Genomic DNA, 42048 nt, shown 5'->3' on the forward strand with positions numbered 1-42048 from the left:
GACCCGTCGAGGGCCGCCGGCACCGGCAGGGTCACTTGGACTCGGCGTCGCCCTCGGCGTCGGCGGTCTCGGCGGCGGGCGTCTCGGCGGCGGGGGTCTCCTCGGCGGCAGCCTCGGCGACGACCTCGTCGGCCACTGCCTCCTCGACGACCGGCTCGGCAACGGCCTCGTCGACGACGGGCTCGGCCACGGCGTCCTCGGAGACGACCTCCTCGGCGATCTCGGTCGTCGCCTCGGCGACGGCCTCCGTCGCGTCGGCGGCGACCGCGGCACCGGCCAGGTCGGCCTCGGCACCGGCGAGCAGCTCGCGCTCCCACTCGGCCAGGGGCTCGGCGTCGGCCTCGGTGCCCTCGGCGGCCGCGGTGCGACCCGAGTGACGCTTCAGCAGACCGTCGGCCGCGGCGTCCGCGATGACGCGGGTCAGCAGCTGGACGGCGCGGATCGCGTCGTCGTTGCCCGGGATCGGGTAGTCGACGACGTCGGGGTCGCAGTTGGTGTCGAGGATCGCGACGACCGGGATGCCGAGCTTGCGCGCCTCGTTGACCGCGAGGTGCTCCTTGTTCGTGTCGACGATCCACACGGCCGAGGGAACCTTGGCCATGTCACGGATGCCACCGAGCGTCTTGGCCAGCTTGTCCTTCTCGCGGCGCAGGACGAGGAGTTCCTTCTTCGTGAGGTTCGAGCCCGCCACGTCGTCGAAGTCGATCTGCTCCAGCTCCTTGAGGCGCTGGAGACGCTTGTGCACCGTGCTGAAGTTGGTGAGCATGCCGCCGAGCCAACGCTGGTTGACGTAGGGCATGCCGACGCGGGCGGCCTGGTCGGCGACCGGCTCCTGCGCCTGCTTCTTCGTGCCGACGAACAGGATCGTCCCGCCGTGCGCGACGGTCTGGCTGACGAAGTCGTAGGCGTTGTCGATGTACGACAGCGACTGCTGCAGGTCGACGATGTAGATGCCGTTGCGCTCGGTGAAGATGAAGCGCTTCATCTTGGGGTTCCAGCGGCGGGTCTGGTGTCCGAAGTGGACACCGCTCTCGAGCAGCTGGCGCATGGTCACGACGGCCATGGCACGTCCTTCCGGCGCGCACCGCAGGGTGCGCACGCGTCAAGGCGGACCCATTCCGGGGCCCGCATCTCGGTTGTCGGCTCCGACCAGCTGGTCGGCGCCCCTGGCGTCATGTCGTCAGCCGCTCCGGGCGCTGCGCGAGGCACGTGCACGGACCGCTGCGGTGATCGACCCCGTCCTGCGGACCTCGTCGGCGCTGTGGCCGGCGGTGCCCTGGATCGGGTGGATGACGCGCGAAGTCGACCGGTACGGACCGGTCGCACCAGAAGTTTAGCGGATGCCCGGACCAGGTCAGGACGAGACCGGCCGTCGCGACACCTCGAGCCGCCCACAGCCCACCGTCCGACGTCGGACACTACGGGACGTGCTCCTGCTCGCCCGGCGGGCCCCGACCTCCCGGAGCATCTCGGTCATGACCTCACTGCCCGCACGCGTCGGAGTCACTCTCGGCACGATCACGCTGCTGACCGCTCTCGGGGTCGTCGCCGTCGCGGAGGACGGCTCGGCCGGTCCACCCGGTGCCGCACCGCCGGCCGGGACCTATCGACTGCCCTGGGGGACCTCGCCGGACGTGGCCAGGGGGTTCGAGGCACCACCGCAGCCGTGGGCGGCCGGGCATCGCGGGGTCGACCTTCGGGCACCTCTCGGTGCCGACGTGCTGTCCCCGGTCGCCGGGGTGGTCACGTACAGCGGTCTCGTCGGCGGTCGGCGCGTGGTGACCGTGACCGACTCGGCCGGTCGTCGCTCGAGCGTCGAACCGCTGACCCCGTCCGTCCGGGTCGGCGATCTCGTCACGCCCGGCGATCGTCTCGGGTCGCTCGAGGCCGGAGGGTCGCACTGTGCACCCGGCGTCTGCCTGCACTGGGGCGTGCGGGTCGGGACCGAGTACGTCGACCCGCTCAGCCTGCTGCCCGGCGCCGGACCGGTGGTCCTGCTCCCCCTGGGCGAACGATGAGCCGTGCGGTCGGGCGGGTCAGACCCGCTCGGCCTCCAGGAGGCGGGTGCGGAGCCGGACCATCGCGGCGGTGTGCATCTGCGAGATGCGGGACTCGGTGACACCGAGCACGCGACCGATCTCGGCGAGCGTCATGCCCTCGTAGTAGTAGAGGACGACGACGATGCGCTCGCGCTCACCCAGACACTCGATGGCGCGGGCGAGCAGGAACTTCGTCTCGGCCGCCTCGATCGAGCTGGCGGGGTCGACCGTGCGCTCGTCGCCGAGGGTGTCGCCGAGCGAGACCCCGCCCGGGCGGTCGTCGCCGCCACCGAGCAGCTCGTCGAGCGCGGCGACGTTCACCGTGGAGAGCTGGGAGTAGATCGCGCGCAGGTCCTCGACCGGCATCTCGAGGTGCCGAGCCACCTCGTCCTCGGTCGGCGTCCGGTGCAGCTTCGCCTCGAGCTCGGCGTAGGCGCGGTCGACCGAGCGGGCCTTGGTCCGGACCGAGCGCGGCACCCAGTCCATGGCGCGCAGCTCGTCGATGATCGCGCCCCGGATGCGGGACGACGCGTACGACTCGAACTTCACCGAGCGGTCGATCTGGTACTTCTCGATGGCGTCGATGAGACCGAACATGCCGTAGGAGACCAGGTCGGCCTGCTCGACCGTGCTCGGCAGGCGCATCCCGACGCGGCCGGCGACAGCCGACACCAGCGGCGCGAAGTGCAGGATCAGCCCTTCACGTGCCGTGCGGGACTGCGTCGACTTGTAGCTCTCCCAGAGCGCGTCGACCTCCTCGGTGGACCGGCTCGGCGCCACCGGGGTCCGCGGGCTGGGCACTCCCCGGGTGATCGGGACGGTCGACGTCTCGAGCTGGTCGGTCTCCGAGAGGCGGGGCTGCGGGATGACGCCCTCGGGTGCCGTGCTCGTCAGGCGGGTGTGCACCGGGAAGGCGGCGTCCAGCTGCGTCGTCATCGTCGACTCCATCGTGTACGTCATGCGCGGGGGTGGGCTTGCTGGAAGGCCGAGCGGAGTCGTTCGGCGGATACATGGGTGTAGCGCTGCGTCGTGGCGAGGCTCGCGTGCCCGAGCAGCTCCTGGACGCTGCGCAGGTCTGACCCGCCCTCGAGGAGGTGGGTGGCTGCGGTGTGCCGCAACGCGTGCGGCGCGACGTCGTCGACCCCCGCGAGCGACGCGGCCTGGTGGACGACCGAGCGTGCCTGGCGCTGGTCGAGGCGTCCTCCGCGGAGGCCCAGGAAGAGGGCCGACGGCGAGGCGGGGACGGCGAGCAGCGGGCGACCGCGCTCGAGCCACGCAGCGAGGGCCTTCTGCGCGGGCAGACCGAACGGGACGACCCGCTCCTTGTCGCCCTTGCCCACCACGCGCAGGGTGCGCTCGTGGACGTCGACATCGGCCAGGTCGGCGCCGCACAGCTCACCGACGCGCACACCGGTGGCGTACAGCAGCTCCAGGAGCGCCCAGTCGCGCAGTGCGACCGCGTCACCGTCCTGAGCACGCTCCCGAGCCTGGTCGAGCAGCTGGGTCACCGGCTCCACCTGGAGCACCGTGGGCAGCGCCGACGCGGTCCGCGCGGTCGCGAGGCGCAGCGCCGGGTCTGCGGGGACGCGGTGGGTGCGGGCGGCCCAGGCGAAGAACGTGCGGACGGCGGCCCCCCGCCGGGCGAGCGTCGCGCGGCTGTGGCGGGTGGTCGCCATGGAGGCCAGCCAGCCCCGCAGGACGCCGAGGTCGATCGAGTCGAGGGTGGTCCGCCCGTGCCGAGATGCATAGCCCAGGAGGAGGTCGACATCGCCGAGGTAAGCGCGGTTGGTGTGCTCCGACAATCCGCGCTGAGCACCCAGGTGGGCCGAGAAATCGGACAGCAGGCGAGCGCGGTCCGGCGCCCCTGCTGTGATCTCGGCCATGTCCATGTGAGTACCGTGACCTGAAACACGGCGGGGAACAAGGACGACTTTCACCTGCACGGGCTAATGCTGGGCGAATCCCGACCGAATGTCCGATTCCCTGATGAACAATGGTCCAGATGCGCCTTTTTTTCACCCGCAGATCTGCTCACCCTCGTCGACATGACAGCGCTTTCGGCGCGCCTTCTGGACAGACCGCCGCCGTCATGATGTCGAGCGGGCCACGGTGATCCACCCGTCGCCCCTCCGCGCCGCCCAGCCCTCGAGCTCCAGCAGGCCGACGGCGCCCCGCGCCTCCGCCACCGTCACCCCCGCGACGCTCGCCACACGGTCGAGCTGGGCCGGCGTCCGCCGTGGGAGCGCGTCGAGAACCCGCCGGGTCACCGGGTCGAGGGCGTCGTGCGGCCGAGCTGCGCGCGCGTCGGCAGCGGCGTCCGGATCGCAGTCCTGACCGGTGCCGATGAGTCCGGCCAGCTCGCGCACCTCCGCCGCGTCGGTCACGCACACCGCCACGCCGTCCCGCAGAAGCCGGTGGCACCCCGCCGACGCCATCGACGTCACCGGCCCCGGCACCGCGCCCACGGGGCGCAGCAGCCGTGCGGCGTGGTGCGCGGTGCTCATGGCCCCCGACCGCCACGCCGCCTCGACCACGACCGTCGCCCGGCCCGCCGCGGCGATCAACCGGTTGCGCTGCAGGAACCGGCTCTTGGTGGGCAGACTGGTCGGGGGTACCTCGGAGGCCAGCGCGCCCCCGGCCCCCACGACCGCCTCGAGCAGGCGGGCGTTGCCGGCCGGGTAGGCCCGATCGACCCCGCCCGCGAGCAGGACGAGCGTGCGGCCGTCCCGCGCGACCGCGCCGCGGTGAGCGGCCGCGTCGATGCCGTAGGCACCCCCGGAGACCACCCAGACTCCCTCCCCCGCCAGGCCGTCCGCGAGGTCGAAGGCCACCCGTTCGCCGTAGGAGGTGGCGGCTCGCGATCCGACGACCGCTGCCGAACGCTCCAGGGACCGCCCCAGGTCCGCGGTGCCGCGGACCCACAGGCAGAAGGGTGCCTCCGCGCCGAGATCGTCCAGCGCCGCCGGCCACCGCGGATCGCCCGGCACCAGGAGCGTGCCACCCAGCCGGGTGAGGCGCTCAAGGTCGCGCACGGGGTCACAGTCCGGCAGCCTGACGGCCCAACGGGCCAGCACCCGCTCGATGCGCCTCCGGTCGGCATTGGCGAGCAGGCCGCGCCCGAGGCAGGAGAAGTCCGGACCGCCGACAAGAGCGCGCCGGACCCACCCGAGGGCGTCCTGGGCGCCGAGGAGGCTGACGAGAGTCCCCGCGACCACGTCGCCCGGCTCCACCAGCGCGCTCCAGGTGGCACGGGCGAGCACCTCGCCGCCGCTCATGCGCCGTTCCCGCGCGTGCGCAGCAGCAGGGCGTGGCCCACGTCCGCACGGTCGGGCGCGGACCGACCAGCAAGGTCCGCCAGCGTCCACGCGACGCGCAGAACCCGGTCGACGCCTCGCAGGCTCAACGTGCCGCGGTCGAGCGCACGGTCCAGGTCCGCGACGAGCGCCCGGTCCGGTCCGAGCCGGACCCGGAGCCAGCTGCCAGGGACGTCGCCGTTGGTGCGCCAGGGCGTGCCGCCGAGCCGCTCGGCCTGCGCGGCCCGCGCGGCAGCCACGCGCGCCGCGACGACGATCGACGACTCGCCCGGTCCCGCTCCGGCGCGGGCCGGGCTGAGCTCGACCTGCAGGTCCACCCGGTCCAGCAGCGGCCCGGAGAGCTTGCCGAAGTAGCGGCGCCGCTGCTCGCTGCGGCAGGTGCACGCGAGACCCTTCCCCACCGCCTGCCCGCACGGGCACGGGTTGGCGGCCAGGACCAGCTGGAAGCGGGCCGGGTACCGGGCGGTGCCCGCGGCTCGGTGGAGCACGAGCTCGCCGTGCTCGAGCGGCTGCCGCAGCGTCTGCAGGACCGCCGTGGAGAACTCCGGCGCCTCGTCGAGGAACAGGACGCCCCGGTGCGCCCGCGACGCCGCTCCCGGCCGGGGGATCCCCGCACCACCGCCCACGACGCTCGCGGGCGTCGCGGTGTGGTGCGGATCCTCGAACGGTGGGCGACGCAGCAGACCGCCACCGGGGTCGAACGCGCCTGCGACCGAGTGCACCGCGGTGACCTCGACCGCGTCCTCCTCCGACAGGTCGGGCAGCAGACCCGGCAGGCGCGCGGCCAGCATGGTCTTGCCCGTGCCCGGCGGCCCCACCATGAGCAGGTGGTGCCCGCCCGCGGCGGCGACCTCGAGACAGCTGCGCGCCTCGTCCTGCCCGACCACGTCGGCGAGGTTCAGCTCGGACATCCCCGAGGCCCGCGCGACGGGCTCCGTGGCCACGGGGGCGACCTCGGTCACCTCGACGTCGGCGCCGTAGCGCGCGGCCACCTGCGCGAGGCTCGTGACGCCGACGACCTCGGCGCCCGGCACCAGCCGAGCCTCCGCGGCGTTCGCCTCCGCGACCACGACCCGACGGCATCCGGCCGCGACCGCGGCGGCGACAGCGGGCAGCACCCCGCGCACCGGCCGGAGCCGGCCGTCGAGACCCAGTTCCCCGAGGTGGACCACGCCGTGCGGCGCTGCCGGGTCGATGGCCTCCGCGCCCGCCAGCGTCGCCACAGCGATCGCGAGGTCGAAGCCCGACCCGGACTTGGGCAGGGTAGCCGGCGAGAGGTTCACGGTGATGCGCCGGTTGGGCCACGGCAGGCCCGACGACGTGACCGCGGCGCGCACGCGATCACGCGACTCCGCCAGCGACGCGTCCGGCAGCCCGACCAGCGTGAACGCCGGCAGTGAGGGTGCCAGGTGCGCCTCGACCTCGACCACGTGCCCGGTGAGCCCGACGAGCGCCACGCCCAGCGTCCGGCCGAGCACCACTCAGACCACCCCGACGAGGTGGTCGATCTCGGCCGCGCCGCGGGCGGGCAGCAGCACGGCGATGACGTCGACCCGCACCGACCGCGGGTGCACGTCGTGCGCCGCGAGCCACTGCGCCCCGAGGCGACGCACCCGGGCCAGCTTGCGCGGTGTCACCGCCTCCGCGGGGTACCCGAAGGCGATCGACCGCCGCGTCTTGACCTCGATCACCACGAGCTCGTCACCGTCGAGAGCCACCAGGTCGAGCTCGCCGTCCCGCGTCCGCCAGTTCCGGTCGAGCACGTCCCACCCGCGGCCGACGACATGCGCCGCCGCGACGTCTTCCCCGTACCGCCCCACTGCGTCCTTCGCGCGCACCGGACCACCTCCGGGCTGGACAGTGCCAGCGCGCGGGGCGGCGCAGAGGGCCTCGCGGCGGTGCCGTGGGGGACGATGCGTCGGGCGGGGCTGTGGGCGGATCAGCGCGCCCGCGGCGCCGTGGGCGACGATGCGCCCGGCGGGGGCTGTGGGGCGGATCGGCGCGCCGGGGATCAGCGGGCGAAGCCTGCGCTGCCCCCGAGGTCGAGCTCGGCCTTGGCCAGCTCCTCCACGTTGACGTCCTTGAACGTCACCACGCGCACCGACTTCACGAACCGGGCGGAGCGATAGACGTCCCACACCCAGGCGTCGGCGAGGGTCAGCTCGAAGTAGACCTCCCCCGCGGCCGACCGCACCTGCAGGTCGACCTGGTTGGCCAGGTAGAACCGTCGTTCGGTCTCCACGACGTAGGAGAAGAGCCCCACGACGTCGCGGTACTCGCGGTACAGCGCGAGCTCCATGTCGGTCTCGTAGTTCTCCAGGTCCTCCGCGCTCACCGGGACATCATCCCCCATGGCCGAGGCCGCGGCCGCGCGACGCCACGCAGCCGCGCGCTCAGAACACCTCGTCGGCGTACTCGTCGACGACGAGCGGCTCCCCTGCGACGGGCAGCCGCCACGACCTGCGGTGCAGCACGCTCGGGCCCAGCTCGCGCAGCGCCGCCATGTGCTCGGGCGACGCGTACCCCTTGTTCTCGTCCCAGCGGTAGGCGGGGTGCTGCGCGGACAGGTCGACCATCATCGCGTCCCGCTCGCACTTGGCCAGCACGCTCGCGGCCGCGACCGACGCGCACGTGCGGTCGGCCTTGACCCGCATGTGCACGCGCGGGCCGGGCACCTCCGGCTCGTCGTCGAGCGAGAAGAGATCCGGCTGCGCGGGCCGGCTCAACCAGTCGTGGGAGCCGTCGAGGAGGACCACGTCCACCGGGCCGACCGTCAGGGTGATCGTCGCGAGCGCCCTGGTCCCGGCCAGCCGCAGTGCGGCGATGATGCCGATCTCGTCGATCTCCGCGGCGCTGGCGTGGCCGACCGCGCGCGCCAGCCCCCACCGGTTGAGCGCGGGCAGCAGGCGGGTGCGCGCCGCGGGCGCGAGAAGCTTGGAATCGGCGACGCCCTTCGGGGCGGACCGCGTGCCGGCGTCGACGACGACCACGCCGACGCTCACCGGTCCCGCGAGGGAGCCGCGACCGACCTCGTCCATGCCCGCGAGCAGGCGCGCCCCGTCGCGCAGCAGCACCCGTTCGTGGCGCAGGTGCGGGGCAGTCCGCGAGGGGGCGGTACGAGATGGCGCGGGGCGCCCGGTGACGAGGGTCACGGCTGGTCGGGCACGTCCGCGAACGTGCTGGTCGGGTTCCGCAGCAGCCCCATGCGCTCGATCGGCCACACGGTCACGAAGGCCATGCCGACCACGTTGTCGATGGGGACCGACCCACCGCCGGGCTTGCCCTGGTTGTACCGCGAGTCGGACGAGTGCGACCGGTTGTCCCCCATCACCCACACGCTGTTCGCGGGGACGGTGACGTCGAACGCGATGTCGCTGGGCGCCACGCCGGCCGCGAGGTACGGCTCGTCGAGCGCCACCCCATTGACCGTGACCGGCCCACCCTGCTCGGCCGCGACGTGATCACCCGGCAGGCCGATGAGGCGCTTGACCAGGTGCTCGTTGGCATCGGCCGGGTAGAGCCCGATGAACGTGAGGGCGGAGTTCACCGCCCCTTGCAAGGCGCCGGGCTCCGGGGCGACGTCGGCGGGAAGCCAGCCACCGGGGTCCTTGAACACGATGATGTCGCCGCGTCGCAGGTCGAACGGCCCCGGGGTGAGCTTGCTGACCAGGATGCGGTCGTGCTCGATGAGCGTGTCGTGCATCGACTGGCTCGGGATGAAGAACGCCTGCACCAGGAACGTCTTGACCAGCAGCGACAGGACGATCGCGCTGACGAGGATGATCACCGTCTCCCGCAGCAGCGATCCGGCGCCGCTCGCTCGCTTCGCGGCGGCGTGTCGGCGGCTGGGCCCGGCGTGCGTCGACGGCTCGGGCGCGGTCACGTCCGGGAGCCGGGGCCGCTCCGGCTGACCCCCGGCGTGGGCACCGCGCGGCGCCTCCAGGCCCGGCCACGACGTGGGCGACGAGTCCTCGTCGAGGTCGCGCGCAGGTCCGTCGATCACCCGCACACTCTCGCACGCGAGAGCCCCGGACGCGCACACGACCACCCCGCGAGACTCGTCCTGTGTCGCCCGTCACCGTCGTCGTGACTCGACCGCGAGGACGCGCACAGCAGACGCCGACGGGCGGCCMCCGATCGGTGGCCGCCCGTCAGGACGTCGGGTGCGAAGGGGCTCAGGCCTTCTTCGCGGCGGGAGCGAACTCGCGCTTCTCCTTGATCTTGGCCTTCTTGCCGCGGAGCTTGCGCAGGTAGTACAGCTTCGCGCGGCGCACGTCGCCGCGGGTCAGGACCTCGATCGACTCCAGGCTCGGGGAGTGCACGGGGAACGTGCGCTCGACACCGACCTGGAAGCTGACCTTGCGGACCGTGAACGTCTCGCGGACGCCGTCACCCTGGCGACCGATGACGACACCCTGGAACGCCTGGATGCGAGAGCGGTTGCCCTCGACGACCTTGACGTTGACCTTCAGGGTGTCTCCGGCGCGGAACTCCGGGATGTCGGAGCGCAGCGATGCTGCATCGACACTGTCGAGCGTGTGCATGTGATGTCACTTCCCCGCCCTGCCACAGGTCAGGAACGTCGTCGAGGGCGTCACGGCTGCCTGTGCAGGCAGGACCGGCGTCCTTGGTCAGATGGTCGGGTGCGTCCGGGCGGATCCCCGGGTGGTCGTGAGTCGTCTCCCCTGTGGCAGAGACGCAACCTGCGCGCACCAACGGACAAGTGTGCCACACCGGCCGGAGCGTCAGGTAATCAGGGTCCGGACGAGGCGGCCGTCCCGCGGCTCCCAGCCCAGCCGGGCCAGGAGGGCCAGGTCGTGCTTGTCGAGCTCGTCCACCGGCAGGGCCGCCACGAGGTCGGGCCGACGGGCCGCGGTCCGCTCGAGCGCGGTGTCCCGGCGCCACCGTGCGATCCGCGCGTGGTGCCCGGACAGGAGCACCTCGGGCACGCCGAGGCCGCCCCACGCGGGCGGCTTGGTGTACACGGGGTACTCGAGCAGGCCGGCCGTCCCGTGCGACTCCTCGACGAGCGACTCGGGGTTGCCGACGACACCGGGCAGCAGCCGGGCGACCGCCTCGACCACGACGAGGGCGGCGACCTCTCCGCCGTTGAGCACGTAGTCGCCCAGGGAGAACTCGGTGACTCGCCCGCGTGACCGGTAGTGCTCGGCCACCCGGGCGTCGATCCCCTCGTACCGCCCGCACGCCAGCACCAGGTGGCTCTCGCCGGCGAGCGCCTCGGCGGTGCGCTGCGTGAACGGCTCCCCCGACGGGGTCGGGATCAGCAGGTGCGCGTCGTCTTCGAGCAGCTCGTCGAGGGCGGTCCCCCACACGTCCGGGCGCATCACCATGCCGGCGCCGCCGCCGAACGGGGTGTCGTCCACCGTCCGGTGCCGGTCCGTGGTCCAGTCCCGCAGGTCGTGCACGCGCAGGTCCAGCAGGCCGCCCGTGCGCGCCTTGCCGACGAGCGACAGGTCGAGCGGGGCCAGGTACTCGGGGAAGATCGAGACGACGTCGATGCGCACGTCAGTCGTCGTCTCCCACGGTCTCCTCGGACACGACCAGGTTGGCGGCGTCGGACGCGAGCAGGCCTCCCGGCGGGTCGAGCACCACGCGGCCGCCCGGGACGTCCACCACCGGCACGATGACCTTGACGAACGGGATCAGCGTGCGCGCGCCGTCGGGCTCGCGCAGGACGAGCATGTCGTGCGCCGGCAGGTGCTCGAGGCCGATGATCTCGCCCAGCACCCGACCGTCCACGTGCTCCGCGCGCAGGCCCGCGAGCTCGTGCGGGTACCAGGCGTCGTCCTCGTCGGACGCGTCCTCGTCGACGACCAGCTCGGTCCCCCGCATCGCCTCGGCCATGGTTCGGTCGCTGATCTCGGCGAAGCTCACGAACCACCGGTCCTGCTGCGTGCGCGTGCTCACGACCGTGAGCGGACCGCGCGCGGCGGGCTCGGTGAGCAGGACCGCACCGACGCCGAAACGGTCCTCGGGGTTGTCGGTCCGCAGGTCGAGGGCGACCTCTCCGCGCAGGCCGTGGGCACGGCCGATCCGCGCGACGGTCAGCTGCATGGTGGTCCTCACGATTGAAGTGGGCAGTCATGGCGAAGGCCCGGTCCCCAGGTTAGGGGACCGGGCCTTGCGCGATGGATCAGCGCCGGTCGACGTCCACGACGTCGACCCGGACCGAGCCGTCCGTCGAGAGCGCACCGACGACGGTACGCAGCGCGCGCGCCGTGCGACCGCCGCGGCCGATGACCCGGCCGAGGTCGTCGGGGTGCACGCGCACCTCGAGCAGGTCCCCACGACGCAGCGTCGACGCGTTCACGCGGACGTCGTCCGGGTGGTCGACGATGCCACGCACCAGGTGCTCGAGAGCGTCGGCGAGCATCAGGCCTGCTCGTCCTCGGCCGGAGCCTCGGCAGCGGCGGCCTTCTGCGAGGCAGCCTTCTCGGACGCCTTGGCCTTGGCCTTCTCGGCGTCGAGAGCGACGGCGTCGATGGCGGCCTTCGGGTCGACCTTGTCGGCCTTGGTGCGCAGGGTGCCCTCCTGGCCGGGAAGGTTCTTGAACTTCTGCCAGTCACCCGTGATCTTGAGGATCACGGCGACCTGCTCGGTCGGCTGCGCGCCGACGCCGAGCCAGTACTGCGCACGCTCGGAGTCGACCTCGATGAACGAGGGCTCCTCGGTGGGGTGGTACTTGCCGATCTCCTCGATCACGCGGCCGTCGCGCTTGGTGCGCGAGTCGGCGACGACGATGCGGTAGTACGGAGCGCGGATCTTGCCGAGACGCTTGAGGCGGATCTTGGTGGCCACGGTGTGGTCTTCTCCTGATGTCTGCTGGGGTGACCTGCCCGCGCATTGCCCGTGGGGTGGGCGCGCCGGGAAGATCGGGGACACGACGAACGCAGGTAGAGGGGCTGCAGACGCCGGGTACAGCCGACCATTGTGCCAGATGTGCAGGGCCGGTCCCAACCATGTCGCACAGGTCACCGATCTCCCGACGTCTGCTCAGACGACCTTTCCGCGCAGCACCACGGCACGCGGCACGGCGAGCACCGCGATGTCCCGCCTCGGGTCCGCCCCGAAGACGACCAGGTCTGCCGACGCGCCCTCGTCGAGCCCGTCGGCGCCGAGCCAGGCGCGCGTGCGCCAGCTGGCGGCGGCCACCACGTCGCGGGCCGGGATGCCGGCACGGACCAGCTCCGCGGCCTCGTCGGCGATCCGGCCGTGCGCGATCGTGCCGCCGGCATCGGTGCCCACGAGCACGGGGACACCGGCATCGTGCAGGTCCCGCACGAGCTCGTACCGGTGCGCGTGCAGGGCTCGCATCCGCGCGGCGAACCGGGGGTAGCGGGACCCCTGGGCGGCGATGGCCTCGAACTGCGCGATCTGCAGCAGCGTCGCGGTCACGGGGATCCCTGCCGACGAGATGCGGTCGATCTGGTCGGGGGTGGCGCCCGTGGCGTGCTCGAGACAGTCGACGCCCGCGTCGAGGAGCGCGTCGAGCGACTCGGTGGCGAACGTGTGCGCCGTGACCCGGGCCCCCGCACCGTGGGCTGCGGCGACCGCGTCGGCGAGCACGTCGGCCGGCCACAGCGGGCGCAGGTCACCGTCGGCGCCGAGGTCGCGGTCGATCCAGTCGGCGACGAGCTTCACCCAGCCGTCCCCGCGGGCGGCCTCCTCGCGCACCGCGCCCGGCAGGTCCTCGACCGACTCGAGCTCGCGTCCGTAGTGCCGCAGGTAGCGCTTCGGCCGGGCCAGGTGCCGCCCCGACCGGATCAGCCGCGGGAGGTCGTCGCGCTCGTGCACCCACCCCGTGTCCGCCGGCGATCCGGCGTCCCGGACGAGCAGCACCCCCGAGTCGCGGTCCGCGAGGGCCTGCTTCTCGGCCGTGCCGTCGTCGACCGGGCCGTCCGACGCCAGACCGATGTGACAGTGCACGTCGACCAGCCCGGGAAGGATCCAGCCCTCCAGCACGGCGTCGGGTGCCGACGACGGACGGTCGAACGTGATGCGGCCGTCGACGACCCACGCCTCGCCGACCTCGCGCTCGTCATCCAGGACGACCGTGCCGCGCAGGTGCAGGACCACGAGGGCTCAGCGTCCGCCGAGGAAGCGGTCCAGACCGGCCGGCAGCTCGATCTCTGCGGGGGTCGTGGGCTCGGCCTTCGGGGCGATCCCGAACGCGGACCCCGCCGGCGCGGCCGGCTTGCTGGTGATGCCGCGCTCCTGCTCGGCGCGCTTGGCGGGGTTGCCCGACTTGCCCTTGGCCTTGCGGACGGGGGGCGCCGTGCGGCCGCGCGACTTCTTGCCGCCCATGCCGGGCAGGTTCCCCATGCCCGGAGGCATGCCGGGCATGCCTCCGCCCTTGGCCATCTGCTTCATCATCTTCTGCGCGCCGTCGAAGCGCTCCAGCAGCTGGTTGACGTCGCTCGGCTTGGTGCCCGATCCCGCGGCGATGCGCGAGCGGCGGGAGCCGTTGATGATCTTCGGGGTGCGGCGCTCCGTGGGGGTCATCGACCGGATGATCGCCTCGATGCGGTCCACCTCGCGCTCGTCGAAGTTGTCCAGCGCCTCCCGCATCTGCCCCATGCCGGGCAGCATGCCCATCATCTTCTTCAGCGGCCCGGCGTTGCGCAGCTGCTGCATCTGCGTGAGGAAGTCCTCGAGCGTCAGGTCCTGGCCGGACGCCAGCTTGTCGGCCATCTCCTCGGCCTGGCCGGCGTCGAACGCCTTCTCGGCCTGCTCGATGAGCGTGAGGATGTCGCCCATGTCGAGGATGCGGGACGCCATCCGGTCCGGGTGGAACACCTCGAACTCGGTGAGCTTCTCACCGGTGGACGCGTACATGATCGGCTTGCCGGTCACGCTGGCCACCGAGAGTGCGGCACCACCGCGCGCGTCGCCGTCGAGCTTGGAGAGCACCACGCCGGTGAACCCGACGCCGTCCGCGAACGCCTGCGCGGTCGTCACCGCGTCCTGGCCGATCATCGCGTCGATGACGAAGAGGATCTCGTCGGGGTCGAGCGCGTCGCGGATGTCGGACGCCTGCTGCATGAGCTCGGCGTCCACACCGAGGCGGCCGGCCGTGTCCACGATCAGCACGTCGTGCAGCTTGACCTTCGCCGTGGCCAGGCCCTCGCGAGCGACCGCGACCGGGTCGGCGCCGAACGGCATGACGTCGTCGCTGCCCTGGTTGCCGGGGTGCGGGGCGAACACGGGCACGCCCGCGCGCTCCCCCACCACCTGGAGCTGGGTCACGGCGTTGGGGCGCTGGAGGTCCGCCGCGACGAGCAGCGGGGTGTGGCCCTGAGCCTTGAGGTGCAGCGCCAGCTTGCCGGCGAGCGTCGTCTTGCCCGCACCCTGCAGACCCGCGAGCAGGATGACCGTCGGCGGGTTCTTGGCGAGGTTGAGCGTGCGCGTCTGGCCGCCGAGGATCGCGACGAGCTCCTCGTTGACGATCTTGACGACCTGCTGGGCCGGGTTGAGCGCGCCGGACACCTCGGCCGACAGCGCGCGCTCGCGCACGGCACCGGTGAACGAACGGACGACCGGGACCGCGACGTCGGCGTCGAGCAGCGCCCGGCGGATCTCGCGCACGGTGGCGTCGATGTCCGCCTCGGACAGACGGCCCTTGGTGCGCAGGTTCTTGAAGGTCGACGTCAGTCGGTCGGACAGGGTGGCGAACACCTGGCGGTCCTCACGCTCGGGGGTTCAGGGACGACCTAGCGTACCTGCCAGCTCACGGGTGGCCCGTGCCGTCAGGTCGTCGACGAGCGTCGCGCGCCACGTGCTCCAGGCGGGCGGCCCGGCGGCGCCGGCGTCGGCCTCGGTGAGCGCGCGCAACAGCTCGAGCATGTCCGGACGGTGGTCGACGGCGTCCAGCAGCCGGGCCATGGTCGCCGGGTCGTCGGGGTCCGCCGTGGTGGCCAGCTCGGCGAGCGTGAGGTGCTCGCGGACGAGGCGCGTGACATCGGCGGCGACCTGGTCGTCGAACCCCATGCGCGTCACGATCGGACCCGCCAGCCGAGCGCCCTCGGTCGAGTGGTCCCCCGCGCCGGCCCGCTTGCCGATGTCGTGCAGCAGCGCCGCGAGCAGCAGCGTCTCCCCGTGCTCGACCACGCGCTTGTCGCGGCCCGCCCGGGCGACGGTCTCGACCAGGTGCCGGTCGACGGTGTGCCGGTGGATCGCCGAGCGCTGCGGCCGGTTGCGCACGCCCGCCCACTCCGGGATCCACGTGGTGACGACGCCGGCCAGGTCGAGCGCCTCCCAGATCGGCACCTGCGCGGGGCCCGAGCCCAGCAGCTGCAGGAGGTGCGTGCGCGCGGCCTTGGGCCACGGCACGGGAAGCGGCGGGGTGGCCGTCAGGCTCGCGACCGTCACCGGCGAGAGGCTCAGCCCGGTCCGGGCGGCGGTCGCGGCCGCGCGCAGCGAGAGCAGCGGGTCGTCGGCGGGCCGGGCCTCGACGGCCAGCACGATCTCCCCGTCGTGCTCGACGAGGTCCTCGGCGATCGTGCGCAGTCGTGGGGCGGTGCGCCGACCGCGCACCAGCATCGGCGTCCGCGCCGGCCGCTGGAGCGCCTGGCGGGCGTTGCGCACGGTCGTGTCCAGGGCGTAGGAGATCACCCGCGCCGCCTCGGCGATGCTGGCCAGGAGGTCGTCGCGGTCGTCGAAGCCGACGAGCGCCGCGACCTCGTCCTGGTCCGCGAGCAGGAGCCGGTTGGTGTGCCGACGCGTCACCACCTGCACGGTGTCCCGGACGTCGAGCAGGTGGGCGTAGGCCATGTCCACCGCGCCGTGCGGCCGGTCGGTGAGCCAGGTGGCGGCCAGCGCGCTGAGCACGACGGCGTCCCGGATGCCGCCGCGGGACTCCTTGAGCTCCGGCTCGATGAGGTAGGCGAGCTCGCCGTGGCGCTCGGCGCGCTGGCGCGTGGAGGCGAGGAGCTCGGGCAGTCGTCGTCGGGCGGCCGAGCGCCAGTCCTCGAGCAGAGCGGACTTGGCGCGCGCGATGACGACCGCGTCGCCGGACACCGGCTGGAGGTCGAGCAGCCCGACGGCGGCCGGCAGATCCTTCGACGCGACCTGGCGGCACTGCGCGAGGGAGCGGACGGAGTGGTCGAGGTCGAGGCCCGCGTCCCAGATGGGGTACCAGAGCTTTTGCGCGAGGGCCGAGAGCTCCTCGGTCGAGTGGCCGCGCCCCTCGTGCACGAGGAGCAGGTCGAGGTCGGAGACCGGGCTGGCGTCGCCGCGCCCGACGCTGCCGACCGCCCCCAGCGCGATGCCGGACACGTCGACGCCCTCGGTGGCGATGTCCCACTGCTCGCGCAGCCTGCCGACGACGAGCTCGACGATGGCGGCACGACGCGCGATGCCGTCGGCCCCGGGGCCGGTCAGGCCGGCTGCGAGCTCGAGCCGCTCAGTGCGGAGGTCCCGCACCCCGATCGCGGGGTGCGGGACCTCGGGCGACCCGTTCGCGGCCGCGCCCCCCGCGGGCGGCCGTTCCTGTGTCATGTGTGGCGGTCAGCCGTCCTGGTCAGAGGGCGTCGTCGCCGTGCTCACCGGTGCGGACGCGAGCCACGTCCTCGACCGGCACGACCCAGACCTTGCCGTCACCGATCTTGCCGGTCTGCGCCGCGCGGACGATGACGTCGGTCACGCTGACCACGTCCGCGTCGCTGACGAGCACGTCGATCTTGACCTTGGGGACCAGGTCGACCGTGTACTCGGCACCGCGGTAGACCTCGGTGTGACCGCGCTGGCGGCCGTAGCCGCTGGCCTCGCTCACGGTCAGACCACGGACGCCTGCAGCCTCGAGGGCCGACTTCACATCGTCCAGCCGGTGCGGCTGGATGACCGCCGTCACGAGCTTCGTCATCACTTCACCTCCGTCACGACACGGGCGCCGACGCCCAGCGTCTCGTATGCGGTCTCAGCGTGCAGCGCCAGGTCGACCCCGCCGACCTCGGCCTCTTCAGAGACCCGCAGACCGATGGTCGCCTTGAGGATGAGCGCGATGACGTACGTCGCCGTGAAGCTGAACAGCACCGCGGCGAGCGCGACGATCGTCTGGGTGGCGAGCTGAGTGACCCCGCCACCGTAGAACAGACCGTTCTGTGCGCCGTCCGGGTACCAGGTGCTGTTCGTGTCCGTGGCGAAGAAGCCGATGAGGATCGTCCCCACCAGACCACCGACGAGGTGGACACCGACGACGTCGAGCGAGTCGTCGTAGCCGAACCGGAACTTCAGGCCGACGGCGAGGGCGCAGAGCACACCAGCGACGAGACCGACGGCGATGGCGCCCCACGTGTCGACCGCCGCAGCGGCCGGCGTGATGGCGACGAGGCCCGCGACCACGCCGGAGGCGGCACCGAGCGACGTGGGGTGACCGTCACGCAGCTTCTCCGTGGCGAGCCAGGCGAGCATCGCGACGCCCGTGGCCAGGAGGGTGTTGAGCCAGGCGCGACCGGCCGTGCCGTCGGCAGCGAACTCGGAGCCCGCGTTGAAGCCGAACCAGCCGAACCACAGGAGAGCGGCACCGAGCATGACGAACGGCAGGTTGTGCGGCCGCATGGCCTCCTTGCCGAAGCCCTTGCGCTTGCCGAGCACGAGCGCCAGCACCAGGCCGGCGGTACCGGCGTTGATGTGGACGACCGTTCCACCGGCGAAGTCGATCGGGGTCGAGAGACCCTCCGTGAGGCCCGTGGCGCTGAGCAGGCCACCGCCCCACACCCAGTGGGCGAGCGGCATGTAGACCACGGTCACCCAGACGGCCGTGAAGACGAGCCACGCGCCGAACTTGATGCGGTCCGCCACGGCACCCGAGATGAGCGCGACCGTGATGATCGCGAACGTGGCCTGGTAGCCCGCGGCCACGAGGAACGGCACGCCCGAGGCGGCCATCAGGCTCTGGTCGTCCGTCGCGCCCTGCAGGCCGAAGAACTCGAACGGGTTGCCGAGCCACCCGCCGCCGAGGTCCGGGCCGAACGCACCGGAGTAGCCGTAGAGCACCCAGATGAGACCGGCGACGCCGATCGCGCCGAAGCTCATCATCATCATGTTCAGCACGCTCTTGCCGCGCACCATGCCGCCGTAGAAGAACGCCAGCCCCGGCGTCATCAGCAGCACGAGCGACGCGGCGGTGAGCATAAACGCCGTGTTCCCGCTGTCCAGCTCGAATTCCATCGAGATCGCCTCTCCACTCGCCAGCCGGGGGTGGCTGGTCCGGGGATCACAGTCGACGAGGCGAGTTTCGGTCAGAGGCGAGGGACGTTACGTCGGTGTGACAAGCCGCTTCCGCACGTAAACGTTCGGTTTCGTGGTGATCGGCCGTCCAGGAGCGCTACCCCTGCAGCAGGGCGTCGACGAAGGCCTCGGGGTCGAACGGTGCCAGGTCGTCGGGACCCTCGCCGAGGCCGACGAGCTTGACCGGGACGCCCAGCTCGCGCTGCACGGCGACGACGATCCCGCCCTTGGCCGTGCCGTCGAGCTTGGTGAGCACGATGCCCGTCACGCCGGCGACCTCGCTGAACACGCGCGCCTGGTTCAGACCGTTCTGACCTGTCGTGGCGTCGAGCACCAGGAGCACCTCGGACAGGGGCGCCTCCCGCGTGATCACGCGGGTGATCTTGCCCAGCTCGTCCATCAGCCCGGCCTTGTTCTGCAGGCGTCCGGCCGTGTCCACGAGCACCACGTCGATCCCCTCGGCGCGGCCCGTGCGGACGGCGTCGAACGCCACGGCCGCGGGGTCGGCGCCGTCGCGGTCCGACCGGACCGTGTGCACGCCCACGCGCGAGCCCCACGTCTGGAGCTGGTCGGCGGCGGCCGCGCGGAACGTGTCCGCCGCACCCAGCACGACCGTCTTCCCGTCGGCGACGAGCACGCGCGCGAGCTTGCCGACGGTCGTGGTCTTGCCGGTGCCGTTGACGCCGACGACGAGGACGACCGCGGGGAGCGGCGACCCGTCGGCAGCCGCTCCGTGCGCGGTGTTCAGGCTGCGGTCGAGGGACGGGTCGACGAGCGCGAGGAGCTGCTCGCGCAGGAGCGCGCGGACGTGCGCCGGGTCCTTGAGGCCCTCGACGCGGACGCGGGTGCGCAGGGCGTCGATGAGCTCGCCGGACGGGCCTGCGCCGACGTCGGCCAGGAGCAGGGTCTCCTCGAGCTCGTCCCAGTCGTCCTCAGTCAGGTGGTCCTTGGACAGCACAGCGAGCAGCCGGGTGCCCAGGGGCGACCCGGAGCGGGCGAGCCGGTCCCGCAGCCGCGAGAGCCGGCCGGCGACCGGCGCCGGGACCTCGAGGGCCGGGGGCGCCTCGGCCTCCTCGGGCACCACCTCGGTGGGCGGCGCGGGGGGCGCGGGCGACGGGGTCTCGAGCTCGGGGGCCGGCGCCGGGGCCGGCACGTCGACGGTCGGGGGCGCCTCGTCGGTCGTCGAGCCGCGGCGGCGGCGGACGAAGACGGTCGCCAGCGCGACGGCGATGACCGTCGGGATGCCGGCGGCCAGGAGGATCTCGAGCGTCTCGTTGGTCACCGGGACAGTCTGTCGGGCGGCAGGCTCAGGACGCGAACCGGCGCGTCAGGCGCGGACCTCAGCGGTCGCGGTTGCCGGGCAGCACGCCCGCGGCCTTGTCGCGGGCCCGCTGGAGGGTCGCCGCGAGGTCGTCCACCTGCAGGTACGCCTCGCCCTCGTCGACCGTCTCCCGCAGGAACTGGGCCAGCGAGAGGTCGACGGGCTCCACCGCGGCGGCGTCGGCCGCGGCGCGCTGGTCGGTGTCGGGGTTCTTCCGCCCCGCCCAGGCGGTGCGGAAGGTGCGGAACGGGGACTCACCCTTGTCCTTCGCCGAGCTGGCGACGCTCGCAGCGAGCAGCACCCCGGCGGCGACGAGGAGGGCCAGGAAGATCGCAACGAAGATGGCCATGGGCCCAGTGTCCGTGCCGATCGCCGGTCCGTCTGCGTCCCACGCACAGGGAGCGTCAAACGGCACACAATCTCCACACCCTGTCGGGTGAGCCCGCACCGGTCAGACGGCGACGTCCTCGCGCATCCGCTGGCTGATGACGGTGGTCACGCCGTCGCCGCGCATGGTCACGCCGTACAGGGCGTCGGCGATCTCCATCGTGCGCTTCTGGTGCGTGACGACGATGAGCTGCGAGTCCTCCTGGAGCTCCCGGAAGAGCTCGAGCAGCCGGCCGAGGTTGGCGTCGTCGAGGGCCGCCTCGACCTCGTCCATCACGTAGAACGGGCTGGGCCGCGCCTTGAAGATGGCCACGAGCAGGGCGACCGCGGTGAGCGACCGCTCGCCGCCCGAGAGCAGGGACAGCCGCTTGACCTTCTTGCCGGCCGGACGCGCCTCGACCTCGATGCCGGTGGTGAGCATGTTGTCGGGGTCGGTGAGCACGAGCCGGCCCTCGCCTCCCGGGAACAGCCGCGGGAAGACGACGTCGAACGCCGCGGCGGTGTCGCGGTACGCCTCGGCGAACACCTGCTCGACGCGCTCGTCGATCTCGCGGACGATCTCGAGCAGGTCGGTGCGCGACTTCTTCAGGTCCGCCAGCTGCTCCACCAGGAACTGGTGGCGCTCCTCGAGGGCGGCGAACTCCTCGAGCGCGAGCGGGTTGACGCGGCCGAGCAGCGAGAGCGCGCGCTCGGCGGCCCGCAGGCGCTTCTCCTGCTGCTCGCGCACGTACGGGACCTCCGTCGGTGCGTCGGGGTCCACCTCCGCGCCCGGCACGGTGATCACGGGGACGGCCTGGTGGGGGCCGTACTCGTCGAGCAGGACGGCCGGGTCGAGGCCCAGGTCGTCGATCGCGCGGGCCTGCAGCGCCTCGATCCGCAGCCGCTGCTGGGTGCGGGCCACCTCGTCGCGGTGGGCGACGTCGGTGAGCTGGGCCAGCTCGGCGGCGCGGACGTCGACCTCGGCGCGTGCGGCGGTGACCGCGCGGTCGCGCTCGCCGCGAGCCGTCTCGGCCGCGTCACGCTCCGCCGACGCGCGCCGCAAGGACTCGTCCAGCACGACCAGCGCCTGCGTGGCCCCGTCGCGCACCGACTGGGCGACGGTCGCCTGGCGCGAGCGGGCGCGCTCGCGCTCGGCGGCGCGCTCGCGGGCCACCCGCTCGGACTGTGCGGCCCGCTCGAGAGACTCGGCCCGGCCGGAGAGCGCACGTGCCCGCTCCTCGCCGGTCCGCAGGGTCAGGCGCGCCTCGGTCTCCCTGGCGCGTGCACCCGAGGCCAGCTCGGCCAGCCGGTCGCGACGGGCGCTGCCCTCGACGATCGCGGCCTCGCTCTCGGCGGGCTCCACCTCGGCAGCCGCGAGGCGCTCGGTGAGCTCCGCCAGCTCGGCGCTGTCGGCCTGGAGCGTCTGCGACGCCGCCTCGAGGGACTGCTGCAGCCGCGCGGCCTCGGCGTTGGCGGCGCGCGCCGTCGAGCCGAGGTGGCCCAGCTGCTCGGCCACGGCGGCGAGTGCGGCGTCGGACTCGTTGAGGCGGTCGAGGGTGCGTTCGTGCGCCTCACGGGCCGCGGTGAGGGCCTCGGTGGCACCGGAGAGCTCGAACCGGATCCGCTCGGCGTCCGACGTGGCCCGGGAGGCGCCGGAGCGCGCCTGGTCGAGCGCCGCCTGCAGGTGCAGGGCGCTCGGGGCCGTCGCGGAGCCGCCGGACGCCCGGTGCTGGGACAGGACGTCGCCGGTGCGGGTGGCGACGACGAGGTCGGGCCGGACGGCGACGATCGCACGCGCGGCCGCCAGGTCGTCGACGACCACGACGTCGGCGAGCAGGGTCTCGACCGCGGCCCGGACGTGCTCCGGGGCACGCACGAGATCGACCGCGCGCGCGGCGCCGGCCGGGACGTCGGTCACGGGCGTGGCCGCAGCCGTGGCGCCGCTGACCAGCAGCGTCGCGCGACCGGCGTCCTCGGTGCGCAGGTAGCGGATGGCGTCCACGGCCGCGTCGACCGAGTCGACCGCGACGGCGTCGGCCACCGCACCCAGCGCGGCGACGATCGCCTCCTCGTTCTCCGGGTCCACCGCCAGCAGCGCAGCCACGGACCCGACCAGACCGGGCTGGCCGTCCGCGGCGAGCAGCGCCCCGACGCCGTCCTTGCGCGTCAGGCTGAGCTCGAGGGTCTCGGCCCGGGACTCCAGCGCCGCACGCTCGCGCTCGGCGGCGCTCAGCCGGTCCTGCAGGGTGCTCAGCCGCTCGGTCGCCTGCTCGAGGGCCTCGACGGCCGCCTCGTGCTCGGCGTCGAGCCCCTCCTCGCCCTCCTCGACACCCGCCACCTGCGACTCGAGCACGGCGAACTCGGTCGTCGCCTCCTGCCCGCGCTGCTCGGCGGCCGCCAAGGACTCGCGCAGTCGCCCGAGCTCGGCCTGCGTCGCCTCGACGCGGCTGCGGCGTGCGGCCACCTGGCCGGCCAGCCGCGCGACGCCCTCGCGGCGGTCGGCGGCCCCCCGCAGCGCGGTGGCGACCTCCTTCTCGGCTCCCGTGGCCTCGGCCTCCGCCTCCTGGCGGGCGGTGACGGCGGCCTCGAGAGCGGCGCGGGCGAGCTCGACCTCGGCCGCGAGCTCGGCCTCGGCCGCGCGGACACGCTCGGCCTGGGCGGCGAGGTCGTCGGGGTCGGACCCCCCGGCGCGCTCCGGCCCGGCACTGCCGAGCAGGCGCACGCGGTCGGCGGCCAGCGAGGCCGTGCCCCGCAGCCGCTCGCGCAGCGACGACAGCCGGTACCAGACCTCGCTCGCCTCGCTCAGAGCAGGTGCCGCCTCGGCAGCCTCGCGCTCGAGCGTGGCCAGACGGGCGCGGGTCGCGGCGAGCGCGCCCTCGACCTCCTCGCGGCGGGCGCGCAGGGCGCTCTCGTCGGCGATCTCCTGCTCGAGCGTGGAGGTCAGCTGCGCGAGGTCGTCGGCCAGCAGCCGCGCGCGGGCGTCGCGCAGGTCCGCCTGGACGACCGCCGCCTTGCGGGCGACCTCCGCCTGCCGGCCGAGCGGGCCGAGCTGGCGGCGGATCTCCCCGGTCAGGTCCCCGAGCCGCGTGAGGTTGGCCTGCATCGACTCCAGCTTGCGGAGCGCCTTCTCCTTGCGCTTGCGGTGCTTGAGGACCCCTGCGGCCTCCTCGATGAACCCGCGGCGCTCCTCGGGGGTGGCGCGCAGGACCGCGTCGAGCTGGCCCTGGCCCACGATGACGTGCATCTCCCGGCCCAGGCCGGAGTCCGACAGCAGGTCCTGGATGTCCAGCAGCCGGCAGCCCTGGCCGTTGATCGCGTACTCGGACCCACCGTTGCGGAACAGCGTCCGCGAGATGGTGACCTCGGAGTACTCGATCGGCAGCGCGCCGTCGGCGTTGTCGATGGTGAGCGCCACCTCGGCGCGGCCCAGCGGCGGACGCCCGGCGGTGCCGGCGAAGATGACGTCCTCCATCTTGCCGCCGCGCAGCGACTTGGCGCCCTGCTCCCCCATCACCCAGGCCAAGGCGTCGACGACGTTGGACTTGCCCGAGCCGTTGGGCCCGACCACGCAGGTGACGCCCGGCTCGAAGTTCAGGGTCGTCGCCGAGGCGAACGACTTGAACCCCCGCAGGGTGAGGGTCTTGAGGTGCACGCACAGAGCCTAAGGTGCGCGCACCTCAGCTCCGGGGAGGCTGAGGTCAGAGCGCGGGGAACCAGAGGGCGATCTCGCGCGCGGCCGACTCCTGCGAGTCCGACCCGTGCACGAGGTTCTGGATGACCTTGAGGCCCCAGTCGCGGCCGAGGTCGCCCCGGATGGTGCCGGGGGCGGCGACCGTCGGGTCGGTGGCGCCGGCGAGCGAACGGAAGCCCTCGATCGCGCGGTGGCCCTCGGCGACGACCGCCAGGACCGGGCCGGAGCGCATGAACTCGATCAGCGGCGTGAGGAAGGGCTTGCCCGCGTGCTCGGCGTAGTGCTCGGCCAGCAGCTCGTCGGAGGCCTCGCGCAGCTCGACGGCGACGAGGGTGTAGCCCTTGGCCTCGATGCGGCGGACGATCTCCCCGGACAGCCCACGGCGGACGCCGTCCGGCTTGACGAGGACGAGGGTGCGCTGCGTGGTGGGTGCGTCAGTCATGGCCTGAACCCTATGACGGGTGCGGCGCTCTACGGACCGACCGCTCCCGGGTTCGCCGCATCGTACTCCGCCCGCTCCCGGTCGATCCTGCCGCCGAGGCGCAGCGCGACGACCCACAGGACGACGAAGATCGCGCCCACCGCGAACATCATCGGGATCACGAACCCGCCCGCCAGGACGAACACCTGGACGATCGAGCCGGCGAGGTAGCCGCCCGGCCGCGACACCAGGCCCGACAGCAGGATCAGCACCACGGACAGGCTCCCGCCCACCCACCAGATGGTGGAGGCGGGAGCGAGCCGCAGGCCGTACGCCACGAGCGTCGCGAAGAACACCAGGACGGCCTCGAGGACGAGGATCGTCTGGGTGAACTGGGGCTTCGCGGCACGCTTGCGGCGCACGGCCTGGCCGTCCGGGACGGTGGAGCTCATCGGGTCAGATTACCGGCGGGCGGAGGCCTCGACGTCGTCCGAGGCGGTGTCCCGCTGGGTCGGGAGCTCGTCGTGCGGGGAAGCCGAGAGCTCGTCGACGATGCCGGAGCCCGAGTCCGCGCCCGAGCCGTCGGCCGCGACGGCCTCGCCGCGGGCGACCATGCCGGCCACGTCGGACAGCTTGACCTCGCGCAGGAAGAGCGCGAGCACGAACCCGACGGCGATCACCGGCACGAGGTACCAGAACGAGGGCGCCAGCGCGTTGGTGAACGCGTCGATGACCCCGGTCTTGAGCGGCTCCGGCAGCGCCTGCACCGCTGCGGGCGTCAGGCTGGAGGCCTCGCCGCCCGAACCGGCAGGCGCCCCGGCGAAGACACCGGCCAGGTTGTCCGCCAGCTTCGTGGTGAACATGGTGCTGAACAGCGCCGTCCCGACCGCCGCACCGATCTCGCGGAAGAAGTTGTTCGTGCTGGTCGCGGTGCCGATCTCGTGCGGGTCGACCGAGTTCTGCACGGCCAGCACGATCGTCTGCATGACCAGGCCCATGCCCGCACCGAGCACGAAGATCATGGCGCCGAAGAGCCACATCGACATGTCCCCGGTGATCTGCGTGAGCCACGCGACGCCGCCCGTGGTGATGGCGAGGCCGACCACCGGGAAGATCTTGTAGCGGCCGGTCCTCGTGATCGCGATGCCCGAGCCGATCGCGGTGATCATGACGCCGACCATCATCGGGAGCAGGAGGAAGCCCGACTCGGTCACACCGGCGCCGGTGGACATCTGCAGGAACGTCGGCAGGAAGGCCAGGGCGGAGAACATGCCCATGCCGAGGATGAGGCCGATCGCCGTGGCGATGGTGAAGGTCGGGTTCTTGAACAGGCGCAGCGGCAGCAGGGGCTCCTGCGCGCGGAGCTCGACCATGATGAACGCGGCGATCGAGACGAGCGTGCCGATCACCAGCGCGAGCAGGCCCGGGTCGGACCAGTCGTAGCCCCGGTTGCCGGTCCAGCTGTCCCAGCTCGTGGCCAGCACGAGGCCGGACGTGGCGATCACCATGAAGAAGATTCCGGCGACGTCGATCTTCTTGCCCGAGCGGTGCGTGGGCAGCTTGAGGGTGAACCAGGCCACGGCGAACGCCGCGACGCCGATCGGGATGTTGATCCAGAAGCACCAGCGCCAGTCGGCGTGCTGCGTGAACAGGCCGCCCAGGAGCGGGCCGATGACGGCGGAGATGCCGAACAGCGCGCCCATCGGGCCCATGTACTTGCCGCGGTCCTTGGCGGGCACGATGTCCGCGATGATCGCCTGCGACAGGATCATCAGACCACCACCGCCGAGGCCCTGGACGCCACGCCAGAACACGAGCTCGCCGAACGACTGGGCGAACCCCGCACCGGCCGAGGCCAGCGTGAACAGGCCGATGGCGACGAGGAACGGCCAGCGCCGGCCCCAGAGGTCACCGAACTTGCCGTACAGCGGCATGACGATCGCGATCGCCAGGATGTAGGCGGTGACCACCCACCCCTGGTGCTCGACACCGTTGAGCTCACCGACGATCGTCGGCATCGCCGTGCCGACGATCGACTGGTCGAGGGACGACATGAACATGCCGGCCATGAGGGCGCCGAAGATCAGCCAGACGGTCTTGGGGGTGAGGACGATCAGCGGCTTGTCGGCGGCTGGGGCCTCGGGGGCTGCGATGGCCATGCGGGGAGAACCTCGTTCTGGGGTGTGTGGGCGGGTCGAGAAGATCAGTCGGACAGGATCGAGCGCAGGTCGGTGACCACGGCGGTGAGGTGCTCCTCCGCACCACCGGCACCGCCGGCGGCGTCCCACCGCATGAACGTCGCGTGGGTGAGGAAGAGCAGCGTGGCGCCGACGATCTCCGAGGAGTACGGGGGGTCGTCGCCCAGGCGGCGCTCGACGAGAGCGGAGAGCTGGCCCTTGTGCTGCTCCATCCACGCGAGGTGGCGGGCGAGCAGGCGCGGCTCCTTCGCGGCGAGCTCGAGGGCGCGGGCGAGCCGCTGACGCCCCATCGGAGGGTCGCTGAGGAACGAGCTGACGAGCGCCTGGAGGTCGGCGAGCAGGTGGCCTGTGGGCCCACCGGCAGCGAACGTCTCGCCGGCGGCCGAGTCGAAGGGCCACGGGGTGTGGCCGAGCACCGCGTCGTCCTTGGTCTCGAAGTAGTTGAAGAAGGTGCGGACCGAGACGCCGGCCTCCTCGCAGATCGCGTCGACCGTGACCGCGTCCAGGCCGTGCTCGCCGACCAGCCGGTGGGTCGCGTCGATCAGCACCTCGCGCCGCGCGCGCTTCTTGCGCTCACGCAGGCCGAGGAGCTCGGGCTGGTCGACGGAAGTGTTCTGCACGAGGTGCAACATTACATGCACTGCAACTTTGCAGTGAACGCACCTTTCTGTGCCGTCCCTCACACGGGCGGGTCAGACCTCGCCGAAGCCACCCTCGACCGCAGCGACGAGCGCGTCCCGCGCCTCGGCCGCCTGGGCGCCCTCCGCCTCGATCCGGAGCTCCACGCCCTGCTTGGCGCCCAGCTTCATGAGCTCGAGCACGCTGGCCGCGTTGGCGCCGTTCACCCGGACCTTGGCGTCGTACGCGGCGAGCATGCGCGCGACCACGGCCGCCGGTCGGGCGTGCAGGCCGAGCGGGTTGCGCAGCACCGTGGTGGCCCTAAGCACCCCGTCGCCCGAGGTCGCGGCGGCCTCCGTCGGCGCGGCGGCGGACGCGAACGTCGACCCGGCGTGCTCGGCGGACGCGAGCACGCCCGCGAGATCCGCTCCCCCGTGCGCCGTGACGGCCGCGGCGACCGCACCCTCGACGAACGGCGCGTCCGCGAGCCGCACCCGCGCGGCGACGTCCTCGTCGAGCAGCTCCAGCACCGACTCCGCGGTGAGCACCGCCGAGCCGAGGTCGGTGAGCACGACCGCCGAACGACCGTCCTGCGTCGCCTGCGTGAGCGCGGCCTCCACGGTGTCGTAGCTGGTGCCGAGCCCGCCGTCCTGCATGCCGCCCGCCGCGAGGAGCAGCACGCCCGGTGCCATCTGCTCCGCAAGCTCGACGGCGCCCTCGGCCAGCCCGCGCGAGTGCGAGACCAGGACGAGCGCGACCGGTGCCGGCTCGCGCTCGACGGCCCCGCCGCTCACTCCGCGGCCTGGGCGGCGGCGCGCAGGATGAGCTCGGTCGAGCGCGCCCCGGGATCGAGGTGCCCGGCCGACCGCTCCCCCAGGTAGCTGGCCCGGCCCTTGGTGGCGACGAGCGGGATGGTCGCCTYGGCGCCCTCGTGGGCCGCGTCCGCCGCCGCGCTGAGCACGTCGGCCGGCGAGGCACCGGAGTCCGCGGCGGCGACGGCCGCCTCGGTGGCCGGGGTCCAGGCGTCGACCATCGTCTTCTCGCCCGTGGTCGCCTTGCCGCGCGCCACGATCCCCTCGAGCGCCGCCTCCAGGAGCGCGACGACCCCCTGGCTGTCCAGCTCGGGGACGCCCGTGGCCTTCGCCGCCCGCAGGTACGCGGTGCCGTACAGCGGTCCGGCGGCACCGCCGACCGTGGACATGAGCGTGGTGGCGACGAGCTTGAGCACCTCGCCGATGTCCGCGGGCGCCCCGTCGAGCGCGTCGAGCTTTGCCACGACCGCCGTGAAGCCGCGGGTCATGTTCTCGCCGTGGTCCCCGTCGCCGATCTGACGGTCGAGCTCGATCAGCTCGTCCCGGTGCTCGATGACGGTCTGCGCCGAGCGGCGCACCCAGTCGACCGCCCATGCCACGTCCAGCGTCATGCCCACGCTCCCTCGAGCAAGTCAGATGAGTCCCACGCTGATGCCGACGGTCCTCGTCCGGTCACCAGCGCAGGGCGGTGGTGTGCACGGGGGCGTCCCACAGGGCGGTCAGCTCGTCGTCCAGACGGAGGACGGTCACCGACGCACCCTGCATCTCTAGCGATGTCACGTAGTTGCCGACGAGCGAGCGGGTCACCTCGACCCCCCGCTCCTCCAGCAACGCGCGAGCCCGACGATAGACGACGTAGAGCTCCGAGGCGGGTGTGCCACCCATGCCGTTCACGAAGAGCAGCACCTTCTCACCGCTGCTCAGGTTCAGGTCGTCCGCGACCGGGGTCAGGAGCATCTCGGTGATCTCGTCGGCGCTCGCGAGCGGGATCCTTCGCCGACCCGGTTCGCCGTGGATGCCGATGCCGATCTCGATCTCGTCGTCGGGCAGGTCGAAGCTCGGCTTGCCCGCGTGCGGGACCGTGCAGGCGGTGAGCGCGACCCCCATGGACCGGACGTTCGCGATGACCTTCTCGGCCACGGCGACGACCGCGTCCAGGTCGTCGCCGCGCTCGGCGGCGGCGCCCGCGATCTTCTCGACCGCGACCGTGCCGGCCACGCCGCGGCGCCCCGCGGTGTACAGCGAGTCCTCGACCGCGACGTCGTCGTTGACCACGACGCTGCGGACGGTCACGCCGTCGGCCTCCGCGAGCTCGGCGGCCGTCTCGAAGTTCAGCACGTCGCCCGTGTAGTTCTTCACGATCGCCAGCACGCCCGCGCCCGAGTCGGCCGCCTGGAGCGCCGGGGCGATCTGGTCCGGGGTCGGCGACGTGAACATCGCCCCGGGCACGGCGGCGTCGAGCATGCCGACGCCGACGAACCCCCCGTGCAGCGGCTCGTGACCCGAGCCGCCCCCGCTCACGAGCCCGACCTTGCCGGCGCTCGCCCCGCCCGCTCGTGCGACGAACCACGGGTCGGAGTGGATCGTCACGACGTCCGGGTGCGCGGCACCGAAGCCCTCGAGGGACTCGGCCACGACGGTCTGCGGGTCGTTGATGAGCTTCTTCACTGCAGCCATCCCTTCCACCGGGCACCCACGGCGAGGCCCGCACGTCCGTCGCGGACTTCGGCGTCCCGACAAACCTCACCTTGTTGTCGGGCAATGCGGGCGTCAAGGGGAGGACGTGCGCCGTCGGTGCACATTCGTGCAGAGCGGCGTGCGACCACCCGTGCGTCACCCGGACGGGTGACCAGGAGTCAGGGGCGACCCAGCAGCCGGCGCGCCTCGGCGACCAGGAGGATCGAGCCGGTCACGAGCACGCCGGAACCGCGCTCGACCTCGCTCTCCGCGCGTGACACCGCGAGGTCGAGAGCGTCGTTGAGCCGCTCGGCCACGTGCACCCGGTCCTCGCCGAAGATGTCGATCGCCACCTCGGCCAGGTCCTCGACGTCGAGCGCGCGGGTGTTCGATGCACGCGTGATCACCACCTCGGCCAGCACGGGCTCGAGCAGCGAGAGCATCCCCTCGGGGTCCTTGTCCGCCATCACCCCGACGATGCCGACGAGGCGGTGGAACTCGAACGCCTCCTCGATCGCGGTGACCAGCGCCTCGACGCCCGCCGGGTTGTGCGCGCCGTCGACGATGATCGTGGGGCTGGACCGCACCACCTCGAGCCGGCCGGGCGAGTCCACGTCCGCGAACGCGACCTCGACGATGCCCGGGTCCAGGGCGCGACCACCGGTGAGGAGGGCCTCCGCTGCGGTCAGCGCCAGCAGGGCGTTGTGCGCCTGGAACTCCCCGTGCAGCGGCAGGAAGATCTCCGTGTAGGTGCCGCCGAGCGTCTGCAGGGTGATGAGCTGACCGCCCACGGCCACCTGCCGCTCGCCGACCTCGATGTCCACGCCCTCGCGCACGACGCGCGCGCCCTTCTCGGCCGCGGCCGCGAGCACGACGCCCTCGACGTCCTCCTGCTGGCTCGCCAGGACGAGCGTCGCGCCGTCCTTGACGATCCCCGCCTTGACCGACGCGATGTCCAGCAGCGTGTCACCGAGGTACCGCTCGTGGTCCATCGAGATCGGCGTGATGATCGCGACCTCGCCGTCGGCGACGTTGGTGGAGTCCCACAGACCGCCCATGCCGACCTCGATCACCGCGACGTCCACCGGGGCGTCCGCGAACGCGGCGAACGCCATCACCGTGAACACCTCGAAGAACGAGAGCTGCGGCTTGCCCTCCTGCGCCGAGCGCTGGTCGACCAGGTGCACGTACGGCGCCACGTCCTGCCACACCTCGACGAACCGCTCGTCGCTGATGGGCTCGCCGTCGATGACGATCCGCTCGTTGACGCGGGACAGGTGCGGGCTGGTGAACCGGCCGGTGCGCAGGCCGTGCTCGCGGACCAGCCGCTCGACCATGCGCGCGGTCGACGTCTTGCCGTTGGTGCCCGTGATGTGCACGACGCGGTAGGCCTTCTGGGGGTCGCCCAGCAGCTCCATGACGGCGAGCGTGCGGTCGAACGACGGGTCGATCTCGTGCTCGGGCGCGCGCGCCAGGATGCCGCGGTACACCTCGTCGGCGGCGTCCCGGGCCTCCTTCTCGGCCTGCGTGCGCAGGTGCTCCGATCCTCCGTGCTGACGTGGGCTCATGCCTCGTACCCTCCGGCGTCGACGGCTTCCACCGTGACCTCGAGCTGCGCGACGGCGTCCTGGACCGTGACCGAGACGGCCAGGGTCTCCCGCCCGATGGTGTCCTGGTGCCGCTCGACAGCGGCCAGGTGCTCGGCCGGGACTCCGAGCGTGAGCAGGATCCGGTCCCCCACCTGCAGGCCGGCGGCCTTGCGGGCGTCCTGCACGGCACGCACGACGTCGCGGGCGTAGCCCTCGGCGCGCAGGTCGTCGTCGAGCGTGAGGTCGAGCACGACGAACCCGCCACCGGGCAGGACCGCCGCCGCTCCCCCGTCGGCGCCGACCACCGTCGTCAGCTCGTACTCCGCCGGTTCGAGCGCCACGTCGCCGTCGCCGGTGGTGACCACGACCGCGTCACCCTCCACGCGCCACGCCCCGGAACGCGCGGCCTGGATCACGGCCTGCACGCCCCTGCCGAGCCGCGGGCCGGCGGCCCGGGCGTTCACCGCGAGGCGCTGCGTGATGCCGAAGCGCTCCGCGGTGCCGGCGTCTGCCGTGACCAGCTCGACGCGCTTGACGTTGAGCTCGGCCGCGAGCAGGTCGGCGTACGGCGCCAGGGCGTCCGCGTCGTCGACCGCCACGGTGAGCGTGTGCAACGGCTGCCGGACGCGCACCGCCGCCGCCTTGCGCAGGCCCAGCGCGGTCGACGTGACGGCGCGGACCTGGTCCATCGCGGCCACCAGCTCGGTGTCCACGGTCGCGGCGTCCGGCGTCGGCCAGTCCGTCAGGTGCACGCTGCGCCCGCCGGTCAGCCCGCGCCAGACCTCCTCCGACACCAGCGGCGCGAGCGGAGCCATGACGCGCGTGAGCACCTCGAGCGAGGTCCAGAGCGTGTCGAAGGCGTCGGCGTCCTCGGCCCAGAACCGGTCCCGCTGCGTGCGGACGTACCAGTTGGTGAGGACGTCGAGGTGCTCGCGCACGGTCTCGCACGCGGCCGCGATGTCGTAGGCGTCGAGCTGGGCGGTCGTCGTCGCGACGAGGTCACGCGTGCGCGCCAGGACGTAGCGGTCCATGGGCGCGAGCGTGGCAGCCCGCGCCGCATCGACCGGCGTGGCCGTGTACCCGGCACCGTTGTCCGCGGCGCCGGCGTACAGGGCGAAGAAGTAGTACGTGCTCCACAGCGGAAGCAGCACCTGTCGCACGCCGTCGCGGATGCCCTCCTCGCCCACGATGAGGTTGCCCCCGCGCAGGATCGAGCTCGACATGAGGAACCAGCGCACGGCGTCCGAGCCGTACAGGTCCCACATCTCGACCGGGTCGGGGAAGTTGCGCAGCGACTTGCTGGCCTTGCGGCCGTCGTCGCCGAGCACGATGCCGTGGCACATGCAGTTGCGGAACGCCGGCCGGTCGAACAGCGCCGTGGCCAGCACGTGCAGCGTGTAGAACCAGCCGCGGGTCTGGCCGATGTACTCGACGATGAAGTCGCCCGGGTAGTGGTGCTCGAACCAGTCGGCGTTCTCGAACGGGTAGTGCACCTGGGCGAACGGCATCGAGCCCGAGTCGAACCACACGTCCAGGACGTCGGGGATGCGGCGCATCGTCGAGGCGCCCGTGGGGTCGTCCGGGTTCGGGCGCGTCAGCTCGTCGATGAACGGTCGGTGCAGGTCCGGCTCGCCCGCCTCGTTCGTCGGCACCCTGCCGAAGTCCGCCTCCAGCTCGGCCAGCGAACCGTACACGTCGACGCGCGGGTAGGACGGGTCGTCCGACACCCACACGGGGATCGGCGTGCCCCAGTAACGGTTGCGGCTGATCGACCAGTCGCGTGCGTTCGACAGCCACTTGCCGAACTGGCCGTCCTTGATGTGCTCGGGGGTCCAGGAGATGTCCTGGTTGAGCTCGACCATGCGGTCGCGGAAGTCGCTCACGCGCACGAACCAGCTGGTCACCGCCTTGTAGATCAGCGGGTTCCGGCAGCGCCAGCAGTGCGGGTAGGAGTGCTCGTAGGTCTCGTGGCGCACGAGGACGCTGCGCTGGTCCTCCGCGACTCGGGCCAGCGGGCCGGTGCCGGCCTTGAGGTCCGCGATGATCGGCTTGTTGGCGTCGAACACCAGCTGCCCGACGTAGTCCGGCACCTCGGTGGTGAACAGGCCCTTGGAGTCGACGGGCACGACGGGCGCGATGCCGACGGCCTCGCACGCGACCATGTCGTCCTCACCGAACGCGGGCGCCATGTGCACGATGCCCGAGCCGTCCTCGGTGGTGACGAAGTCGCCGAGCAGCACCTGGTGGGCGTTCTCGCGGCCGACGAAGTAGTCGAACGCGGGCGTGTAGCGGCGGCCTGCGAGCTCCCGTCCCTTGACGGTGGCCACGACCGTGGCCTCCCCGAGCTCCTTGGCGTAGGCGCCCAGGCGCGCGGCCGCGAGCACCACGAGCTCGCCCGCGAGCGCCGAGCCGGGTCCCGGCTCGACGGTCACGTAGTCRACGTCCGGGCCGACCGCGATCGCGAGGTTGCTCGGCAGGGTCCACGGGGTCGTCGTCCAGATGAGGGCCAGCTCGCCGGTCTCCAGGCGCAGGCCTACCGTCAGCGCGGGGTCCTGGCGCGACTGGTAGACGTCGTCGTCCATCCGCAGCTCGTGGTTGGAGAGCGGGGTCTCGTCGCGCCAGCAGTACGGCAGCACGCGGTAGCCCTCGTACGCCATGTCCTGGTCGTACAGGCGCTTGAACGCCCAGATGACCGACTCCATGAACGTGACGTCGAGCGTCTTGTAGTCGTGGTCGAAGTCGACCCAGCGCGCCTGGCGCGTCACGTACTCGCGCCACTCCCCCGTGTACCGCAGCACCGACTCGCGGCACGCCTGGTTGAACGCGGCCAGGCCCATCTCCTCGATCTGGGAGGTGTCGGTGATGCCGAGCAGGCGCTGCGCCTCGAGCTCGGCGGGGAGCCCGTGGGTGTCCCAGCCGAACCGGCGCTCGACGCGGTGCCCGCGCATGGTCTGGTAGCGCGGCACGACGTCCTTGGCGTACCCGGTGAGCAGGTGGCCGTAGTGCGGCAGGCCGTTGGCGAACGGGGGGCCGTCGTAGAAGACGTACTCGTTGCTGCCGTGCTCGCCGGCCTCGCGGGCGTCGATGGACGCCTGGAACGTGCCGTCGGCCTCCCAGTAGGCGAGCACGTCCTTCTCGAGGGACGGCAGGTCCGGGGATGCGGGAACGTCGGACTGGCGGTGCAGCGGGTAGGCCACCGTGCGGCTCTCCTGTGGTCGGCACCCGGTGGGGTGCGTCGCTCTCGGCTGCGAGGACGATGGGACCCGGACCGGCCGGGCTCTACCGCGGTACCACCTCGCTTGCCGGCTCCCCTGGCGGGTCGTCGACCACTTCGTGAGGGCTGTGACGGGCCTACCCGTCCGGTTCTACTGGGGTGCTCGCGCACCTGTTCTTCCGGAGGCTCACCGGTGATGGCCGGGTCGACGCCTGTGCGGCCCAGGGTAACGCAGACGCCGGTGCGAGGCCGTCCTGCTTTTCCGGGCATCATCGACCGGTGACCTCTCCCCTCGTCCTCCTCGACCTCGACGGCACGCTGACCGACTCGGCTCCCGGCATCACCGCGGCGATCGCCACCACCTACCGGACGCTCGGCCTCCCCGTGCCGTCGCCGGAGGAGCTCCGCTCGTTCGTCGGGCCGCCGATCACGGAGAGCTTCTCCGCGCACGGGGTCCCGCAGGGCCGGGTGGCCGAGGCGGTCCGGGCGTACCGGGAGGTGTTCGTCGACGGGATGATCCGCGACAACCGCGTGTACGACGGCATCCCCGACGTGCTCACGCAGCTGCGGGCGGGCGGTCTGCGGCTCGTCGTCGCCACCTCGAAGCCCGAGATCTACGCCCGCCCGATCTGCGACGCGTTCGGGCTCACCGCGCTCGTCGACGGCGTGTTCGGCGCCCCCGTGGACGAGTCGACGTCGACCAAGGCGGACGTCATCGCGGCGGCGCTGGCCGCGAACCCGGACGCGCACCCGCTGGTGATGGTGGGTGACCGGGAGCACGACGTGCACGGCGCCCAGGTGCACGGCATCGAGACGATCGGGGTGACCTGGGGCTACGCCGCGACGGGCGAGCTGGTCGCGGCCGGCGTCGCCGAGCTGGTCGACACGCCGTCCGAGCTGACCGGCGCCGTGCTCCGCAGACTGGTCGCCGCGACCGCTTGACCTTGACGCTGCGTCAACTCCTACCGTGGACGGCATGGAGGCATCGATCCAGGAGGTGGCCCGGCTGACGGGCACCACCAGCCGCACCCTGCGGCACTACGACGCGATCGGGCTGCTCGAGCCCAGCCGCGTCGGCGACAACGGGTACCGCTGGTACGACGACCAGTCGCTGGTCCGGTTGCAGCGGATCCTCCTGCTGCGCCGCCTCGGGCTCGGGCTGCCGGACATCCGGCGCGTGCTCGAGCGGGAGCAGGACGAGACCACCGCGCTGCGCCACCACCTCGAGTGGCTGCGCAGCGAGCAGCGTCGGCTGGAGCGGCAGGCCGCCTCGGTCGAACGGACCATCACCGCACGACAGAACGGAGGGCCGCTCATGGCCGAGGACATGTTCGACGGGTTCGACCACACCGAGCACAAGGAGGAGGTCGAGCGTCGCTGGGGCGCCGACGCGTACGCGACGTCGGACGCCTGGTGGCGTGGGATGACCGATGCCGAGAGGGCGGAGTGGAAGGCGACGACCGCACGGCTCGCCACCGAGTGGGGCGCCGCGGCGGCCGCGGGTGCGGACCCCACGTCCGAGGAGGCACAGGAGCTCGCGGCACGGCACGTCGCGTGGCTCGGCAGCATCCCGGGGACGCCGGGGCACGGGTCGACCCCCGTCAAGGACTACGTGGTCGGGCTCGCGGAGATGTACGTGGCCGACCCGCGGTTCGCGGAGAACTACGGCGGCGAGCAGGGGGCGACGTTCGTCCGCGACGCGCTGCACGAGTACGCCGCGCGCCACCTGTAGGGACCAGGCAGCGCTCGCTACGTCGTCCGGCGCAGCGAGCGCTGCCAGTCGGCGTGCAGGTCCGCGAACCGACCGCCGGCCGCGACCAGCGCGTCCGGTGCTCCGTCCTCCACGATCCGGCCGCCCTCGATCACCAGCACGCGGTCCGAGCCCATGACCGTGGAGAGCCGGTGCGCGATGACGACCGACGTGCGGTCGGCGAGCAGGGTCTGCAGACCGCGCTGCACCAGTGCCTCGCCCGGCACGTCCAGCGAGCTGGTCGCCTCGTCCAGGATCAGCAGCGCGGGATCGGCCAGGAACGCGCGCGCGAACGACACCAGCTGGCGCTGGCCGGCCGAGAGCCGCACCCCGCGCTTGTCCACCTCGGTGGCGTACCCGTCGGGCATGGACGCGATGAGGTCGTGCACACCGACCGCACGAGCGGCCGCCTCGATCTCCGCGGACGTGGCCTCGGGCTTGCCGAGCGCGATGTTCGCCCCGACCGATCCGGAGAACAGGTACGCCTCCTGCGTCACCATGACGACCGCCCGGCGCAGGTCGCCCGGGTCGATGTCGCGCAGGTCCAGGCCGTCGAGTCGGACCGCCCCCGCGCGCACGTCGTAGAACCGCGCGAGCAGCTTGGCGATGGTCGACTTGCCCGCACCGGTCTCCCCCACCAGCGCGATCGACTGCCCGGACGGCACGTGCAGGTCGACGTGCGGCAGGACCGTCGGACCGGTGCCGTAGCCGAACTCGACGTCCTCGAACCGGACGTCGCCCCGGGCGTGCGGCAACCGTGTCGGACGGACCGGCTCCGGCACGGTCGGCTCCTCGGCCAGAAGCGACGCGACCTTCTCGAGCGCGGCCGTCGCCGACTGGAAGGAGTTGTAGAACATCCCGATCTGCGCGAGCGGGTTGAAGAACCGCCGCGCGTAGAGGACGGCCGCGACGAGCACCCCGACCTCGAGCCCGCCGTCGAGCGCCCGCAGGCCCCCGACGAGCAGCACGGTCGCGACCGTGACGTTGCCGATGAGCACGAGGCCGGTGTCGAAGACGCCGTTGAGCCGGATCGACCGCGCGTTCGTCTCCCGGTAGTCCTCCGCGAGCTCCCCGTAGACACCGCTGACCTGGGGCTCCCGGCGGAACGCCTGGACCGCGCGGATGCCCGTCATGGTCTCCACGAACCGCACGATGAGCCGGGCGGCCGCGGTCCGCTGCTTGCGGTACTGGACCTGCGAGCGCACCTGGAACCAGCGCGTGAGGATGACGCCGGGCACCACGGCGATGAGCAGGACCAGCCCGCTGCGCCAGTCGAGGAGGACCAGGGACACGGCCGTGAACAGCATGGCCAGCACACCGGACGCCAGCGTGGTGACGCCGCCGTCGAGGAGCTCGCGGAGGGCGTCCACGTCGGAGGTCTGCCGGGAGATGATCCGGCCCGACGTGTACCTCTCGTGGAACTCCAGGCTGAGCCGCTGGGTGTGCCGGAACACCCGGCGCCGCAGGTCCAGCAGCATGGTCTGGCTCACGCGGGCCGACGCCCGGACCGTCGCGGCGGTGAGCAGCCCGCCCAGCAGCGCGGCCGCGAGGTACGCGGCCGTCGCCAGGGTGATCGGCCGCGCGTCGCCGGCCGTCAGGGCCGGGAGCGCCTGGTCGATCCCGTACGCGACGAGCGCCGGGCCGGCCACGGCGGCCAGCTGCGAGCCCACGACCAGTGCCGCGGTCGCCCACGCCGCCCGCGCGACGGGCCGCAGCAGCGACCGGAGCAGACCGAGCGACCGCCGCCGGATGCGCCGCGACTCCTCGCGGCCGGTCTCGACACCGTAGGCCTCCGAGGTCACGGCGCTCACGGCCGCACCTGCGCGAGCTCGTCGGTCTCCGCCTCGTCCAGCGCCGACAGCGCCGTGAGCACATACCGGTAGTGCGGGTGGGTCGAGAGCAGGTCTGCGTGCCGGCCGACCCCCGTGATCCGCCCGTCCTCGAGCACGGCCACGCGGTCCGCCAGCGCGACGGTTGACGGGCGGTGCGCGACGACGAGCGTCGTGGTGCCGGTGAGCATCTCGCGCAGCCGGACCGTGACCGCCGCCTCCGTGGTGACGTCGAGCGCCGAGAGCGGGTCGTCGAGCAGGAGCACCCGCGGTCGGACGGCGATCGCGCGCGCCAGGGCGACGCGCTGGCGCTGACCGCCCGACAAGCTCAGCCCTTCCTCGCCGATCACGGTGTCGAGCCCGTCGGGCAGGTCGTAGGCGAACCCCGCGCGGGCGACCTCGAGGGCCTCGCGCACCAGGTCGTCGGCCGCAGCGCCGGTGAGGTCCGTGCCGAGCAGGACGTTCTCGCGCACGGACGCCGAGAACAGGATCGGGTCCTCGAACGCGATCGACACGGCCGAGCGCAGGTCGGCGCGCGTGAGGTCGCGGACGTCCACGCCGTCGATCCGCACGCTGCCCGCGGTGACGTCGTACAGGCGCGGGACGAGCTGAAGCAGGGTCGTCTTGCCGCTGCCGGTGAGCCCGACCAGGGCCATCGTCTCCCCCGGCTCGAGCACCAGGTCGATGCCCGCGAGGATGTCCGAGCCGCCGCGCGGGTGGACGAAGTGCACGCCCGAGAGCTCGACGCGCGAGCCGGCGGGGTCCGCGACCGGCAGCGCCACCGGCGTCCCTGGGTCCTGGACGGTCGACCCCGTGTCCATCACCTGCAGGTACCGGTCGGTCGCGGCCTTCGCGTCCAGCGTCATCGCGAGCAGCATGCCGAGCCGCTCCACCGGGCTGTTCACCACGGCCGCGGTGGCGAAGAACGCGACGAGCGCGCCGACGCTGAGCTCGCCGCGGGACGTGAGCACGACGCCGATCCCGAGGGAGACCGCGAGGATCGCCTCCGGGATGGCCCCGAGCGCGAACGAGACGCGTGAGAGGGTCCTGGCCTTGTGCACCTCGGTGGTCCGCAGCTCGTCCGCCTGCCGCGCGAAGTCGTCCAGCGCGTCGTCGCCACGGCCGAAGGCCTTGAGCACGCGGATGCCGTGCACCGACTCCTCGACGGTCGTGGCCAGGTCCCCCGCCTGGTCCCGGGCCTGCCGGGCGACCACCTTGTAGTCCTGGCGGAACCGGAAGCCGAGCCAGATCATGGGCGCCGCGCCCACCAGGTACACGAGGCCGAGCACCCAGCTGGTGGCGAGCATGAGCCCGACGCCGACGATCACGGTCGTGGCGCTGACCAGCAGCATCACCAGGCCGAAGACCGTCCAGCGCCGGATCGTGCCGAGGTCCGACATGATCCGCGACAGCAGCTGCCCGCCGGACCACCGGTCGTGGAACTCGACCGGCAGGTCGAGCAGGTGCCGGAACAGGTCGGTGCGCATGTCCCGCTCCACCGACGTGCCCGGCGCGAGGATCAGGGCGCGGCGGCACCAGACGAGGAACGCCTCCAGCAGCCCGAGCCCGAGGATCGCCAGGGCCCCCAGGACCACCCCGCGCTCCGACCCCTCGCTCAGCAGCGGACCGTTGACGATCACGCGCAGCACCTGCGGGACCGCGAGCGCGAGCAGGCTGGCGCCGAGCGCGGTCAGGCCACCGAGCGCGATGCGCGGGAGCGCCGGCCGCGCCCAGCGGTGCAGGCGCAGGAGTACCCGGGTGGTGGATTCTGGGGAGGGCACCGCTCCACCCTACGTACGCCCTCTGACAGTTGCCCGACCGATCTCACACGCCGGTGCGGGCCACCTTGTTGTTGCTGGCCTGCGCGCGCGGACGGACCACCAGGAGGTCCACGTTGACGTGCGCGGGACGGCTGAGCGACCACGCGATGGCGTCGGCGATGTCGTCCGCGACCAGGGGCTCGTACCCGGCGTAGACCGCCGCTGCCCGCTCGCTGTCCCCGTCGAAGCGGACCATGGAGAACTCCTCGGTGGCCACTGCGCCGGGCGCGATCTCGATGATCCGGATGGGCTCGCCGAGGATCTCCCAGCGCAGCGTCGTGGCGAGCATGCGCTCCGCGTGCTTGGCCCCGACGTACCCGGCGCCGCCCTCGTAGGTGCCGTGCGCCGCGGTCGAGGTGACCACGACGATGTCCCCGCCGTCGCCCGCCCGCAGCTGCGGGAGCATGGCCTGCGTGACGCGCAGCGTGCCCAGCACGTTGAGCTCGTACATCTGCCGCCAGTGCGCCAGGTCGGCCGACTCCACGGGGTCGAGCCCGAACGCGCCGCCCGCGTTGTTCACGAGCACGTCGAGCGGGCCACCGTCGGCCACCTGGGCCGCGAGGCGCGCGACGTCCGCGTCGTCGGTGACGTCCGCGACGATCGTGTCCGCCCCGGTCTCCTGCGCCAGGGCGCTCAGACGGTCGGCGCGGCGGGCGGTCGCGACGACGTCCCAGCCCTCCGCGCGCAGGCGGCGGACGGTCGCGGCGCCGATCCCGGAGGACGCCCCCGTGACGAGGGCGCGACGGGGTCGGGGCGTGGCTGTGCTCATGCAGGAACTCCAGTGCTGGTGTCGGACTGGGCAGAAGGCTAGGCGACCTCGGCGAGCACCTCGGTCAGGAGGGCGAGCCCGGACGCGGCCTCGTCGGGGGTGACGACGCAGGGCGGGACGACGTGCACGCGGTTGTCCGCGAGGAACGGGAGCAGCCCGCGGGCGAGCGCCCCGGCCTTGATGCGACCCATGAGGGCGGCGTCGACAGGCTCGCGGGTCTCCTGGTCCTTGACCAGCTCGACGGCCCAGAACACCCCGAGCCCGCGTACCTCGCCCACGAGCGGGTTCTTCTCGGCCAGCTCGGCGAGCCCCGGTCCGAGCACGTCGCGCCCGATGGCGTCGGCGTTCTCGACGATGCCCTCCTCCGCCATGGCGTCGAGCGCCGCGACGATCGAGCCCATCGCGAGCGGGTGCCCCGAGTAGGTGAGCCCGCCGGGGAACACCCGGTCGTCGAACGTCGTCGCGATCGGCTCGCTGAGGATCACGCCGCCCGCGGGCACGTACCCGGAGTTCACGCCCTTGGCGAAGGTGATGAGGTCCGGGACCACGTCGAACGAGTCGAACGCGAACCACTGGCCCGTGCGGCCGAACCCCGCCATGACCTCGTCGAGGATGAGCAGGATGCCGTACCGGTCGGCGATCGCGCGCACGCCGGCCAGGTACCCCGGCGGCGGCACCAGCACACCGGCCGTGCCCGGGATGGTCTCCAGGAGGATCGCCGCGACCGACGTCGGACCCTCGGCCTGGATCACTCGCTCCAGGTGGTGCAGGGCGCGCTCGCTCTCCTGCTCCGGCGTGGTCGCCCAGAACTCCGAGCGGTACAGGTACGGGCCGAAGTGGTGCACGTGCGCGCGGGCGTACTCGTTGGGCACGCGCCGCCAGTCCCCCGTCGCCACCACGGCCGCCCCGGTGTTCCCGTGGTACGACCGGTAGGCCGACACCACCTTGTCGCGGCCGGTGTGCAGGCGGGCCATGCGGATCGCGTTCTCGTTGGCGTCAGCGCCGCCGTTGGTGAAGAACACCGACGAGAACCCCGCCGGCGCGTGGCTCAGGATCTTCTCGGCGGCGCGCCCGCGCGTGAGGTTGGCGGTCGCCGGCGCCACGGTGGTGAGCGTCGCAGCCTGCTCCTGGATGGCCGCGACCACCTTGGGGTGCTGGTGCCCGATGTTGGTGTTCACCAGCTGGCTGGAGAAGTCCAGGTACCTGCGGCCCGCGTGGTCCCACACGGTCGACCCGAGCCCGCCCGCGATGACCAGCGGGTTCAGGTGCGCCTGCGCCGACCACGAGTGGAAGACGTGGTCGCGGTCGAGACGCAGCGCGGTGGCGTCGTCGTCGGTGCTCATGGTGCCTCTCCTTGGTGGTGCGGACCGCG

Annotated in this window: 38 protein-coding genes; 3 read left to right on the forward strand and 35 right to left on the reverse strand. The window is 72.8% G+C overall.

The window, feature by feature from the left end; all coding sequences use genetic code 11:
• Positions 1 to 31 precede the first annotated feature (31 nt).
• Positions 32 to 1063 carry a 30S ribosomal protein S2 gene (gene rpsB / locus AC1DXT_RS17725; protein ID WP_477062624.1) on the reverse strand — a complete coding sequence of 344 codons (1032 nt, stop codon included), beginning with the start codon at positions 1061 to 1063 and terminating at the stop codon, positions 32 to 34.
• Positions 1064 to 1475: 412 nt separating this feature from the next.
• On the opposite strand from rpsB, the gene AC1DXT_RS17730 reads away from it, so the two are divergent.
• Positions 1476 to 2018 carry a M23 family metallopeptidase gene (locus AC1DXT_RS17730; RefSeq protein WP_477062625.1) on the forward strand — a complete coding sequence of 181 codons (543 nt, stop codon included), beginning with the start codon at positions 1476 to 1478 and terminating at the stop codon, positions 2016 to 2018.
• A gap of 18 nt (positions 2019 to 2036) precedes the next feature.
• Here the strand turns inward: AC1DXT_RS17730 and whiG are convergent, their stop codons facing one another.
• The 30 genes from whiG to ileS form a co-directional block, all read right to left on the reverse strand.
• The gene (whiG, locus tag AC1DXT_RS17735) at positions 2037 to 2975 is read right to left on the reverse strand and encodes an RNA polymerase sigma factor WhiG (RefSeq protein ID WP_477062626.1); all 939 of its coding nucleotides are present in this window, start codon (positions 2973 to 2975) and stop codon (positions 2037 to 2039) included.
• A 20-nt stretch (positions 2976 to 2995) separates the two neighbouring features.
• The gene (locus AC1DXT_RS17740) at positions 2996 to 3922 is read right to left on the reverse strand and encodes a tyrosine recombinase XerC (protein ID WP_477062627.1); all 927 of its coding nucleotides are present in this window, start codon (positions 3920 to 3922) and stop codon (positions 2996 to 2998) included.
• 204 nt (positions 3923 to 4126) lie between these two features.
• Entirely contained in the window at positions 4127 to 5314 is a 1188-nt protein-coding gene (gene dprA, locus AC1DXT_RS17745) for a DNA-processing protein DprA (protein ID WP_477062628.1), read from the reverse strand.
• The gene (locus AC1DXT_RS17750; RefSeq protein WP_477062629.1) at positions 5311 to 6834 is read right to left on the reverse strand and encodes a YifB family Mg chelatase-like AAA ATPase; all 1524 of its coding nucleotides are present in this window, start codon (positions 6832 to 6834) and stop codon (positions 5311 to 5313) included. The genes dprA and AC1DXT_RS17750 overlap by 4 nt, the downstream gene beginning before the upstream one ends.
• Positions 6835 to 7191 (reverse strand): YraN family protein, encoded by a 357-nt coding sequence (locus tag AC1DXT_RS17755; protein ID WP_477062630.1) that lies wholly within the window; start codon positions 7189 to 7191, stop codon positions 6835 to 6837.
• A 173-nt stretch (positions 7192 to 7364) separates the two neighbouring features.
• On the reverse strand, positions 7365 to 7688 hold the full coding sequence (locus AC1DXT_RS17760) for a DUF2469 domain-containing protein (RefSeq protein WP_055922267.1): 324 nt from the start codon (positions 7686 to 7688) through the stop codon (positions 7365 to 7367).
• A 58-nt stretch (positions 7689 to 7746) separates the two neighbouring features.
• Positions 7747 to 8505, reverse strand: coding sequence for a ribonuclease HII (locus tag AC1DXT_RS17765; RefSeq protein WP_477062631.1), 759 nt, complete (start codon positions 8503 to 8505; stop codon positions 7747 to 7749).
• Positions 8502 to 9356 (reverse strand): signal peptidase I, encoded by an 855-nt coding sequence (gene lepB, locus AC1DXT_RS17770; protein ID WP_477062632.1) that lies wholly within the window; start codon positions 9354 to 9356, stop codon positions 8502 to 8504. The genes AC1DXT_RS17765 and lepB overlap by 4 nt, the downstream gene beginning before the upstream one ends.
• Positions 9357 to 9528: 172 nt before the next feature.
• On the reverse strand, positions 9529 to 9897 hold the full coding sequence (gene rplS, locus AC1DXT_RS17775) for a 50S ribosomal protein L19 (protein WP_056093107.1): 369 nt from the start codon (positions 9895 to 9897) through the stop codon (positions 9529 to 9531).
• A 201-nt stretch (positions 9898 to 10098) separates the two neighbouring features.
• A complete protein-coding gene (trmD, locus tag AC1DXT_RS17780; RefSeq protein ID WP_477062633.1) occupies positions 10099 to 10878 on the reverse strand; it encodes a tRNA (guanosine(37)-N1)-methyltransferase TrmD in 780 nt (259 codons plus the stop codon).
• A gap of 1 nt (position 10879) precedes the next feature.
• Entirely contained in the window at positions 10880 to 11428 is a 549-nt protein-coding gene (gene rimM, locus AC1DXT_RS17785) for a ribosome maturation factor RimM (protein ID WP_477062772.1), read from the reverse strand.
• A gap of 79 nt (positions 11429 to 11507) precedes the next feature.
• Positions 11508 to 11747, reverse strand: a complete 240-nt coding sequence (locus AC1DXT_RS17790) for an RNA-binding protein (RefSeq protein ID WP_056093100.1) — start codon at positions 11745 to 11747, stop codon at positions 11508 to 11510.
• Positions 11747 to 12172 (reverse strand): 30S ribosomal protein S16, encoded by a 426-nt coding sequence (gene rpsP / locus AC1DXT_RS17795; protein WP_477062634.1) that lies wholly within the window; start codon positions 12170 to 12172, stop codon positions 11747 to 11749. Before rpsP ends, AC1DXT_RS17790 begins: the two co-directional genes overlap by 1 nt.
• Positions 12173 to 12367: 195 nt before the next feature.
• Positions 12368 to 13450 carry an amidohydrolase family protein gene (locus tag AC1DXT_RS17800; protein ID WP_477062635.1) on the reverse strand — a complete coding sequence of 361 codons (1083 nt, stop codon included), beginning with the start codon at positions 13448 to 13450 and terminating at the stop codon, positions 12368 to 12370.
• A 6-nt stretch (positions 13451 to 13456) separates the two neighbouring features.
• A complete protein-coding gene (gene ffh, locus AC1DXT_RS17805) occupies positions 13457 to 15049 on the reverse strand; it encodes a signal recognition particle protein (RefSeq protein ID WP_477062636.1) in 1593 nt (530 codons plus the stop codon).
• A 24-nt stretch (positions 15050 to 15073) separates the two neighbouring features.
• Complete coding sequence (locus AC1DXT_RS17810) at positions 15074 to 16870, reverse strand: [protein-PII] uridylyltransferase (protein WP_477062637.1); 1797 nt, start codon at positions 16868 to 16870, stop codon at positions 15074 to 15076.
• Positions 16871 to 16892: 22 nt separating this feature from the next.
• On the reverse strand, positions 16893 to 17234 hold the full coding sequence (locus tag AC1DXT_RS17815) for a P-II family nitrogen regulator (RefSeq protein WP_056093079.1): 342 nt from the start codon (positions 17232 to 17234) through the stop codon (positions 16893 to 16895).
• The gene (locus tag AC1DXT_RS17820) at positions 17234 to 18541 is read right to left on the reverse strand and encodes an ammonium transporter (RefSeq protein WP_477062638.1); all 1308 of its coding nucleotides are present in this window, start codon (positions 18539 to 18541) and stop codon (positions 17234 to 17236) included. The genes AC1DXT_RS17815 and AC1DXT_RS17820 overlap by 1 nt, the downstream gene beginning before the upstream one ends.
• A gap of 157 nt (positions 18542 to 18698) precedes the next feature.
• Positions 18699 to 19883 (reverse strand): signal recognition particle-docking protein FtsY, encoded by a 1185-nt coding sequence (gene ftsY / locus AC1DXT_RS17825; protein ID WP_477062639.1) that lies wholly within the window; start codon positions 19881 to 19883, stop codon positions 18699 to 18701.
• Between the two features lie 58 nt (positions 19884 to 19941).
• On the reverse strand, positions 19942 to 20271 hold the full coding sequence (locus AC1DXT_RS17830; protein ID WP_477062640.1) for a hypothetical protein: 330 nt from the start codon (positions 20269 to 20271) through the stop codon (positions 19942 to 19944).
• 102 nt (positions 20272 to 20373) lie between these two features.
• Entirely contained in the window at positions 20374 to 23940 is a 3567-nt protein-coding gene (smc, locus tag AC1DXT_RS17835; protein WP_477062641.1) for a chromosome segregation protein SMC, read from the reverse strand.
• Positions 23941 to 23986: 46 nt separating this feature from the next.
• The gene (ndk, locus tag AC1DXT_RS17840; RefSeq protein WP_477062642.1) at positions 23987 to 24421 is read right to left on the reverse strand and encodes a nucleoside-diphosphate kinase; all 435 of its coding nucleotides are present in this window, start codon (positions 24419 to 24421) and stop codon (positions 23987 to 23989) included.
• Between the two features lie 29 nt (positions 24422 to 24450).
• Complete coding sequence (locus tag AC1DXT_RS17845) at positions 24451 to 24852, reverse strand: DUF4233 domain-containing protein (protein WP_477062643.1); 402 nt, start codon at positions 24850 to 24852, stop codon at positions 24451 to 24453.
• 9 nt (positions 24853 to 24861) lie between these two features.
• Positions 24862 to 26559: an MDR family MFS transporter gene (locus tag AC1DXT_RS17850; protein WP_477062644.1), complete on the reverse strand. Its 1698-nt coding sequence runs from the start codon at positions 26557 to 26559 to the stop codon at positions 24862 to 24864.
• Between the two features lie 44 nt (positions 26560 to 26603).
• Positions 26604 to 27218 (reverse strand): TetR/AcrR family transcriptional regulator, encoded by a 615-nt coding sequence (locus tag AC1DXT_RS17855; RefSeq protein ID WP_477062645.1) that lies wholly within the window; start codon positions 27216 to 27218, stop codon positions 26604 to 26606.
• 72 nt (positions 27219 to 27290) lie between these two features.
• Positions 27291 to 28010 carry a dihydroxyacetone kinase phosphoryl donor subunit DhaM gene (dhaM, locus tag AC1DXT_RS17860; RefSeq protein ID WP_477062646.1) on the reverse strand — a complete coding sequence of 240 codons (720 nt, stop codon included), beginning with the start codon at positions 28008 to 28010 and terminating at the stop codon, positions 27291 to 27293.
• Positions 28007 to 28639, reverse strand: coding sequence for a dihydroxyacetone kinase subunit DhaL (gene dhaL, locus AC1DXT_RS17865; protein ID WP_477062647.1), 633 nt, complete (start codon positions 28637 to 28639; stop codon positions 28007 to 28009). Before dhaL ends, dhaM begins: the two co-directional genes overlap by 4 nt.
• A 61-nt stretch (positions 28640 to 28700) precedes the next feature.
• Positions 28701 to 29696, reverse strand: a complete 996-nt coding sequence (gene dhaK, locus AC1DXT_RS17870; RefSeq protein ID WP_477062773.1) for a dihydroxyacetone kinase subunit DhaK — start codon at positions 29694 to 29696, stop codon at positions 28701 to 28703.
• 188 nt (positions 29697 to 29884) lie between these two features.
• Positions 29885 to 31273 (reverse strand): bifunctional folylpolyglutamate synthase/dihydrofolate synthase, encoded by a 1389-nt coding sequence (locus tag AC1DXT_RS17875; protein WP_477062648.1) that lies wholly within the window; start codon positions 31271 to 31273, stop codon positions 29885 to 29887.
• Entirely contained in the window at positions 31270 to 34491 is a 3222-nt protein-coding gene (ileS, locus tag AC1DXT_RS17880; protein ID WP_477062649.1) for an isoleucine--tRNA ligase, read from the reverse strand. Before ileS ends, AC1DXT_RS17875 begins: the two co-directional genes overlap by 4 nt.
• Positions 34492 to 34787: 296 nt before the next feature.
• Between ileS and AC1DXT_RS17885 the strand changes: the two genes are divergently transcribed.
• Positions 34788 to 35450 (forward strand): HAD hydrolase-like protein, encoded by a 663-nt coding sequence (locus AC1DXT_RS17885; protein WP_477062650.1) that lies wholly within the window; start codon positions 34788 to 34790, stop codon positions 35448 to 35450.
• A 34-nt stretch (positions 35451 to 35484) separates the two neighbouring features.
• Complete coding sequence (locus AC1DXT_RS17890) at positions 35485 to 36240, forward strand: MerR family transcriptional regulator (RefSeq protein ID WP_477062651.1); 756 nt, start codon at positions 35485 to 35487, stop codon at positions 36238 to 36240.
• 17 nt (positions 36241 to 36257) lie between these two features.
• Here AC1DXT_RS17890 and AC1DXT_RS17895 read toward each other — a convergent pair whose 3' ends face one another.
• From AC1DXT_RS17895 to AC1DXT_RS17910, 4 genes are read right to left on the reverse strand one after another with little or no spacing between them, the layout of a single operon-like run.
• Positions 36258 to 38069: an ABC transporter ATP-binding protein gene (locus tag AC1DXT_RS17895; protein WP_477062652.1), complete on the reverse strand. Its 1812-nt coding sequence runs from the start codon at positions 38067 to 38069 to the stop codon at positions 36258 to 36260.
• Positions 38066 to 39868 (reverse strand): ABC transporter ATP-binding protein, encoded by a 1803-nt coding sequence (locus AC1DXT_RS17900; protein ID WP_477062653.1) that lies wholly within the window; start codon positions 39866 to 39868, stop codon positions 38066 to 38068. Before AC1DXT_RS17900 ends, AC1DXT_RS17895 begins: the two co-directional genes overlap by 4 nt.
• A gap of 43 nt (positions 39869 to 39911) precedes the next feature.
• Positions 39912 to 40676 (reverse strand): SDR family oxidoreductase, encoded by a 765-nt coding sequence (locus AC1DXT_RS17905; protein WP_477062654.1) that lies wholly within the window; start codon positions 40674 to 40676, stop codon positions 39912 to 39914.
• Positions 40677 to 40714: 38 nt separating this feature from the next.
• Positions 40715 to 42019 carry an aminotransferase class III-fold pyridoxal phosphate-dependent enzyme gene (locus AC1DXT_RS17910; protein ID WP_477062655.1) on the reverse strand — a complete coding sequence of 435 codons (1305 nt, stop codon included), beginning with the start codon at positions 42017 to 42019 and terminating at the stop codon, positions 40715 to 40717.
• Positions 42020 to 42048 lie beyond the last annotated feature (29 nt).

This window comes from Cellulomonas sp. P1_G12_2 (assembly GCF_056405535.1).

Bases quoted from the DNA above. Each gene is read 5' to 3' on its own strand.
- rpsB (WP_477062624.1), bottom strand. From the start codon at position 1,063: ATGGCCGTCGTGACCATGCGCCAGCTGCTCGAGAGCGGTGTCCACTTC.
- AC1DXT_RS17730 (WP_477062625.1), top strand. From the start codon at position 1,476: ATGACCTCACTGCCCGCACGCGTCGGAGTCACTCTCGGCACGATCACG.
- whiG (WP_477062626.1), bottom strand. From the start codon at position 2,975: ATGACGACGCAGCTGGACGCCGCCTTCCCGGTGCACACCCGCCTGACG.
- AC1DXT_RS17740 (WP_477062627.1), bottom strand. From the start codon at position 3,922: ATGGCCGAGATCACAGCAGGGGCGCCGGACCGCGCTCGCCTGCTGTCC.
- dprA (WP_477062628.1), bottom strand. From the start codon at position 5,314: ATGAGCGGCGGCGAGGTGCTCGCCCGTGCCACCTGGAGCGCGCTGGTG.
- rplS (WP_056093107.1), bottom strand. From the start codon at position 9,897: ATGCACACGCTCGACAGTGTCGATGCAGCATCGCTGCGCTCCGACATC.
- rimM (WP_477062772.1), bottom strand. From the start codon at position 11,428: ATGCAGCTGACCGTCGCGCGGATCGGCCGTGCCCACGGCCTGCGCGGA.
- AC1DXT_RS17790 (WP_056093100.1), bottom strand. From the start codon at position 11,747: ATGCTCGCCGACGCTCTCGAGCACCTGGTGCGTGGCATCGTCGACCAC.
- AC1DXT_RS17810 (WP_477062637.1), bottom strand. From the start codon at position 16,870: ATGACACAGGAACGGCCGCCCGCGGGGGGCGCGGCCGCGAACGGGTCG.
- AC1DXT_RS17815 (WP_056093079.1), bottom strand. From the start codon at position 17,234: ATGACGAAGCTCGTGACGGCGGTCATCCAGCCGCACCGGCTGGACGAT.
- AC1DXT_RS17820 (WP_477062638.1), bottom strand. From the start codon at position 18,541: ATGGAATTCGAGCTGGACAGCGGGAACACGGCGTTTATGCTCACCGCC.
- AC1DXT_RS17830 (WP_477062640.1), bottom strand. From the start codon at position 20,271: ATGGCCATCTTCGTTGCGATCTTCCTGGCCCTCCTCGTCGCCGCCGGG.
- ndk (WP_477062642.1), bottom strand. From the start codon at position 24,421: ATGACTGACGCACCCACCACGCAGCGCACCCTCGTCCTCGTCAAGCCG.
- AC1DXT_RS17845 (WP_477062643.1), bottom strand. From the start codon at position 24,852: ATGAGCTCCACCGTCCCGGACGGCCAGGCCGTGCGCCGCAAGCGTGCC.
- AC1DXT_RS17850 (WP_477062644.1), bottom strand. From the start codon at position 26,559: ATGGCCATCGCAGCCCCCGAGGCCCCAGCCGCCGACAAGCCGCTGATC.
- AC1DXT_RS17875 (WP_477062648.1), bottom strand. From the start codon at position 31,273: ATGAGCCCACGTCAGCACGGAGGATCGGAGCACCTGCGCACGCAGGCC.
- AC1DXT_RS17890 (WP_477062651.1), top strand. From the start codon at position 35,485: ATGGAGGCATCGATCCAGGAGGTGGCCCGGCTGACGGGCACCACCAGC.
- AC1DXT_RS17905 (WP_477062654.1), bottom strand. From the start codon at position 40,676: ATGAGCACAGCCACGCCCCGACCCCGTCGCGCCCTCGTCACGGGGGCG.
- AC1DXT_RS17910 (WP_477062655.1), bottom strand. From the start codon at position 42,019: ATGAGCACCGACGACGACGCCACCGCGCTGCGTCTCGACCGCGACCAC.